This is a genomic window from Paenarthrobacter sp. NPDC089714 (assembly GCF_044748905.1).
GTDB lineage: Bacteria > Actinomycetota > Actinomycetes > Actinomycetales > Micrococcaceae > Arthrobacter.
On sequence record NZ_JBIVGX010000002.1, the window covers coordinates 314,083 to 369,835 of the forward strand.

General features: G+C 64.1%; 54 protein-coding genes and 1 tRNA gene (1 of these 55 cut by a window edge). 28 read left to right on the forward strand and 27 right to left on the reverse strand.

Annotated features, from left to right (window positions below):
• Positions 1-76: 76 nt before the first annotated feature.
• The 5 genes from ACIPY3_RS05845 to ACIPY3_RS05865 all read right to left on the reverse strand — a co-directional run bounded on the left by ACIPY3_RS05845 (position 77) and on the right by ACIPY3_RS05865 (position 5,907).
• Positions 77-484 (reverse strand): hypothetical protein, encoded by a 408-nt coding sequence (locus tag ACIPY3_RS05845; RefSeq protein ID WP_387433762.1) that lies wholly within the window; start codon positions 482-484, stop codon positions 77-79.
• Between the two features lie 49 nt (positions 485-533).
• Positions 534-1,817 (reverse strand): alpha/beta hydrolase, encoded by a 1,284-nt coding sequence (locus ACIPY3_RS05850; RefSeq protein WP_400331272.1) that lies wholly within the window; start codon positions 1,815-1,817, stop codon positions 534-536.
• Positions 1,818-1,839: 22 nt separating this feature from the next.
• Positions 1,840-4,338 (reverse strand): bifunctional lysylphosphatidylglycerol flippase/synthetase MprF, encoded by a 2,499-nt coding sequence (locus ACIPY3_RS05855; protein WP_400331274.1) that lies wholly within the window; start codon positions 4,336-4,338, stop codon positions 1,840-1,842.
• A gap of 84 nt (positions 4,339-4,422) precedes the next feature.
• Positions 4,423-4,602 (reverse strand): glycine zipper domain-containing protein, encoded by a 180-nt coding sequence (locus tag ACIPY3_RS05860; protein ID WP_400331277.1) that lies wholly within the window; start codon positions 4,600-4,602, stop codon positions 4,423-4,425.
• Positions 4,603-4,677: 75 nt separating this feature from the next.
• Positions 4,678-5,907, reverse strand: a complete 1,230-nt coding sequence (locus tag ACIPY3_RS05865) for a multidrug effflux MFS transporter (RefSeq protein ID WP_400331280.1) — start codon at positions 5,905-5,907, stop codon at positions 4,678-4,680.
• 173 nt (positions 5,908-6,080) lie between these two features.
• Here ACIPY3_RS05865 and ACIPY3_RS05870 point away from each other — a divergent pair, with 173 nt between their 5' ends.
• From ACIPY3_RS05870 to ACIPY3_RS05895, 6 genes are all read left to right on the forward strand, one after another.
• Positions 6,081-6,929, forward strand: coding sequence for a phage holin family protein (locus ACIPY3_RS05870; RefSeq protein ID WP_400331282.1), 849 nt, complete (start codon positions 6,081-6,083; stop codon positions 6,927-6,929).
• A 47-nt stretch (positions 6,930-6,976) separates the two neighbouring features.
• On the forward strand, positions 6,977-7,600 hold the full coding sequence (locus tag ACIPY3_RS05875) for a CDP-alcohol phosphatidyltransferase family protein (RefSeq protein WP_400331641.1): 624 nt from the start codon (positions 6,977-6,979) through the stop codon (positions 7,598-7,600).
• Positions 7,600-8,502, forward strand: coding sequence for a DMT family transporter (locus ACIPY3_RS05880; protein ID WP_400331284.1), 903 nt, complete (start codon positions 7,600-7,602; stop codon positions 8,500-8,502). Before ACIPY3_RS05875 ends, ACIPY3_RS05880 begins: the two co-directional genes overlap by 1 nt.
• Before the next feature lie 109 nt (positions 8,503-8,611).
• Complete coding sequence (locus ACIPY3_RS05885; RefSeq protein ID WP_400331287.1) at positions 8,612-9,808, forward strand: glycosyltransferase; 1,197 nt, start codon at positions 8,612-8,614, stop codon at positions 9,806-9,808.
• A gap of 84 nt (positions 9,809-9,892) precedes the next feature.
• Positions 9,893-9,966, forward strand: a tRNA-Ile gene (locus ACIPY3_RS05890).
• Between the two features lie 177 nt (positions 9,967-10,143).
• On the forward strand, positions 10,144-11,334 hold the full coding sequence (locus ACIPY3_RS05895) for an acyl-CoA dehydrogenase family protein (protein ID WP_400331290.1): 1,191 nt from the start codon (positions 10,144-10,146) through the stop codon (positions 11,332-11,334).
• 5 nt (positions 11,335-11,339) lie between these two features.
• Here ACIPY3_RS05895 and ACIPY3_RS05900 read toward each other — a convergent pair whose 3' ends face one another.
• The gene (locus tag ACIPY3_RS05900; RefSeq protein WP_400331292.1) at positions 11,340-11,861 is read right to left on the reverse strand and encodes a M23 family metallopeptidase; all 522 of its coding nucleotides are present in this window, start codon (positions 11,859-11,861) and stop codon (positions 11,340-11,342) included.
• Positions 11,862-12,262: 401 nt separating this feature from the next.
• Between ACIPY3_RS05900 and rpsB the strand changes: the two genes are divergently transcribed.
• From rpsB to ACIPY3_RS05930, 6 genes are all read left to right on the forward strand, one after another.
• The gene (rpsB, locus tag ACIPY3_RS05905) at positions 12,263-13,117 is read left to right on the forward strand and encodes a 30S ribosomal protein S2 (RefSeq protein ID WP_400331295.1); all 855 of its coding nucleotides are present in this window, start codon (positions 12,263-12,265) and stop codon (positions 13,115-13,117) included.
• A gap of 121 nt (positions 13,118-13,238) precedes the next feature.
• Positions 13,239-14,075: a translation elongation factor Ts gene (gene tsf, locus ACIPY3_RS05910; protein ID WP_400271383.1), complete on the forward strand. Its 837-nt coding sequence runs from the start codon at positions 13,239-13,241 to the stop codon at positions 14,073-14,075.
• Positions 14,076-14,197: 122 nt separating this feature from the next.
• Positions 14,198-14,935: a UMP kinase gene (pyrH, locus tag ACIPY3_RS05915; RefSeq protein WP_397323912.1), complete on the forward strand. Its 738-nt coding sequence runs from the start codon at positions 14,198-14,200 to the stop codon at positions 14,933-14,935.
• Positions 14,936-15,037: 102 nt separating this feature from the next.
• Positions 15,038-15,595, forward strand: coding sequence for a ribosome recycling factor (gene frr, locus ACIPY3_RS05920; protein WP_397323913.1), 558 nt, complete (start codon positions 15,038-15,040; stop codon positions 15,593-15,595).
• Entirely contained in the window at positions 15,595-16,530 is a 936-nt protein-coding gene (locus tag ACIPY3_RS05925) for a phosphatidate cytidylyltransferase (RefSeq protein WP_400331299.1), read from the forward strand. Before frr ends, ACIPY3_RS05925 begins: the two co-directional genes overlap by 1 nt.
• Positions 16,531-16,551: 21 nt before the next feature.
• Positions 16,552-17,136, forward strand: coding sequence for a DivIVA domain-containing protein (locus tag ACIPY3_RS05930; protein ID WP_400331302.1), 585 nt, complete (start codon positions 16,552-16,554; stop codon positions 17,134-17,136).
• Here ACIPY3_RS05930 and ACIPY3_RS05935 read toward each other — a convergent pair.
• Genes ACIPY3_RS05935 through ACIPY3_RS05955 form a run of 5 tightly spaced genes read right to left on the reverse strand, consistent with a single transcriptional unit; the run spans position 17,133 to position 21,603 of the window.
• Positions 17,133-17,828, reverse strand: coding sequence for a hypothetical protein (locus ACIPY3_RS05935; protein WP_400331305.1), 696 nt, complete (start codon positions 17,826-17,828; stop codon positions 17,133-17,135). The two genes, ACIPY3_RS05930 and ACIPY3_RS05935, sit on opposite strands and share 4 nt — an antisense overlap.
• A gap of 45 nt (positions 17,829-17,873) precedes the next feature.
• Positions 17,874-19,343, reverse strand: a complete 1,470-nt coding sequence (locus tag ACIPY3_RS05940; RefSeq protein WP_400331308.1) for a cation acetate symporter — start codon at positions 19,341-19,343, stop codon at positions 17,874-17,876.
• Positions 19,340-19,693 (reverse strand): hypothetical protein, encoded by a 354-nt coding sequence (locus ACIPY3_RS05945; RefSeq protein ID WP_400331311.1) that lies wholly within the window; start codon positions 19,691-19,693, stop codon positions 19,340-19,342. Before ACIPY3_RS05945 ends, ACIPY3_RS05940 begins: the two co-directional genes overlap by 4 nt.
• A complete protein-coding gene (locus ACIPY3_RS05950; protein WP_400331314.1) occupies positions 19,690-20,409 on the reverse strand; it encodes a LytR/AlgR family response regulator transcription factor in 720 nt (239 codons plus the stop codon). Before ACIPY3_RS05950 ends, ACIPY3_RS05945 begins: the two co-directional genes overlap by 4 nt.
• A 15-nt stretch (positions 20,410-20,424) precedes the next feature.
• The gene (locus tag ACIPY3_RS05955; RefSeq protein WP_400331317.1) at positions 20,425-21,603 is read right to left on the reverse strand and encodes a sensor histidine kinase; all 1,179 of its coding nucleotides are present in this window, start codon (positions 21,601-21,603) and stop codon (positions 20,425-20,427) included.
• Between the two features lie 212 nt (positions 21,604-21,815).
• On the opposite strand from ACIPY3_RS05955, the gene ACIPY3_RS05960 reads away from it, so the two are divergent.
• The gene (locus tag ACIPY3_RS05960; RefSeq protein ID WP_400331320.1) at positions 21,816-22,196 is read left to right on the forward strand and encodes a DUF485 domain-containing protein; all 381 of its coding nucleotides are present in this window, start codon (positions 21,816-21,818) and stop codon (positions 22,194-22,196) included.
• 5 nt (positions 22,197-22,201) lie between these two features.
• The gene (locus ACIPY3_RS05965; protein ID WP_400331644.1) at positions 22,202-23,809 is read left to right on the forward strand and encodes a cation acetate symporter; all 1,608 of its coding nucleotides are present in this window, start codon (positions 22,202-22,204) and stop codon (positions 23,807-23,809) included.
• Between the two features lie 59 nt (positions 23,810-23,868).
• On the opposite strand, the gene ACIPY3_RS05970 is transcribed toward ACIPY3_RS05965, so the two are convergent.
• From ACIPY3_RS05970 to ACIPY3_RS05990, 5 genes are all read right to left on the reverse strand, one after another.
• Positions 23,869-24,888 carry a PHP domain-containing protein gene (locus ACIPY3_RS05970; protein ID WP_400331323.1) on the reverse strand — a complete coding sequence of 340 codons (1,020 nt, stop codon included), beginning with the start codon at positions 24,886-24,888 and terminating at the stop codon, positions 23,869-23,871.
• 75 nt (positions 24,889-24,963) lie between these two features.
• Complete coding sequence (locus ACIPY3_RS05975; RefSeq protein WP_400331326.1) at positions 24,964-25,602, reverse strand: hypothetical protein; 639 nt, start codon at positions 25,600-25,602, stop codon at positions 24,964-24,966.
• 5 nt (positions 25,603-25,607) lie between these two features.
• Complete coding sequence (locus tag ACIPY3_RS05980) at positions 25,608-26,015, reverse strand: DUF4383 domain-containing protein (RefSeq protein ID WP_400331329.1); 408 nt, start codon at positions 26,013-26,015, stop codon at positions 25,608-25,610.
• A 132-nt stretch (positions 26,016-26,147) separates the two neighbouring features.
• Positions 26,148-26,912: a hypothetical protein gene (locus ACIPY3_RS05985; RefSeq protein ID WP_400331332.1), complete on the reverse strand. Its 765-nt coding sequence runs from the start codon at positions 26,910-26,912 to the stop codon at positions 26,148-26,150.
• Positions 26,913-27,037: 125 nt separating this feature from the next.
• Positions 27,038-27,508, reverse strand: a complete 471-nt coding sequence (locus tag ACIPY3_RS05990) for an Lrp/AsnC family transcriptional regulator (RefSeq protein ID WP_397323932.1) — start codon at positions 27,506-27,508, stop codon at positions 27,038-27,040.
• 196 nt (positions 27,509-27,704) lie between these two features.
• Between ACIPY3_RS05990 and pdhA the strand changes: the two genes are divergently transcribed.
• From pdhA to ACIPY3_RS06005, 3 genes are read left to right on the forward strand one after another with little or no spacing between them, the layout of a single operon-like run.
• Positions 27,705-28,874, forward strand: coding sequence for a pyruvate dehydrogenase (acetyl-transferring) E1 component subunit alpha (pdhA, locus tag ACIPY3_RS05995; RefSeq protein ID WP_400331335.1), 1,170 nt, complete (start codon positions 27,705-27,707; stop codon positions 28,872-28,874).
• Positions 28,874-29,884, forward strand: a complete 1,011-nt coding sequence (locus tag ACIPY3_RS06000; RefSeq protein WP_400331338.1) for an alpha-ketoacid dehydrogenase subunit beta — start codon at positions 28,874-28,876, stop codon at positions 29,882-29,884. Before pdhA ends, ACIPY3_RS06000 begins: the two co-directional genes overlap by 1 nt.
• On the forward strand, positions 29,881-31,305 hold the full coding sequence (locus ACIPY3_RS06005; RefSeq protein ID WP_400331341.1) for a dihydrolipoamide acetyltransferase family protein: 1,425 nt from the start codon (positions 29,881-29,883) through the stop codon (positions 31,303-31,305). The genes ACIPY3_RS06000 and ACIPY3_RS06005 overlap by 4 nt, the downstream gene beginning before the upstream one ends.
• Before the next feature lie 90 nt (positions 31,306-31,395).
• Here the strand turns inward: ACIPY3_RS06005 and ACIPY3_RS06010 are convergent, their stop codons facing one another.
• From ACIPY3_RS06010 to ACIPY3_RS06020, 3 genes are all read right to left on the reverse strand, one after another.
• Positions 31,396-32,268 carry an NAD-dependent epimerase/dehydratase family protein gene (locus tag ACIPY3_RS06010; RefSeq protein ID WP_400331344.1) on the reverse strand — a complete coding sequence of 291 codons (873 nt, stop codon included), beginning with the start codon at positions 32,266-32,268 and terminating at the stop codon, positions 31,396-31,398.
• Between the two features lie 148 nt (positions 32,269-32,416).
• Positions 32,417-33,697 (reverse strand): HNH endonuclease, encoded by a 1,281-nt coding sequence (locus ACIPY3_RS06015; RefSeq protein ID WP_400331647.1) that lies wholly within the window; start codon positions 33,695-33,697, stop codon positions 32,417-32,419.
• A gap of 195 nt (positions 33,698-33,892) precedes the next feature.
• Positions 33,893-34,543, reverse strand: a complete 651-nt coding sequence (locus ACIPY3_RS06020) for a TetR/AcrR family transcriptional regulator (protein WP_400331650.1) — start codon at positions 34,541-34,543, stop codon at positions 33,893-33,895.
• 150 nt (positions 34,544-34,693) lie between these two features.
• Here ACIPY3_RS06020 and ACIPY3_RS06025 point away from each other — a divergent pair, with 150 nt between their 5' ends.
• Genes ACIPY3_RS06025 through ACIPY3_RS06055 form a run of 7 tightly spaced genes read left to right on the forward strand, consistent with a single transcriptional unit; the run spans position 34,694 to position 42,531 of the window.
• Positions 34,694-36,304, forward strand: coding sequence for a carboxyl transferase domain-containing protein (locus ACIPY3_RS06025; protein ID WP_400331347.1), 1,611 nt, complete (start codon positions 34,694-34,696; stop codon positions 36,302-36,304).
• A gap of 2 nt (positions 36,305-36,306) precedes the next feature.
• On the forward strand, positions 36,307-38,436 hold the full coding sequence (locus tag ACIPY3_RS06030) for an acetyl/propionyl/methylcrotonyl-CoA carboxylase subunit alpha (RefSeq protein WP_400331349.1): 2,130 nt from the start codon (positions 36,307-36,309) through the stop codon (positions 38,434-38,436).
• Positions 38,433-39,596 (forward strand): acyl-CoA dehydrogenase family protein, encoded by a 1,164-nt coding sequence (locus ACIPY3_RS06035; RefSeq protein WP_400331352.1) that lies wholly within the window; start codon positions 38,433-38,435, stop codon positions 39,594-39,596. The genes ACIPY3_RS06030 and ACIPY3_RS06035 overlap by 4 nt, the downstream gene beginning before the upstream one ends.
• 20 nt (positions 39,597-39,616) lie before the next feature.
• The gene (locus tag ACIPY3_RS06040) at positions 39,617-40,399 is read left to right on the forward strand and encodes a CoA transferase subunit A (protein ID WP_400331354.1); all 783 of its coding nucleotides are present in this window, start codon (positions 39,617-39,619) and stop codon (positions 40,397-40,399) included.
• Between the two features lie 8 nt (positions 40,400-40,407).
• Positions 40,408-41,154: a CoA transferase subunit B gene (locus tag ACIPY3_RS06045; RefSeq protein WP_400331653.1), complete on the forward strand. Its 747-nt coding sequence runs from the start codon at positions 40,408-40,410 to the stop codon at positions 41,152-41,154.
• Positions 41,151-41,663: a MaoC family dehydratase gene (locus ACIPY3_RS06050; RefSeq protein WP_400331357.1), complete on the forward strand. Its 513-nt coding sequence runs from the start codon at positions 41,151-41,153 to the stop codon at positions 41,661-41,663. Before ACIPY3_RS06045 ends, ACIPY3_RS06050 begins: the two co-directional genes overlap by 4 nt.
• 28 nt (positions 41,664-41,691) lie before the next feature.
• Positions 41,692-42,531: an HpcH/HpaI aldolase/citrate lyase family protein gene (locus tag ACIPY3_RS06055; RefSeq protein WP_400331360.1), complete on the forward strand. Its 840-nt coding sequence runs from the start codon at positions 41,692-41,694 to the stop codon at positions 42,529-42,531.
• A gap of 79 nt (positions 42,532-42,610) precedes the next feature.
• On the opposite strand, the gene ACIPY3_RS06060 is transcribed toward ACIPY3_RS06055, so the two are convergent.
• From ACIPY3_RS06060 to ACIPY3_RS06090, 7 genes are read right to left on the reverse strand one after another with little or no spacing between them, the layout of a single operon-like run.
• Positions 42,611-43,732 carry a Gfo/Idh/MocA family protein gene (locus ACIPY3_RS06060; protein ID WP_400331366.1) on the reverse strand — a complete coding sequence of 374 codons (1,122 nt, stop codon included), beginning with the start codon at positions 43,730-43,732 and terminating at the stop codon, positions 42,611-42,613.
• A complete protein-coding gene (locus tag ACIPY3_RS06065) occupies positions 43,717-44,418 on the reverse strand; it encodes a ThuA domain-containing protein (protein WP_400331373.1) in 702 nt (233 codons plus the stop codon). Before ACIPY3_RS06065 ends, ACIPY3_RS06060 begins: the two co-directional genes overlap by 16 nt.
• A gap of 34 nt (positions 44,419-44,452) precedes the next feature.
• The gene (locus ACIPY3_RS06070; RefSeq protein WP_400331378.1) at positions 44,453-45,457 is read right to left on the reverse strand and encodes a sugar phosphate isomerase/epimerase family protein; all 1,005 of its coding nucleotides are present in this window, start codon (positions 45,455-45,457) and stop codon (positions 44,453-44,455) included.
• A complete protein-coding gene (locus ACIPY3_RS06075; protein ID WP_400331380.1) occupies positions 45,454-46,698 on the reverse strand; it encodes a Gfo/Idh/MocA family protein in 1,245 nt (414 codons plus the stop codon). The genes ACIPY3_RS06070 and ACIPY3_RS06075 overlap by 4 nt, the downstream gene beginning before the upstream one ends.
• A 12-nt stretch (positions 46,699-46,710) precedes the next feature.
• Complete coding sequence (locus tag ACIPY3_RS06080; protein WP_400331383.1) at positions 46,711-47,616, reverse strand: carbohydrate ABC transporter permease; 906 nt, start codon at positions 47,614-47,616, stop codon at positions 46,711-46,713.
• Position 47,617: 1 nt separating this feature from the next.
• Positions 47,618-48,547 (reverse strand): carbohydrate ABC transporter permease, encoded by a 930-nt coding sequence (locus tag ACIPY3_RS06085; protein WP_400331386.1) that lies wholly within the window; start codon positions 48,545-48,547, stop codon positions 47,618-47,620.
• Positions 48,544-49,872, reverse strand: coding sequence for an extracellular solute-binding protein (locus ACIPY3_RS06090; RefSeq protein WP_400331389.1), 1,329 nt, complete (start codon positions 49,870-49,872; stop codon positions 48,544-48,546). The genes ACIPY3_RS06085 and ACIPY3_RS06090 overlap by 4 nt, the downstream gene beginning before the upstream one ends.
• Positions 49,873-50,082: 210 nt before the next feature.
• On the opposite strand from ACIPY3_RS06090, the gene ACIPY3_RS06095 reads away from it, so the two are divergent.
• From ACIPY3_RS06095 to ACIPY3_RS06105, 3 genes are all read left to right on the forward strand, one after another.
• A complete protein-coding gene (locus ACIPY3_RS06095; RefSeq protein ID WP_400331391.1) occupies positions 50,083-51,141 on the forward strand; it encodes a LacI family DNA-binding transcriptional regulator in 1,059 nt (352 codons plus the stop codon).
• Positions 51,142-51,323: 182 nt separating this feature from the next.
• Positions 51,324-51,686 (forward strand): hypothetical protein, encoded by a 363-nt coding sequence (locus tag ACIPY3_RS06100; RefSeq protein WP_400331394.1) that lies wholly within the window; start codon positions 51,324-51,326, stop codon positions 51,684-51,686.
• A gap of 52 nt (positions 51,687-51,738) precedes the next feature.
• Entirely contained in the window at positions 51,739-53,115 is a 1,377-nt protein-coding gene (locus tag ACIPY3_RS06105) for a hypothetical protein (RefSeq protein ID WP_400331397.1), read from the forward strand.
• Between the two features lie 16 nt (positions 53,116-53,131).
• Here the strand turns inward: ACIPY3_RS06105 and ACIPY3_RS06110 are convergent, their stop codons facing one another.
• Complete coding sequence (locus ACIPY3_RS06110; RefSeq protein WP_400331399.1) at positions 53,132-54,592, reverse strand: lipase maturation factor family protein; 1,461 nt, start codon at positions 54,590-54,592, stop codon at positions 53,132-53,134.
• 100 nt (positions 54,593-54,692) lie between these two features.
• Here ACIPY3_RS06110 and dxr point away from each other — a divergent pair, with 100 nt between their 5' ends.
• Positions 54,693-55,753: the 5' portion of a 1-deoxy-D-xylulose-5-phosphate reductoisomerase gene (gene dxr / locus ACIPY3_RS06115; RefSeq protein ID WP_400331402.1), read on the forward strand. Its footprint extends 124 nt past the window's final position; the window shows 1,061 of its 1,185 coding nt (coding positions 1-1,061); it begins with the start codon at positions 54,693-54,695; its stop codon lies beyond the right edge, outside the window.

The following is a 55,753-nucleotide window of genomic DNA, read 5'->3' on the forward strand; positions in this document are numbered from 1 at the left end:
TTACTGGTTCAAGTCCAGTCGGAGGAGCGCACGGACCCCGTACCGGCTACACGCCGGTGCGGGGTTCATTTTTTGCCTAGACGAAGTCCATTTCCACCTGGAGGAAGCGCGAGGCCTCGGCCACCGCCGCAAGGAAAGCCTCCTGCTCTGTTGGCGGAGTCCTTGGCTCCCGTGGGTGCCACTCATGGGGCGCAGAGTAGACGCGCGTGAAGCCTCCGCCCGGTGGCGCATAGAAAATACCAAACCGCTGGACCGGCCATTCCGGTGATGTCTCGGGAGCCACCAGCAGCGCAGCATCGGCCTCGGGATTGAACCACTGGGCGATGGGGCGGCGGCGATCGTCGGTGAACAGGCCGGCGGCGTAGAGGGCCGCTGATTGGGGACTGGTCACGGAGCACAGCCGGTCCCACCACAGCGGCAGGATGCGCTCATCCCGACGCTGCCATGGTGCCGGTAGCGGCTGCAGCTCTTGCCAATGTGGCACACCTCAACTTTATCGTCCGGGCACCCGCCACAACAGGGGCGGACTTGGCTTAGCGGGACAATCCCAGGCGCGGGTAGAGGACCTCGAAGCCCTTGACCAGCCCGGCGTTCAAGGCGATGCCGACGTGTCCGCCGTTGGGCACCTCGTAGTACGTCACCGTCATCCCGGAGGCCTTCGCCGCGGCAGAGACGGCCTTGGCAGCGGCAACGTACACAACGTCGTCCGAGCCGGCCGTGAAAACCGCAGTGGTGTCCGGGAACTGCTTGCCCTTCATGATGTTGATGGGTTTTTGGGCGTCGTAGGCGGCCTGGTCGCCGTGGAAGATCTCCGCAAGGTTGCCGGCCGGGTCCTCGGCGCCGGGAAATTCTTCACCTGAGATGTCCACCACGTTGCCCCACATTTTTGGATACTTCACCGCGAAGGAAATGGCGCATTGCCCGCCGTTGGAGTAACCGGCAATGGTCCAGTGGTCCCGGTCCGGAAGGATGTTCAGGTTTTCCTTGGCCCAGTTGACCACGTCCACGTTGATGTATTTCTCCACGTTGCCGTAGGTGGCAGTGTCGAGGCAGAGGGTGTCGTCCTGGTCCGGGCCGATCTGGTCGGCCACGATCACGATCGGTGCGAGCCCGTTGTTCTTCGCAGCGAAATCATCCAACGCCGCCGCCACGTACTGCGGGTCCGGCAGCCCCGGTTGGCCCATCATGAGCACATAGAGCGGGAGCTTGGGCGGATTCTCCGTCAGGGCCGCAGGAGGCAGGTAGATTCCGGCAGGGCGGGCGTTGAACCCGGATGCCGTAGCCGGAATGACCTGGGTTCCCACCTTGCCCTGGGAAGGCATGTTGGCCGGCGGCTTCCAACTCTGCCAGAGCGGGCCCGTGGGGATGGGGTCGTCTGGGTTGGGTTTGGACAGCTGGATGGGATCCTCGGTAGGAATGCCCAGTGCCGAACCCAAGGTGTTGTTCAGCCCGAACTCGGTATTGACGCCCAGGGCTGTGACCAGCAGGAAGACGGGAATGGAGATGGCTGCCGCAACCTTCCGCCACCGGGGACTGTGGCGGAAAGTGACAATAGCCAGCCCCAGGGCCGCGAAACCCGTGATGACCCAGAACCACACCCTGGGAGTGAGGCCCACGTGGAACACGTCCATGACGTCCTCCACGAGCCACACCGTCAACCAGCCCACCAAGGCAGCCACGGAGATGCCCAGCACCGCCGTCATGGCCCAGCGCGAGGAGGGCCGGAGGAAGAGCAGCAGGAACGTGCCCACGCCAACCACCACGGCGATGGTCATGACCACGGGGCCGGTGATCTCGATTTTCAGGATGTCGTTCATCGCGGCCGCGTCCGTCCCTTGCTCATGCGGCCGCCTCCCGGGCTACCATCTGGCGGAGCAATCCGGCGCTTTGGGCAGGGGACAGGCCGGGGAGGTAGGCGGAGCCCACAGCCAATCCGATGGCCGGCAGGGACAGGGGATCCCGGTAGTACATGTACAGGGTGCGGTGCTCAGGCTGGAACCGCGATTTGAAGGCCGCGAGGGACTTGAAGCCGTACATCGGTTCCAGGGCATTGCCCAGCAGCGCCAGGACGCGGTCCAGTGCACTGTGGTCGCCCTCGTCCGGTGCGGAGCCCGTGTTGGAAAGGGGTGAGCCGGACAAGGAAATCTGCGGGACATCTTCCTTGAAGTGGGTCACGGCCGATGCGATCAGGAACTCCATGACGCCCTTGAATCCCGTGGTACGGCGCCGCATGAAGTCCAGGGTCCAGCCGGTCACCACGCCATCGCTGAAGACCGGCAACCAGCTGGTGACGCCGTGCACCAGGCCGTCGTCGTCCACGGCCACGCAGCAGAGCACCTCGGGATCCTTCAGCTCATCGAGGCCACCCAGGGTGAAGCCCATCTCCGGGAGGGCCTTGTCAGCGACCCACTCTTCGGAGATCTCCGCAAGCTGCGCGCGGATGCCGGGAGGCATGAGGTGGTAGTGGTGCCAGTGGTCTTTGATGGAGAGCTTCTCCGCCCGGTTCAATGCTGTCCGGACGTTCTGCCACTCTTTGCCCTTGAACGTCATGGTCTGTACGTTCAGCAGCGTCTCTTCGGCCACCTCCAGCTTGCGGAAGTCCCGGGGCATGAGCGCTGCGTCCAGCTCGTCGGTGGCCGAATAGAAGCAGGGCGTAAGGCCCTGGGCTGCACAATGGGCGAGGAACCCGGTGGCCGCGCCGGAGTGGTGTTCCTTGGCCCCGAAGGGACCCGCAACCGTGAGGGCCACGCCGTTGTGGACCTGGTAGGCAAGGCCTGCTTTGCGGTCGGGCGTGAACCAGTACTGGTTGTTGTCCCAGAGCGCCATCCACGAAAGCGAGTTGCCGCCGTCGTGAATGAGTTCGCGGGCATGCCCCAGGTCCGCGGCCGGATCCGTAGCGAGCGTCCTGAACCGCTGGAAGTTGTTCAGCACCAACAGCAAAATACACAGCCAGATGATGTCCCCTCCAAGGCCGTACAGGACAGTGCTGAAAAGCCCCTGGGGGAGCTCGGTAACAAACGGGACCGGGAAAGGGACCAGGATGTGCGTCAACTGGCCCAGCAGGTCCCAGGGGGTGGAACGGTCCGGGTTTCCTTCAAGGAACCATGCGGCCGCGTAGAGGATCACCGCTGCGCCGGTCATGGCCAAGGTGGTCCTGCCCAGGACCCGGTAGCCCGCGTCGCTTGATTCGACGCGGAACTTGTGGCGGTTGCCGAGCAGGAGGAAAGCGATGATGAGCGGTGCCAGGATGGCCGGCACAGCGTACAGGAGCAGGAATCCCACGTCATCGCTGCCCAGCGTCACTTCCGGGTCGGTGGCGTATTGGACGATGGTGAACGTCGTCACGGCGGCGAGGTACAGCTGGATGGCCAGCGTGAGCCTGTAGGCCAGCCGGCGTCCCCTTCGGAGCCCTTCCGCACACACCAGGAGCAGCAATACAGGGATCACGGTGAGGATGGTGGCCCCGAAGCTCTGGACGCCCACCACGCTTTGCAGGGTCACGCAGCTCTTGTCGTTGTCGCAGGCTTCCTGGACTTCGTCCATGGTGGGACTGGCCTGCAACATCACCTGGGACACGACGGAGAGCGGCCCCACGTCCAACGTTCCCGTCACCTGGGTCAGCAGCGGCCCCAACGCGAAGACGCCAACCACGGTACCTACCAGGAACCGGGTTTCGCGGAGGCTCGAGGAATGGAAGGAGCCTGCCTTGCGCCGCAGGACAAGGGACTGGATGCCCCAACCTGCCAGGATGCCGATCACGGCACCAGCCAAGGCCTGAAGCGCTTGGGCCACGCCAACAAACAAGGCGAACATCAGCGTGGCGGCAAGCAACCACGTCCTGAGGCGCCGCCGCCAAAGCGCCTCAAGTGCCGCCGTCGAGCATCCCAGGGCCGCCGCCGCTCCACCGTAGGCACCCACGACGTATTCGCCGCCCAGGAAGCTGAGCCACTGGTCGCTGTTGTCCGTACCGAACTCCACCAGGACAACCACCACCAAGGCGCTGAGCGCCGTTCCTGCCACGAAAGCGGCCAGCGCCAGCCATGGTCCCATGGTGCGTTCGGCGATTCCCACGCCAACCAGGATCATCGCCGTGCAAGCCAGGTAGTCCAGCAGCGATGACGCGAAGAATCCTGAGGTGAAAACGGACCACCACGGTCCAGGTTCCACGGCCAGGCCCAGGCCCACCTGCTCCAGGAGTGGCTCGCTTGGCCCGGCCAGCACGCTTCCCGTTGCTGCCCCGATGATCCACAGGACCGCGATGAGTCCCAGCGTCAGCGGCAACCTTCGCAAGGCAGCCGCGCCACGTACCGTACCCCTCAAGCCCACAGCCGCACTCATGTGATGTCCCCTTCACAGGTGTTGCACGGGTATCCCCGGCTGGCCACCATTCTGCCTTGCCGGCGCCCGGATGGGGAGGTGTGGCTACTGCCGGTTCCAGGGGCCGGGGTTGACCCGGTACAGCACGGCGGCTCCGATGACCGCGCCAAGGATCGCGCCGAAGAGCGCGCTACCGGCCAGCCGGCCCAAGAGCGCCCCGACGACGGCGCCAAGCACGGCTCCGAGGAACAGTCCCCGGCCGTTGCGGTGCGGTTTTTTCGTCATGGTCCCAGCCTACGGGGCGGTGGTGACAGTCATGGCCAGGTCGTCGGTCCTGTCAGCAGATGGAGGGCTGCAGTGTCAATGGATTGACGGCACGGTACGCGGCCGGACCACCAGCCACAGCGCGGCGATCGCTCCGGCAATGCACACTGCCTGGACCGCACCCATGGGGACGGCCGAGCTCACGCCAAGCCAGCCCACCACCGGCGGAACGATGCCTGCCATGGTGAATTGCGAGGCGCCAAGCAAGGATGCTGCGGTTCCGGCGCGGGCGCCGTGGTTTGCCAGCGACAACACCTGGACGCAAGGGAACATGAAGCCCGTGGCACAGATGTAGAACCACAACGGAATGAGGATGCCCCACAGGCCAACGTGCAGGAGGTCCAGGACGATGATGAGGACGGCCATCAGCAGGAGGAAGACCGTGGCGCCGGCGACGATCCACTGCGGCGCAACCCGCTTGATCAGCCGGGAGCTGATCTGTACACCGGCAACGATGCCCAGTGAGTTGACTCCGAAGAGGATGCCGTATTCCTGCGGGGAGAAATCGTAGATGTCCTGGAACAGGAACGTCGATGCCGAGAGGTAGGCAAACAAGCCGCCGAAGTTCAGGCTTCCCACCATGAGCATGCCCACGAAGACTCGATCAGTCAGGACAGTTTTGTACCGCTGTCCCACCGTGGCATCGGACTTCCCCCGCTGGTCCGCGGGGAGGGTTTCCTTGATGAAGAAGATGGAGGCAAGGATTACCAGCGTGCCGTAGCAGGCAAGGAAGTAGAAAATGCCGGGCCAGGGGAATACCAGCAGAAGCTGTGAGCCGATGATCGGTGCCAGGATCGGGGCAAGGCCGTTGACCAGTGACATCCGGGAGAACATCCGGACCATCGCATAGCCGTGGAACAAGTCGCGCACCATGGCCATCGCCACCACGCCGCCGCCCGCAGCCCCGATGCCCATGAGCACGCGGAACAGCGAAAGCAGCCCAATGTCGGTGGACAAGGCGGCACCAAGAGAGGATCCGATGTGCACAGCCGTTGCCAGGATCAACGGAAGGCGCCGCCCGAACTTGTCACTGAAGGGGCCCACCACCAACTGGCCCAGGCCGAAACCGACCGTCGTGCCCGTCAGTGTGAGCTGGATCGCCGCCGCCGACACGCCAAAACTATCCTCAAGTGCCGGGAATGCCGGGAGGTAGAGGTCCACCGTAAACGGGCCCAGCGCTGTGAGCGCGCCCAGAAGAAGTATGTAGACAAGTTTTTCGCGTCGGCTCAGGGAATCGCCCGGGGCTATGGGGTTCGTCACGATCATCTATCCTATGGCCGAAACATCAGATTTTTTAGCCCTGCAGGGGCGCGCCGCGCACTGGCACGCGGAAGGTGAGCAGGAACCTGAATGATAGTTTTGAGGTCAGGTGCCCGTGGCCTGCTTTTCAGCCGCGTTTGCCCATCACGAAGCCCAGAGGAAGCAGTTAGGCGGAACCCATGAGTGGACGTCACACCAGCCGGACAGGCAGAGGTCCGGCCATCCGTACTTTGCCGAAAACCCTCAAGCTTGTTGCGCGGTTGGCTCCACGGCAACTCAACGACGAGATTGCGCTGGCCAAAGTCGAGCTCAAGCGCAAGGCGACGCAGGTTGGTATCGCCGGTGCCTTCTTCGGCGTCGCACTGGTATTCCTGGCACTTTTGGTCATCGCCCTGGTGGTGGCCGCCATCCTCGGCCTGGCAACCATCATGCCCGGCTGGTTGGCCGCTTTGATCGTTTCCGCTGTTTTCCTGTTGATCGTGGCACTCGGTGCCTTGATCGGGGTCGCCAAGTTCAAGAAGGCCATGCCGTTGGTTCCCGAGGACACCATCCGCGGCATCAAGCATGATCTTGGCATCGCCAAGGAAGGTTCGGCCTTCGACGAATCCATCCTTGATCCCAACTCGCCTGCAGCCAATGCGGCAAAGGCCGCGAAACAGGCTGCGGCTGAAAAGGCCAAGGCAGAGAAAGCAGCCAAGGAAGCTGCCAAGGAAGCCGACGCGGTCAAGGCACCCACGGAGGCCGAACTGCGCCGCCGGCTGGACAAGCGCCGTGAGCACCTCACGGGTGTCCGCGATGAACTTGGTGAGCAGTTGGACGTCAAGAAGCAGGGCCAGGCCCTTGTGGACAGCGCCAACCAAAAGCTTCAGGAAGGACGGGAGTTCGCCGCCGCCAGGTTCGCCGGCGTCAGCGAATCCGTCCCCGAGGACCTCGCTGGGCGCCTCAAGGCCCGTTGGAAGGACCTGGCCGCCTTCGGGGCAGCCGCAGCCGTTTTTGTGTTCGCGTTGCGCAAGTTGCTGAAGAAATAGCACTCTGACGCACCGCACACACTGAAAACGAGGGGAAGGGGGACATGATGAGGCTGATCGGTGCTGGATCACGCCCTGACCGTCCCCAAGTGGATCATGACCTCATTTTCACGGTTCCCAATGTCCTGACCGTTTTGCGTTTCATGGGCGTCCCGCTCTTCGTCTGGTTGGTCCTTGCCCAGAAAGAGTACGGTTTTGCCGTCCTGGTCCTGGTGGTCATGGGCAGCACGGACTGGGTTGACGGCTACATCGCCCGGCGCTTCGACCAGACGTCCAAACTTGGCCGAATCCTGGATCCCATGGCGGACCGTGCGGCCCTCATCGCGGTGGCGGTCACCCTGGCGATTGCCGGCGTCGTGCAGTGGTGGTACCTGGCCGCGCTGGTAGTTCCGGACGCAGTCCTGGCCATAGCTTCACTGATCTACTTCCGGAACCACCCGGACCTGCCCGTCAGCGTGGTGGGCAAGATCCGCACGGCCCTGCTGCTGTTGGGGACCCCGTTGCTGGTGCTGTCCAAGCTGCCGTTGCCTTTCACGGACGTGTACTTCGTTGCCGCCTGGACGTTCCTCGGAATGGGGCTTGTGGGGCACTGGATCGCTGCCTACAACTACTTTTGGGCCATCCTGCGGAAAGGCAAGGAACTGCAGAACGACGACGGCGGACGCGGCTGATGGTGTGGCTTGCGGTTTTCCTTGCGGTGCTTGGCGCATTCTTCCTCGCCGTCGGCGCCCAGCGCCAAGGCAGCGCGGTCAAGGCCGATACCGGAGGCCTGGCGCTGAGCTCCAACGGCTTCCTCCGACTGCTTCGCAATCCGCGCTGGATGTTCGGGCTCCTGCTGTTGTGCCTGGGCATGGCCTCGAACGCGATCGCCCTGGTTTCTGCACCGTTGACGGTGGTCCAGCCGATCGGCGCCATCGCCTTGGTCATCACCACGGTGGTCAACGCCAAGGACCAAGGGCTCAGCATCAACCGAGCCACCGTGGTAGCTATCAGCGCGTGCGTCACGGGCTCGGCCTTGTTTGTGTTGCTGGCTGTGTTTGTGACGCAGGAAAACCATCACGTCAGCGGTGACGATGAACTGACGATCGTCTTGCTGTTGGCCCTGGCGGTTGGGGTCTTCGGTACACTCGCTGTCCTCTTCAAACACCGTATGAGTGCCTTCGTCTACATTCTCGGCGCGGGCGTTTTGTTCGGTTTCGTCGCCGTCCTGACCCGCATCATCGGCAAGCATTTGCTGGATCCCAACGGACTGTTCCTGCTCAACGTCCAGTGGTACACCCTGATTGCCATCGCCGCGGCCGGTGGCCTGGGCTCGTGGTTCGTGCAGAGCGCCTACTCCAGCGGTCCACCCGACCTGGTCATCGCCGGACTGACTGTGATCGACCCCATGGTGGGCATTGCGATCGGCATCGTCATCCTGGGTGAGCTTCGTCCCGATGTCCACGCCGTCATGGCAATCGCCATGGCTGCGGCGGCTGTCCTTGCTATCGTGGGGGTTATTGCCCTGAGCCGCCACCACCCGGAAGTCACCAAGCGCAAGAAGGACGCGAAGGGACCCCACCGGAAGGCCTAGGGGAGTGCAGTACCTTGCGCCACCGCCTCGGCGGACCGGCAAACCGGCGACACCGCAGCATTGCCACCACTCATGCTGTCCGCACCGTGACCATCAGGAGTTCTCCATCGTGACCATTCCCGACACCAACAAACCCCTTACCATCCTGATCGCGGCGGACACCTACCCGCCGCACGTCAACGGCGCCGCACAGTTCGGCTACCGCCTGGCCAAGGGAATGACGGCGCGCGGTCACAACGTGCACGTGCTGGCCTGCCGGCAGGACAAGGGCAAGAGCTTCACGGAATTCCGTGACGAGGCCACCGTCCACCGTCTCCGTTCGCACAGCGTCCCCACGCACGAGTACTTCCGGATCTGCTTTCCGTGGGAGATCAAGAAGGAAATCAGCCTCCTCTTCGACAAGGTCCAGCCGGACGTGGTGCACATCCAGAGCCACTACATGATCGGCGAGCACGTCCTGTACGAGGCCGTGAAGCGTGGCATCCGGATCGTAGCCACCAACCACTTCATGCCGGAGAACCTGAACCCGTTCCTTCCCTTCCCGCAGTGGTTCAAGAACATCGTCGGCCGGATCTCCTGGAAGGACATGGGCAAGGTCATGGGCCAGGCCCAGGTGGTCACCACGCCCACGCCCTTGGCGGCGAAGGCCATGCACCAGCACGCCTTCCTCCGCAAGGTCCTGCCGCTTTCCAATGGCATCGACTCCGCGGCCTACGAACTCCAACCCGGGGAAACCATTGAGCGGCACGCCGACCCCACCGTTCTCTTCGCCGGACGGCTCGCCGAAGAGAAACACGTGGACGTGTTGATCGACGCCATCGCAAAGACTCCGCGCGAACTCAACGTCCACCTGGAGATCGTTGGCGGCGGTGAAGTCCGTCCTGCCCTCGAAGCCCAGGTCGCAAGGCTTGGACTGGGTGAGCGGGTGAAGTTCCTGGGCCTCGCGAGCGACGAAGACCTGCGCGAGGCCTACATCAAGGCCGACATCTTCTGCATGCCCGGCACGGCTGAACTGCAATCCCTCGTAACGCTCGAGGCAATGTCCGCCTCCACGCCTGTGCTCCTGGCCGATGCCATGGCCCTGCCGCACCTGGTCCGTGACGGCGAGAACGGGTACTTGTTCACGCCGAACGACAGCACTGAGTTGGCCGCCAAGATCACCAAGCTCGTGGAACTGCCGGAGGACCAGTTGCAGGCCATGGGTAAAGTCAGCCGCGAAATGGTTGAGCCACACAGCATCAACGGCACCTTGGAGACGTTCGAGGACCTGTACCGCGGGGCCACGTACGAGGACAAGGTGGTGTGACCAAAGCACTCCTTCACAGCTATTAGAATTGCTGGAGTGCTTTGCCCGGAACAGTTGCTTTGCGGCGGTTTCCCGGGCATCCACGGGGCTATAGCTCAGCTGGTTAGAGCGCGGGACTCATAATCCTAAGGTCCTCGGTTCAAGTCCGAGTAGCCCTACCTCACGGGAGCCGTGGTTGACGTAAGACGTCGGCCGCGGCTCCTTTGCTGTCCGGGGTCTTCTGCGTTGCGGGGGAGTGGACCGATGAGGTATGTTACTGGTCAGTAACATATACTCATCGGTAACTTCTACTGCCCTGCTGTGGTCATCGCGGACCACTCCCTGAAGGAGAGAACATGCCCAACCCCGCCTTCGATCCCTCCACCCTTCCGTATGCCGACGGCGACTTCTATGCGTTCGAGCAACTGCTGACCGGCAAGGAGCAGGACCGTCTGGCAGAAGTCCGCGAATTCCTTGCACGGGAGGTCAAGCCCGTGGCGGTGGACTGCTGGAACCGCGCGGAATTCCCCATGGAACTGATCCCCAAACTTGCCGAGCTCGACCTCGTGAGCCCCGTCCGCAGGCAAGGCTATTCAAACCTCTTCGCCGGCATCCTCCATGCGGAAGTCACGAGGGCAGATGCGTCGATCGCTACCTTCATGGGCGTCCACGATGGCCTGTTCACGGGCTCCATAGAAGCCCTGGCTTCCGAGGAGCAGAAGGCTGCCTGGCTGCCGGACATTTATGCGCTGAAGAAGATTGGCGCATTCGGCCTGACCGAGCCGCTCGGCGGATCCGATGTGGCCGGTGGTACGCGGACCACCGCCCGGCGCGAGGGTGACACCTGGGTACTCAACGGCGCCAAGCGCTGGATCGGTAACGCCACCTTCTCTGATTGGGTGGTCATCTACGCCAAGGATGTGGAGGACAACCAGGTCAAAGCCTTCCTGGTGGACACATCCCTTCCGGGTTTCTCCGCCAGCAAGATCGAGAACAAGATTTCGCTGCGCACCGTCCAGAATGCCGACATCACGCTGGACAATGTAGTGGTCCCGGAGTTCTTCAAGCTTGCCCATGCCAACAGCTTCCGCGACACCAACAAGGTCCTCAAGGTCACGCGCCTGGCCGTTGCATGGCAAGCTGTGGGGCTGCAGCTTGCGGCGTTCGACATTGCCCGCAGCTACGCCGTGGAGCGCCAGCAGTTCGGCCGTCCCTTGGCAGCCTTCCAATTGATCCAGGACCAGCTGGTCCAGATCCTGGGCAACGCGGTGGCATCCATGGGCATGATGGTGCGGTTGGCCCAGCTGGAAGACGCCGGTGTGGCCCGGGATGAACAGTCCGCGCTGGCAAAGGCCTTTACCACTGCCCGCATGCGCGAAAGCGTCGCGTTGGGCAGGAGCATCCTTGGTGGCAACGGCATTGTCACGGACTACGGCATGGCCAAAGTCTTCGCTGACGCCGAGGCCATCTACTCGTATGAAGGCACGCACGAGATCAACACCCTGGTGACCGGCCGCGCCATCACGGGAGTCTCGGCTATCGTCTGAGGCACTCAGTCCAGCGGTAGGAGGATGGAGGGCCTGAGGTCCTGAACCAATCCCAGGGGGTTGATGTACTCCTCGCCGCGGCGGACACCCCAGTGCAGGCATGTGCCGGGGCAATGGCCTGATCCGGACATGGTGGCCACGGTGCCGATGACGTCCCCCTTGGCTACGTGGTCGCCGGGCTTTAGCTCGCTGGTCACCGGTTCAAAACTGCTGCGGAGCCCGCCGCCGTGGTCAATGGTGAGGACGGGCCGGTCCACCACCACCCCGGCAAACGTCACGGTGCCATCTGCCGGCGAGGTGACCTCCAAGGCGGTGGTGACCAAACCGGCGTCGTGCTTTGGTCCCAGGTCGACGCCCCGGTGGCCACTGAGCCATGGCTTGTCCGGCGGGTCAAAGGTCCGCCGGACGGATGGTTTGGGGGCGAGCGGCCACGCCCACTGTTGCTGTGCCGGAGCCGGGATGGGAGCATCGATGGGGCCGGCCAGCAGGGCGGCAAGGACCAGTGGAATGAGCTTGGTGATGGCCATTCCCCAAGGCTTCCGCACACCGGGGCGTGGAGCCATCTGGGCGGCGCCCTATGTGGACAAGCGGCCTCGATGGCCGGTCAAAAGAGTGGGTCCGCTGTAGTACACTAAGTGGAGCAGTTTGCTGTGCCCTCAAGCTTGTTCAGGAGCATGTCTCATTCAGATGTGCGGGGGACTCAGGCTGACTACGCGTATCCAGCCCTCCACCAGCGAAGCCTTGTGGCTTCAGGCTGCGGAGGATTGTGCCTCCTGCGGTCCGGCCATGAACCATGCCGGATGGGAAGTGCAATGGATACCAGGAGCCGTGCCCGTCCGGGCAGCGGCTGAACAACCGTCAACTATTGGCAGGGTAAGAGCAGCCCTATGGGCTCTCTCATGAATGACCTGCCGGAAGGAGCGTCGGCATGCCCGTCGTAACCATGCGCCAGCTGCTTGACAGCGGCGTCCACTTTGGACACCAGACCCGTCGTTGGAACCCGAAGATGAAGCGCTTCATCTTCACGGAGCGCAACGGCATCTACATCATTGACCTCCAGCAGTCGCTGTCCTACATCGACCGCGCCTACGAGTTCGTCAAGGCTACTGTCGCCCACGGCGGCACCGTCCTGTTCGTTGGCACCAAGAAGCAGGCTCAGGAAGCAATTGCCGAGCAGGCTACCCGCGTTGGCCAGCCGTACGTCAACCAGCGTTGGTTGGGCGGTATGCTCACCAACTTCCAGACCGTCGCCAAGCGTATCCAGCGCATGAAGGAACTCGAAGAGATCAACTTCGAGGACGTCGCCGGCTCCGGTTACACCAAGAAGGAGCTCCTGCTCCTCAAGCGCGAACTCACCAAGCTTGAGTCCAACCTCGGTGGTATCCGCAACCTGACCAAGGCTCCTTCCGTTCTGTGGGTTGTTGACACCAAGAAGGAACACCTGGCTGTCGACGAAGCCAAGAAGCTGAACATCCCGGTTGTTGCCATCCTGGACACCAACTGCGATCCGGACGAGGTCGACTTCCCGATCCCGGGCAACGACGACGCCATCCGCTCCGTCAACCTGCTCACCCGCGTTGTTGCCGACGCCGTTGCCGAGGGCCTCATCGCCCGCAACCAGCGCGCTACCGGCACCACCGAAGCTCCGGAAGAGCCGCTGGCGGAGTGGGAGCGCGAGCTCCTCGAAGGCAGCAAGGCAGAAGCAGCGGCCGCTGAAGCAGCCGAAGCTCCTGAAGCAGCTGAGGCTCCTGAGGCTGCAGCCGGCGAAGCCGAAGCCAAGTAAATCTGGACCTTCCCTGAGGCGGGCCACCGCATCGGGGGCAACTGACAGGATGGCGGCCCACGGGGTGGGTTGCCGTCCTGTCAGTACGTAAACACAAAAATTTCTACACAGAGGGGTTCACATGGCGAACTACACTGCTGCTGACATCAAGGCCCTGCGTGAGCGCACCGGCGCCGGCATGATGGACGTCAAGAAGGCTCTTGACGAGGCCAACGGTGACGCCGAGAAGGCCATCGAAATCATCCGCATCAAGGGCCTCAAGGGCGCTACCAAGCGTGAAGGCCGCTCCACCGCGGAGGGCCTGGTTGCTGCCAAGGTCACCGGCGGCGTGGGCGTAATGATCGAGGTCAACTGCGAGACCGACTTCGTCGCCAAGGCTGACAAGTTCATCCAGTTGGCTGACAAGGTCCTCAACGTAGCAGTCGAGTCCGGCGCTGCCGACCTCGAAACCCTGCTCGCCACCGAGGTCGACGGCAAGAAGCTTGCCGACGTCGTTATCGAAGAGGGCGCAGTCCTCGGCGAAAAGGTTGTTGTCCGCCGTATCTCCCGCATCGAGGGCACCACGGTTGACGCTTACCTGCACAAGACCTCCAAGGACCTCCCGGCACAGGTCGGCGTTCTGTTTGCTGTTGACGGTGAAGGCGAAGCCGCTGCCACCGCCGCACACGACGTCGCTGTCCACGTTGCAGCCATGGCTCCGAACTACCTCACCCGCGAGGACGTTCCGGCCGAGCTCGTCGAGTCCGAGCGCCGCATCGCCGAAGAGACCGCCAAGGCCGAAGGCAAGCCGGAAGCAGCCCTCACCAAGATCGTCGAAGGCCGCGTGACCGGCTTCTACAAGGGTGAAGTACTCCTGGACCAGGCATTCGCCAAGGACTCCAAGAAGACCGTCGCACAGGTCCTCGAAGAGGCCGGCGTCAAGGCAACCGCAGTAACCCGTTTCCGCGTCGGAAACTAGCAAGTCATGAAAAGGGGTGGTCACTTCGGTGGCCGCCCCTTTTTCATGCACCCGTCCGGGTAAGTACCTGTACGGACCCACAGCACTGTAATCTAGCCAAAGTCCACCAACGGGAAGGCACCATGGAAACCGACAACACTGCAATCCAGCCCGAGAAGACCCGCCGCCGTGTGCTTCTGAAGCTTTCCGGCGAGGTCATCGGCGGAGGCAAGCTCGGCGTCGATCCCGAAACCGTACGTGCCATTGCCAAGCAGATCGCCGCCGCTGTTTCCGACGTCGAAGTAGCAATCGTGGTGGGCGGAGGCAACTTCTTCCGTGGCGCTGAACTCTCGCAGAGCGGGATGGACCGTTCCCGTGCCGACTACATGGGCATGCTCGGTACGGTCATGAACTGCCTTGCCCTTCAGGACTTCCTGGAGCAGGCCGGCGTCGAGACCCGCGTCCAAAGCGCCATCACCATGGGCCAGGTGGCAGAGGCCTACATTCCCCGCCGTGCCATCCGCCACATGGAAAAGGGCCGTGTGGTCATCTTCGGTGCCGGCGCAGGCCTGCCGTACTTCTCCACGGACACCGTTGCCGCGCAGCGTGCCCTCGAGGTACACGCCGACGTGGTCCTGATGGCCAAGAGCGGTGTGGATGGCGTCTACACCGCAGACCCGAAGAAGGACCCGGCCGCCGAGAAGCTCGACGTCCTCAGCTATGACGACGCCCTGCGCCGCGACATCCGCGTGATGGACCAGACTGCCATGACCATGTGCAAGGACAACAAGCTCTCCATGGTGGTGTTCGGCATGGAAGGCGAGGGCAACGTTACCCGCGCCATCCGCGGAGAAACGCTGGGAACGCTGGTTACTCCGTAGCAGCGGCTAGGATATTTCCAGGACCATCCGCCCTTGGTGGCGGAACTTTACTGTGCATGGCCGCCCGAAGCCGGGCAGCGACTATTTGAGGAGAGAGACCCCGTGATCGAAGAAACCTTGCTCGAAGCCGGCGAAAAGATGGACAAGGCGGTTGAGGTAGCCAAGGAGGATTTCGCCTCGATCCGTACGGGCCGGGCCAACCCCGGGCTCTACAACAAGGTGATCGTGGAATACTACGGCACGCCCACTCCGCTGCAGCAGCTGGCTTCCTTCGCGGTGCCGGATGCCCGCACCATCCTGATCACCCCTTACGACAAGTCCGCCCTGCGCGATATTGAGAAAGCCCTGAGCGATTCCGAGGTTGGGGCCAACCCGTCCAACGACGGCAACGTCATCCGCGTGACCATCCCGGAGCTCACCCAGGAGCGCCGCAAGGAGTACGTGAAGATCGTCAAGGGCAAGGGTGAAGACGCCAAGGTCTCCGTCCGCAGCATCCGTCGCAAGGCCAAGGACTCCCTGGACAAGCTCGTCAAGGACGGCGAAGCCGGCGAGGACGAGGGCGCACGTGCCGAGAAGGAACTGGACGCCCTCACCAAGCAGCACGTCGACAGCATCGACGAGCTGCTCAAGCGCAAGGAAGCCGAGCTGCTCGAGGTCTGATGAACCAGGCAGAGCCGGCGCCCGCTGAGCGGGCCCCGACACGCGAAACCCGCAAGGACGCCAGGCGTCCGCGCGGAAACCCCACGCCGAAGGCGGGCCGCAACCTGCCGGCCGCCATCGGCGTCGGACTTGCCATGCTCATCGCCGTTCTGGGGGGACTGCTGTTCCTGCCCCTCGGCTTTGTCCTCCTGGTGACGGCATTCGCGGTGATGGGTGTGTGGGAGGTTTTCCGGGCACTTGAAGCCCAAGGTACCCGTATGCCCGTGGTTCCGGTGATGGCAGGTACCCTCGCGTTGCCTGTTTCGGCGTTCTTTGGTGGTCTCGAAGGCCTGCTTTTCACCATGGTGGCGAGCTGCGTGGCCGTGCTCCTGTGGCGGTCCATCGAAAGCGCCGCCGGTGCGCCGCGCAGTGTCTTCGCGGGAGTCTTCACTCTTGCGTGGGTGCCGTTCCTCATCAGCTTCGCGGCTTTGCCCCTGCATTCAAGCGGCGGCGCCACACCGGTGGGATTCTGGCCCGAGGGCATTCCCGGCGGGGCCTGGCAGATCGCCACCATGCTGTTGCTCGTCGTAGCCAATGACACCTTCGGGTACATCGTGGGAGCGTCGTTCGGGAAGCACCCCATGGCGCCAAAGATCAGCCCCAAGAAATCCTGGGAGGGCTTCGCCGGTTCTGTTGGTGGTGCCATGGTGATTGGCGTGCTGGCGTGCCTCTTCATCCTGGACAAGCCGTGGTGGGTTGGTTTGGTGCTGGCCATCGGTATGGTTGCCGCTGCCACGGCCGGCGACCTCGCGGAGTCCATGGTCAAGCGCGAACTCGGCGTCAAGGATATGAGCAGCATCCTCCCGGGACACGGCGGCGTGATGGACCGCCTGGATTCGATCGTGTTCGCCGCCCCCGTGGCCTATGTTCTGTTCGCGCTGCTCAGCGGCGTCTGACAACCCAACGAAGGATAATTGATGGCTTTGGATATTCGACGCCAGATTCCCGCAACGTTCGACCGCGTGGAGCGGAGCAAGTACGGCTACAACGCCAAGCAGGTGGACGCCTTCCTGAACCGCGCCCGCAATTCGTTCGAGAATCCTGTTGGAGCTGCGGAGCCCGTGGCCAGCAGCGATGTACGCGATGTAGCATTCGATCCCGTCAAGGGCGGCTATGACGCCCACAGTGTTGATGCCGCTTTGGACCGTCTTGAAGATGCCTTTGCGCGCAGGGAACGCGATGACCTGATCAACCAACAGGGCGAGGAAGCCTGGCTGCGCCAGATCGGCAAGCTCTCCGGGGTGCTCCGGGGCCGCCTGCACCGGCCGGACGGTGAACGCTTCCGGCGGCCCGCCCGCAAGAAGGTCCGCAGCTACAACGTCCAGGACGTCGACGCCCTGTGCGTGCAGCTCATCGGGTATTTGGAAAACGACCAAGCGCTCAGCGTGGATACCGTCCGCCGTGCCGTGTTCCGCGCAGCCAAGGGCGATGCCGGCTACGAGGAGGCCCAGGTGGATGCTTTCCTGGACCGCGTGGTCGAGCTGATGGCCGCCATCGACTAAACCCGGCGACCTGGCGCGATCGGCGGGTTGTTCCGCCAGACCTCGTCGTACCGACGCTTTCCACGCAACAGTGACGTGGCAAAGAACGCCAAGGCCGCAACAATGGCTGTTCCAACAGCCAAGGGCATGGCCACCCCGGCAATCAGCAGTGCAGACCCCACCAGCAGTCCGATGAGGGCGGCATTGACCGTGCCCATGAACACCATGCTGCTTCCGGCAACCTGCGTGAAGTCCCTGCGCGCCCCCAGGAAGTAATACGAGCGCCGGGCGCCTGCTTCGTCGTCGGTGTAGGCGGCCATCAGGTACGGGGCGATGCCGGGTTCCAGGTCCACATAGGCCGCCCGAAGCCTGTTCATGGCGATGACATACATCAGGTCTTCCATGCCGACGCTCATGACGCGGACATGGGTGAGCAGTCCCACCAGCACATCGATGCTGAGGATGGTCAGCGCGAAGGCCCGGAAGGCGTCCGAGAACTGGGTGGCGTTACCCACCAAGGCAACACTGAGCAGGCTCGCCGAGGTGAAGGTGAGGAACATGCTGATGCGGGTGAGGACTTCGCCCTGGGTGGTGCTTCGGGAAGCCAGCAGGCTCCAGTGTTCCGTGGCCAGCAGTTGGGCCCTGATACTGGGCGAGGACGGCGGCTGGGCGGCGGGCGGTTCGGTTTCGGCCGGTCCCGGCTGTTGGGACATGGCCACATTCTCCACCTTGTGCGGTCCGCGGACAACGGGTGCCGGTCAGGGGCGTTCCGTGGCCACGGGCCGTTCGGGGACGTGGAGCCGGGTCATCACGCGGTTCACTGATGACGGGATTCTGCCCTTGGTAGCCAAGGAGACGCCGATGGTTGCAGCGAAGGCGGCCGGGACGGTCCACGCGGCAGGTTGGGCCAGCCAGGCTGGAGCCGCTGCCGCACCCAGTGCAGTGCCGGCCACCATGGCTCCGCCACACAGCAGCCCACCGGTCACCATGCCGGCTATGGCTCCGGTATCGGTGAGTCCGCGCCACCAGATCCCCAGGAGCAGGACGGGGCAGATGGTTGAGGCCGTAAACGCGAACACCAGGCCTACGCTTCCGGCCAGTGCCAAGGTGTCTGTCATGAGGGCGAAACCCAAGGGAACGACGGCGGCCAGCAGCGCTGCGAGGCGGAAACCGCGGACGCTGCCTCCAAAAAGGTCCTGGCTGATGACCCCGGACAGCGACACAACCAGTCCGGAGGTGGTGGAAAGGAAGGCGGCGAAAGCCCCTGCCACCACCAGGGCGGACAAGAGGTCGCCCGCAGGACCGCCCACCAGCCGTCCTGGAAGCAGCAGCACCAGGGCGTCCGACTGCCCGGCCCGGGCAAGGTCCGGGGCAAACACGCGGCCCACGGCCCCGGCCAGCGTGGGGAAGAGATAGAAAACAGAGAGCAGTCCAAGCACGATCAGGGTGGTGCGCCGGGCGGACTGCCCATCCGGATTGGTGTAGAAGCGCACCAGGACATGGGGGAGACCCAAGGTGCCGAACAGCAGGGCCACCATCAACGAAATGTTCTGGTATCCGCTTGCGGCAGCCTGGCCGGTTGGATTGGCGGGCAACGACGCCTCCGGCGGGGTGCCGTTGCCCGCGAGCACCAGCAGGACGAAAACCACGGGAACCGCCAGGGCAGTCAGCTTCAACCAGTACTGGAACGCCTGGACGAACGTGATGGACCGCATGCCGCCTGCCACGACCGTGAGGCACACCACCAGCACCACCGCCGTCGAACCTACCCATGACGGCAGCCCGGTGGTGATGCGGATGGCGAGTGCGGCGCCGTGCAGTTGCGGAACGATGTACAGCCAGCCGACTGCTACCACCACCAGGCTGGTGACCCGCCGGACGGCTTTCGAATCGAGGCGGGACTCGGTGAAGTCGGGGATGGTGTAGGCGCCCGAGCGCCGCAGGGGAGCGGCCACAAAGAGCAGGAGCATCAGATAACCGGCGGTGTAGCCCACCGGAAACCAGAGGGCATCCGTCCCGGACAGCAGGATGAGTCCAGCCACTCCCAGGAAGCTCGCGGCGGACAAGTACTCACCACCGATGGCAGAAGCGTTCCACCACGGCCGCACCGTGCGGGAGGCCACATAGAAGTCGCCCGTGGTGCGGGAGACGCGCAGCCCATAGAAGCCGATGGCCGCCGTAGCGAGCGAAACGGCGACGAAGGCGGTCAAGCCAACCACCGGATTCACTTGTCCTCCACCAGGTCGCGGTACCGGGCCTCGTTCCGTGCGGCCGCCCGGGTAAACAGCCAGGCACTGAGGCCGATCACCGGGTAGATGCCTGCCCCCAGCAGGAGCCAGTCGAGGGGGATCCCGAACACGCGGGTCTCGGCCATTCCGGGTCCGTACACCAGCAAGGTGGCAAAGGCGGCCAGGATCAGCAGGAAGCCGCAGCCCACCACCAAGGCCAGGCGCAGCTGTGAACGGACCAACGATCGGATGAAGACCTGACCGGCATCGGAGTCCTCTCCGGCATCCAGGGGCTTTCCGGGGGCCGTCCTGGCCGCCTGCCGTGGCGCCGTGACCCGAACGCGCGTCATCCTTGCGGCCGGGGGCGAGTGGCCTGCAGCTTGTCACGGACGGCGGGCAGGTGCCGCCTGCTGATGGGCAGCTCGGCGCCCGCCAGTGTGACACTGGGACCGGTCGCCGAGAGCTTCAGGTGTCCCACGTGGTTGAGGGCGATCAGATAACTGCGGTGGATGCGGATGAAGCCGGCCTCGGCCCACTGCTGTTCGAGGTCGCTGAGTGGCACACGGATGAGGTAACTCGCCTCGGCCGTGTGGAGCCGGGCGTAATCACCCTGGGCCTGGACGTAGCTGACGTCGTCCCGGCGGATCATCCGGGTGGTGCTGCCGAGGTCCACCGTGATCATCTCAGGGGCCGGGGCGCCATCCTTGATGAGCTCGCTGATCCGGTCCACGGAACGGGCCAGGCGCTCCGCCCGAAGAGGCTTGAGCAGGTAGTCGATCGCAGCGAGGTCGAAAGCCTCCAGGGCACAGTCTTCGTCTGCGGTGACAAAAACGACGGCGGGCGGGTTGCTGCTGCGGGAAATGGCGCGGGCGATATCCAGGCCTGACAAAGCGGGCATGTGGATGTCGAGGAACACAGCGTCAACGGACTCGTTCTCAAGGGTGCGGAGGGCCTCGGCACCGGACGATGCCCGGTGGATGGCGCCAATCCGGCCGTCACGCCCCAGCAGGAAGGCCAACTCCTCCACGGCGGGCAGTTCGTCATCAGCGACGAGCACGTTGATCATGCTTAAAGACTAGCCTCACGCGTCATGGCCCGGCTGGGACTTGGGCACCCGCATGGTGATCAGCGTGCCCTCGCCGGGGGCGGTTTCGATCACCAAACCGTGCTGGTCGCCATAGACCTGCCGGAGCCGGGCATCGACGTTCCGGAGTCCCACATGGTCCCCGTCAATGTGCCCGGCGAGGACGGACCGCAAGTGCTCCGGATCCATCCCCACGCCGTCGTCCTCGATGGTGACCTCGGCGAAAGCCCCCGAATCGTTGGCGCAAATGATGATGTGGCCCGGTCCTTCCTTGGCCTCGAGGCCGTGCCGGACGGCGTTCTCCACGAGGGGCTGCAGGCTGAGGAACGGTATGACAGTGCTCAGGACTTCGGGGGCCACCCGCAAGCTGACCTGGACCCGTTCACCGAAGCGTGCCCGCTCCAGGAGCAGGTAGCGATCGATGCACCGCAGCTCCTCGGCCACCGTGGTGAAGTCTCCGTGGCGTCGGAACGAGTAGCGGGTGAAGTCGGCGAACTCCACCACGAGTTCCCGGGCGCGGGCGGGATCGGTGTTGATGAAGGACGCGATGGCGTTCAGCGAGTTGTAGATGAAGTGGGGACTAATCTGGGCACGCAAGGCACGGACCTCTGCCTCCATGAGCAGGGTCCGGGAGGATTCCAGTTCGGCCAACTCCAGTTGCGTGCCGATCCAGTCCGCCACCTCGCTGGTGGCCCGGACCAGCCCCGCGCCTGCCGATGGTGCCAGCGCCGCGACGGAGCCAACCACCCGGGAACCGGTACGAATCGGAGCTATGACGGCGCTGTAGCCTCCCGGGGTGTTCGCTGAGTGCGGGACAACCGCGGTTCGCCCGCTCGTGAGGACGCCGGAAGCAAGGCCCATCAGGAGGGGCTTCAGGTCCTCGGCCACCCCGTCCCACGCCAGCACCGACCCGGTGTCCGTGATGGCCAGCGCATCACAGGCCAGGAGGGTCCGCAACTGTTTGCTGGCCTTGGCGGCCCCCGTTTCCGTCAATCCGCCGCGGAGGTGCTGTCCTGCCCGCGATGCTGCATGGAGGGTGTTGTACGTGGCGCGCTCGGCATCGGTTCCCAGGTCCCGGAAGGAGCGCACCACCTTCAGGCCAACGCCCACCACCACGGCGACGGCCAGCACGATCATGGCAAGTGCGGCCGCGGTGAAGAGCGGGGAATCGGGCATGGAGCCTAGCGTAGCCAATCAGGCCAAAGGACGACGCCGGCGTCCTGTCTCCCGCCGTTCGGCGCAGCAGCGGGACCGTTGAGCGACGGCTTGGTCCTGGGTGCTGGAACCAGCCTCGGACGGCGTTCGATAGTGAGTGAAGTCACATTGGCGTGCGGGAGCTGGTAACGCAGACGATGCCGATGTGGACACACCACAACCAGGAGGAACCCATGGGTAACGAAGCCCAACCCCAGGACGCAGCGGCGTCCGTGGACTTCCAGGAAGTCCAGCAAACGGAACGGTTCAAGACACTGAGGAAACGGCACAGGAGCTTCGTCTTCCCCATGGCGGCAGCGTTCCTGCTGTGGTATTACGCCTACGTCCTGCTGGCCGACTATGCGGTGGGCTTCATGTCCATCAAGGTCTGGGGCAACATCAACGTCGGCCTGATCCTGGGCCTGCTCCAATTCGTCACCACGTTCGGCATCACCGCATGGTACGTGAGCTACTCCAACCGGAAGCTGGACCCCATCGCCGCCGAGATCCGCAATGAAATCGAAGGGCATGAGTTCGACAAGTCCGGCACCATGACCCGCGGAGGAGCCCAGTGAACACCATGGTCCCCGCAGTGGAGGTTTCTGCCCTGAAAGACTCGACGCTCCTGAACATGGGCATCTTTGCCCTCTTCGTCGCGGTCACCATGGTGATCGTCTTCCGGGCGAGCCGGAACAACAAGACCGCTGCCGACTATTACGCAGCAGGACGGTCCTTCACGGGATCGCAAAACGGAACGGCGATCGCCGGCGACTACCTGTCCGCGGCGTCCTTCCTGGGCATTACCGGCGCCATCGCCATCAATGGCTACGACGGCTTCCTCTACTCCATCGGCTTCCTCGTGGCGTGGCTCGTTGCGCTGCTGCTGGTGGCCGAACTGCTCCGGAACACCGGCAAGTTCACCATGGCGGACGTCCTTTCCTTCCGCCTGCGGCAACGCCCGGTCCGCATCGCCGCCGCCCTGTCCACCCTCGCCGTCTGCTTCTTCTACCTGCTGGCCCAGATGGCCGGCGCCGGAAGCCTCATTTCGCTCCTCCTGGGCATCAGCGACTGGGGTGGACAAGCCTTGGTGATCATCGTCGTCGGCGCCCTCATGATCATGTACGTCCTGATCGGCGGCATGAAAGGCACCACGTGGGTGCAGATCATCAAAGCCATCCTGCTCATCGCCGGCGCAGCCGTCATGACGGCCTGGGTCCTGGCGATCTACGGGTTCAACCTTTCCAGCCTCCTCGGCTCCGCAGCCGAAACCGCCAACAACCCCGCAGTCCTCAACCCGGGCCTGCAGTACGGCAAGACCGAGACGTCCAAACTGGACTTCATGTCCCTGGGCATGGCCCTGGTCCTCGGGACCGCCGCACTGCCGCACGTCCTGATGCGCTTCTACACCGTTCCCACGGCCAAGGAGGCACGCAAGTCCGTGGTGTGGTCCATCTGGCTGATCGGACTCTTCTACCTCTTCACCCTGGTGCTCGGCTACGGTGCTGCCGCACTGGTAGGGGCCGAAACCATCAAGTCGGCCCCCGGCGGCGTCAACTCGGCAGCTCCTTTGCTGGCCTTCCATCTGGGCGGACCGCTGCTCCTGGGCTTCATTTCCGCCGTCGCCTTCGCCACGATCCTGGCAGTGGTGGCCGGCCTGACAATCACCGCGGCGGCATCCTTCGCCCATGACATCTACGCGAATGTCATCTCCAAGGGCAAGGCGGACGCCACCACCGAGGTCAAGGTGGCCCGCCGGACCGTGGTGGTGATCGGCATCCTGGCCATTCTTGGAGGCATCTTCGCCAACGGCCAGAACGTTGCGTTCCTCGTTGCGCTCGCCTTCGCCGTCGCCGCTTCAGCCAACCTGCCAACCATCATCTACTCGCTGTTCTGGCGGAGGTTCACCACCCAGGGCGCGGTCTGGAGCATGTACGGAGGCCTTGCCGCAGCAATCCTGCTGATCACTTTCTCGCCCGTTGTTTCTGGTGCCAAAACCTCCATGATCCAAGGAGCCAACTTCGCGTTCTTCCCGCTGAGCAACCCGGGCATCGTGTCCATCCCGTTGGCCTTCTTCCTGGGCTGGCTGGGAACCGTGCTGGACAAACGCAAGGAGGATGCGGCCAAGCAGGCCGAAATGGAAGTGCGCTCGCTGACCGGCGTCGGCGCCGAGAAGGCGGTAAACCACTAAGCCGTCCACGAACGGGAGCCCCTGCCGCTGTGCCGGCGGCGGGGGCTCTTTCGCGTGGCCTACTTTTTCAGGGCCAGCCATTCCTGCAACTGCTGCAGCGGCCAGGTAGTGACGATGCGCTCCGGGGGGACGCCCGCGGCTTCCGCACGCTCAGCGCCGTACTGGAGGAAATCCAGTTGGCCCGGGGCGTGGGCGTCGCTGTCAATGCTGAAGAGGCAGCCGGCGTCGAGGGCCATCTTGATGAGCCGCTCGGGCGGGTCCTGCCGCTCCGGCCGTGAGTTGATCTCCACAGCCACGCCCCACTCCGCGCATTCCTTGAACACTTTCGCCGCGTCGAACTCGGACTCCGGCCGGGTGCCCCGCGAACCTTGGACCAGCCTGCCGGTGCAGTGTCCCAGGACGTTGGTGTGCGGATCCGAAATGCCGCCGAGCATTCTTCTGGTCATCGTCTGGTGATCGGAGCGCAGCTTGGAATGGACGCTGGCAACAACCACGTCCAGCCGGTCCAGCATTTCCGGCGTCTGGTCCAGGGTGCCGTCTTCCAGGATGTCCACTTCGATGCCCTTGAGGAGCCGGAAGCCGTCCTGGCCTGCGTTGATGCCGTCCACGATTCCCAATTGTTCATCGAGCCGCTCGGCACTGAGGCCGTTGGCGATGGTCAGGTTGGGGGAGTGGTCCGTGAGGGCCTGGTACTCCCGGCCAAGGGTACGGGCAGCCGCCACCATGGTTTCGATCGGTGATCCGCCGTCCGACCAATTGCTATGGCTGTGCAGGTCGCCGCGGAGGGAGGATGTTAGGTGGTGGCCGGTGGCCGCGAGCGGCTGGGCGCCGCGCTCCCGGAGGTCCTCCAGATAATCGGGAACACCACCCTCCAGGGCCTGGCCGATCACCTCGGCGCTGCGGTTGCCTACGCCTTTGAGGCTCGTCAGCCGGTTGGCCACCACCAACCGGGGCAACTCACCGGGCGGAAGGTGCCGCACGACGTCGGCGGCTTTTCGGAAGGCCTGGACTTTGAAAGTGGGAGCCAGGCTGCGTTCCAGCCAGAAGGAGATTTCATCGAGCGCCTCAACGGGATCCATGGCTCTATCCTCCACGAAGGAGGCTCACCATCAACAGGGCACGGTTGATGGTGAGCCTCCTCGGGCCTTCCCACCCTAGTGGTGGTGGCCTGGGTTGAGCGCCGGGTTCACGCCCTCCGTCGGAGCCTGGCCGTGTTCTCCGTGGGGGACGGCGTGCTGGCCGGCCATCGAGGCGGCCAGTCCCGGAGTCGCTACTGAGGCAACAACGACGGCGGCTCCGAACGCGGCTGCCAGAAGCCGCCCGGTCCTTGGCTGGCCGTGGGTGCCGCCGCCGTTGGTCTTGGGGTGCCGCCGCAGCCAGCCCGCGCCGGCCAGTGCCATGAGGGTTACCCCCAAGGCCGCCAGGTGGCTGATGTCCAGGGAGCGGGAGGGAGCCAAGAGGCCCGCTGCCAGCACGGCGACGTGGATGGCTGCCGCTGCAACCAGGGCTGGGAGGACCAGCTGTGGAACGACGAGCGAGTTGCGGTGCAACCCCCACAACGACCACGCCAGGAACGCCAGTCCGGCCATCAGGGCGGCAACGCCTCCGATCAGGGGACCGGCCCCGGAGGAGGCGAGATAGCCGGCAGACAGGGACAGGTCAACCATTCCGGCAGCCATGGCCGCGAAGTAGACGAACAGCAGCGTTGCGGCCTTGAGCGTCGGATGGTCCTGTCCTGCCATGCTGGTTTCCTCGCGTTCCTGGTCCTGGCGGGTGGTGTGGGGATGCAGCACGTGGATCAGGCGCGGGCCGAGGCGGCGGTGACCTTGTCCTGGGAGAGCGCTACGCCAAGGAGGACCACGGCGCTGGCCAGGTGCAGCACGTTGTCTGCGCCGTTCAGGGCGATGATGTTCAGGGAACTGCCCACGAGGAACAGGCCCAGGATGCCGACCAGGAGATAGACGCCGCCCACGGTGGTGTTAACGGTTTTGGACAACGTAACGCTGTTGAGTCCTGCGTAGAGCAGGGCGGCTCCGATGGCCAGGTGGATCACGTTGTGGAGGGGGTTCACGGCGAAGATGATCAGGGTTGCACCTTCGGTGGCAAAGAACCCGGTTCCTGATGTGACGAAGAAACCGAGCACGCCTACCAGGAGGTAAACGGCTCCGAAGATGGTGGCGATCAAGCGATTGGGCGAAGTACGCATGGTCCGAACCTTTCGGTGGTAGCCGGTTGTTCCCGGCTTTGTCGCGAAGCTCCGGGTGGAGCTTTCACGGGTTGTTCGGACCATGCGCCCAGGTGGATGGGTGGTTCTTCGTAAATTTTTTGTGACGGTGGGTTAGGGGCGGAGCCGGATGCTGCTCATCTTGAGGTCGTTGGTGCCCTCGAAGACGTACCGGAGGTCGATGCTCTTGCCATCGCATTGCAGCGTGCCCGAGATGTCCGCCGTGTTCTTGCCGTTGGTGTTGTTGACGTTGACGGAGCTGTAATTGGGCTTGCAGGAACTGTCCAGTTCCAGGCCCGCGATGCCATCAACAAACGACTCTTTGTCCAGCTGGTCCTTGAGCTCCTGCTGCAGGTAGTCGTCGTAGGCCCGCTCCGTATCTCCTGCGACCACCAGGTTGGTGAACTCATCCGCCAGCGAGCGTGCCTTCGACGTTGCGTTGCCCACCAGGTTCACCAGCACCAGCACGCCCACCACGGCCAGGACGATCACGCCCGCAACAATGCCGAGCACAATCCACAGGACCTTCCGCTTTTTTGCCGGTTGCGTGGGCTGCTGGCCGTAGGGGTATTGGTTGGGCGGGTACTGTCCCGGCGCGTACTGGCCTTGTGGATAGGGGTTCTGGGTACCGGGGTTGGTGTTTTGGGGTCCGCCGTAGGGCGGGTTGCCGGCTGGGGAACCGGCGTACGACGGCGGCTGTTGCCACTGCGGCGGCGCTGCGGGCTGTCCGGGGTACTGTGGCGGTCCAGCCTGGTTGGGGTCGCCCGCCTGCGGGCCGTTGCCGGGTGCCGGTGGCACGGGTGGCGGTGGATATTGCCCGGGTTGGTTGGGATTGCGCGGGATGTCCTCGCGCCCGTTCGGTTCTTGCGGGTTGCTCACTACGGTGCCCCTTTCAGCAGCCTGCGGCCGCGCCACCACCTGTTCGGGACCTTTGGGCGGCCCCACGCGTCCCTCTGAATCAAACAGCATGCTTGCGTTCCCGGGCAAGAGGACCCTGGTATGGCTCAGGCCTCGGAACGCCTGCCCAGAAGCGGCTGCACGCGGTACGGAATCATTTCGCGCATGGCCAAGGCGGTGTCCGTCCGCTCAACTCCGTCGCAGGCCAGGATCTTGCCGTTGATCCGGTAGAGGTCCTCGGCGTCCAGGGCAACGACGCGCAGGAGCAGGTCCGCGGATCCGGTCAAGCCGTGCCCCTCCAGGATTTCGGGGATGTCGGCCAGTTCCCGCGCCAGGCTGGCGAGCTTTTGCTGTTGGACGTGGACGCTGATGAACGCCGTCAGCGGATAACCCAGGGCCACGGGATTGATGCGTCGCTCGAAGGACAGGAAGGCGTGCTTCTTTTCCAACTGGGCCATGCGCGCCTGGACGGTATTCCGGGAAAGCCCGAGCCTCTGAGCCAATGCCACTACGGTCCCTCTGGGATCCTTGGCCATCGCTGAAAGCAGCCGGGTGTCAGTGCCATCCAAGGGTTGCATAATGCGCAAGATTAGCACGGGTGGCACGCTCCAAACAGTGCAGGATGCTCAGTGACGGCGTGGGTAGTTGTACCCGATGCCTGTTGTGAGTAGGGTCACAAATATCCCGGGGCGAAGGTGCCAGGGGGCCGGTCTGCGGCTGGATCACAAGTCCGGCAAGGGCCGACGAACACGAGCCGGAAGGTCGCGATCACCTGTGTTGACGGATAAGGCGGGAAAGGGAGTGGACCAAGCCACTCCGGACCCGGAACAAAGTGCACATCATCCACTGCGGACTGGCGGCAATCTGCTGCAGTTGATATCGCCCGACGGTGAGCGGATCAGCCATCCGGAGTTCGATCTGTGGATCAAGGACATCGGCGACGAGCAACTCTGTGCTCTTTACGAGGACATGACCGTCATCCGGCGCATCGACACTGAGGCAACCGCACTCCAGCGCCAGGGCGAACTGGCCCTGTGGCCGCCGCTCCTGGGACAGGAGGCCGCACAGATCGGCTCCAGCCGTTCCCTGCGCGACGACGATTTTGTCTTCCCCAGCTACCGGGAGAGCGGAGTGGCCTACATCCGCGGCGCCCATCTCTCCGAAATCGCCAAAGTCTGGCGTGGCAATGCCTTGTACAGCTGGGATCCGCAGCGCATCAACATGGCCACCCCGCAGATCATCATCGGTTCGCAAAGCCTGCACGCCACCGGTTACGCCATGGGCGTCCAGCTTGACGGTGCCAGCACTGCGGTCCTTGCCTACTTCGGAGATGGAGCAACCAGCGAGGGCGACGTGAACGAGGCCATGGTCTTTGCCGCCAGCTTCCAGGCGCCCGTGGTGTTCTTCTGCCAGAACAACCACTGGGCCATCTCGGAACCCGTCCGGCTCCAGTCCCACATCCAGCTTGCGGACCGGCCCACCGGATTCGGCATTCCCAGCATGCGCGTAGATGGCAATGACGTCCTGGCGGTCATGGCTGCAACCCGCATAGCGCTGGACCGGGCCCGCAAGGGCGGCGGACCGACGTTCATCGAGGCCGTGACCTACCGGATGGGCCCCCACACTACGGCCGATGATCCCACCCGTTACCGGGATGCCAATGAGCTTGAAGACTGGGCCGCGAAGGATCCCATCCTGCGCCTCCGGAAACTGCTGGAGGCCAAGGGACTGCTCACCGGGGAACTTGAAGCCCAGGTCAAGACCAAGGCCGATGCCGTGGGTGCCGAACTCCGCTCCAGCTGCACCACCATGCCGGACCCGGAACCCCTGGACGTCTTCAACCACGTCTACAGCACCCCGAACCCGTGGATTGAACGGCAGAAGGACCACTATTCGCGCTACTTGAACAGCTTCAACGAAACAGTCGAGGAAGGTGCCCTCTGATGTCCAAGCTCACTTTCGCCCGGGCCATCAACGCAGGCCTCCGCAAATCCCTCGAGAACGATCCCAAAGTGGTGCTCATTGGTGAGGACATCGGCACCCTCGGCGGCGTCTTCCGCGTCACCGATGGCCTGCAGAAAGACTTCGGCAAGCACCGCGTGATCGATTCCCCGCTGGCTGAGTCGGGCATTATCGGCACGGCCGTCGGTTTGGCCTACCGCGGCTACCGCCCGGTCTGCGAGATCCAGTTCGACGGCTTTATCTACCCGGCCTTCGACCAGATCGTCAGCCAGGTGGCCAAAATGCATTACCGGACGCAGGGCCGGGTGAAAATGCCCATTACCATCCGTGTTCCGTTCGGCGGCGGGATCGGTTCGCCGGAGCACCACTCGGAATCGCCGGAGGCCTACTTCACGCATACTTCCGGGCTGCGCGTGGTGGCAGTGTCCAACCCGCAGGACGCCTACACCATGATCCAGCAGGCCATTGCTTCCGATGATCCCGTGCTGTATTTCGAGCCCAAGCGCCGTTACCACGACAAGGGTGATGTGGACGAGGGCCTGGACCTGTCCACGGCGGTGCCCCTGGACAAGGCCGCGGTGGTCAACGCCGGTACGGACGTCACCCTGGTTGCCTACGGACCGCTGGTGAAGACTGCCAAGGACGCTGCGCAGGCTGCGGCCGATGAAGGAACTTCCGTGGAAGTCATCGACCTGCGGTCCTTGGCTCCCGTGGATTACCCGGTGGTGGAAGCCTCAGTCCGCAAGACAGGCCGCCTGGTCATTACGCATGAAGCCGGGCAGTCCGGCGGACTCGGCGCGGAGATTGCCGCGAGCATCACCGAACGCTGCTTCAACTACCTCGAGGCCGCGCCGGTCCGGATCACCGGCTTCGATGTTCCGTACCCGTACTCGAAGGTGGAGATGCACCACCTGCCGGACCTGGACCGGATCCTTGATGGCGTGGACCGCGCGCTGGGGCGCCCCAACTCGCTGAGTGGACTGGAAGGATGACCGCCACCATGATTAAGGAATTCAGGCTGCCGGACCTTGGCGAAGGACTGACTGAGTCGGAAATCCTCAGCTGGAAGGTCGCCGTGGGCGACACCGTGGCGCTGAACCAGGTCATCGCCGAGGTGGAAACGGCCAAGGCCGTGGTTGAACTGCCTTCGCCGTTCGCGGGCGTCGTGGCAGCGCTGCATGAGCAGCCAGGAACGGTGGTGGAGGTCGGCAAGCCGATTGTCTCCTTCGAAGTGGAAGATGCCCGTTCTTCCGAAAGCGCCGGTTCCTCCAACGGTGCCGCCCCCAACGGCGGTGCCGCCAGTCAAACTGATGAAGCTCCGGCAACCCCCGCCAAACGCGAGCCGAACCTGGTGGGGTACGGCGCCGTCGTCGAGCATTCCGGACGACCCGTGCGACGAGCCCGTGGGACGGTCCGCACGGACGCAGTGGCACCCGCTGCGGTGCCTCCCGCCGCCGCGCCTCCCGCTGCGGTGCCTCCCGCTGCGGTGCTTCCCGCCGTCGAGCATGAAACGGCCGCCGACAGCGGAACAGGGGAGCGGCCGCGCTCCACCCCGCCGGTCCGCAAGCTCGCGCGTGACCTCGGGATCGACTTGGCGAACGTCCGCGGCACTGGACCCGGCGGCTTGATCACGCGCGAAGACGTGCAGTCGTTCTCAGGTGCCAGGCACGACGACACGGCGACGGACGTCGTGCCTTCTGCGTCGGAGCGTGAACGTGAAACGCGTACCCCCATCAAAGGCGTTCGTAAATTCACCGCAGCGGCCATGGTCCAGAGCGCCTTCAGTGCACCGCATGTCACAGAGTTCCTCACCGTCGACGTCACGGCCACCATGGATCTGCTGGCACGGCTCAAAGGCAGCAAGGCCTTCGAGGGCGTAAAGCTGACGCCGCTCACCATCGCGGCCAAGGCTGTGTTGATCGCGCTGCGGAACAACCCCACGCTGAACTCCCGCTGGGATGAGGAGCGGCAGGAGATTGTCCAGTTCAACTACGTCAACCTGGGCATCGCCGCGGCGACGCCCAGGGGGCTGACCGTGCCCAACATCAAGGATGCGCACGGGCTTTCACTTCACGGGCTCGCCACGGAACTCTCCGAGCTGACGGCTACCGCCCGTGCCGGAAAGACGGCGCCCGCCGAGCTCTCCGGTGGCACCATCTCCATCACCAACATCGGTGTTTTCGGGATCGACGCGGGCACGCCCATCCTGAATCCCGGAGAAGCGGCAATAGTGGCCTTGGGTGCGGTCAGGAAAGCTCCGTGGGTGGTCAACGACGAACTGGCCGTCCGTCAGGTCATGTCCCTCAGCCTGTCCTTCGACCACCGCCTGGTGGACGGTGAGCAGGGGTCCCGGTTCCTGTCAGATCTTGGCGCCATCCTCACGGACCCGGCCATGGTCATGACCATGGTCTAGCCGAAGGCTGCGCCGCCCCGCCCCTTGACGAGTACCCGCAGGAAACCGCGGCGAAGGGGTGGGCCGGCGCGTTCTGCTGTCCCGGCGAATTCAGTCTTCCGTGGGAGTGGTTCGGTTGGAATGCACGTCCCGCCAACTGTGCTCGGGCTCGAACCCCAGGTGCCGCCGCGCCTTGTCGATGGACAGCATGGTTTCGTGCCGTCCCAGGTCCTTGACCACGTCGACCCCGGGGAACACTTCGGCGGCAAGTTCGGCGCTGCTTCGGCTCATCACCGTGTCCGCGGCCGCGATGATGAACGCTTCGAAGCCCGGAGCGGCGGTCTCCAAGGCCCGGGCAACGGCCTGCGCGCCGTCGCGGGCGTCAATGTAGCCCCAGAGGTTCCACTTCCGGCGGTTGGCGTCCTGGTCGAAGGAGGGGAAGGCCTCGTAGTCCTCTGGATCCATGACGTTGGAAAAGCGCAGTGCCGTGATGCTGACATCGGGGTCCCAGCGGGTCAGCTGGATGGCCATTTGTTCCTCGAGGTGCTTCACGAGGGAATACGTGCTCTCAGGTCGCGCCGGGTACTCCTCGTCCACCGGGATGTACGGCGGCGGTGTATCGAACGGCAGACCGAGCACGGTCTCGCTTGAGGCGTAGACGAGCTTCTTGATCCCCGCCCGGCGTGCGGCTTGGAAGACGTTGTAGGTGGACAGCATATTGTTCTCGAACGTGGCTGCATCGGGCGCCAGGCCAGGCGCCGGGATGGCCGCCAGGTGCACCACGGCGTCGAGTCCGTTGTGCCGGTCGTCCAATCCGTGGATGACGTCGGCTACTTGTCCGTAGTTCCGGAGGTCCACGGTGACGAAGCCTTGGCTGCGCTGACCCACCTGGTCCAGGTTGAAGACAGTTTGGCCATCCTGCCTCAGCCGGCGGACCACGCTCCTGCCCAGCTTTCCACTTCCACCCGTAACGGCAATCTTCATGATGAGCTCTCTTCCTGGACCGACGTGTGACGTTTCAAACCGCTGCACTTCAGCCTAGGTGGACACGGACCCTGTGACAGCCCCTGAGAGTGGCCCTGTGAGTCCTAGGAAAGATAGCACGTGCTGAGCACAGGCGCGGGTGGACTGCTCAGGCGTTGGCAAGGCTTGGGTGGTGCCTTTGGCTCCTGGCTGCACTCCCGGGCAGTGGGGGAGCGGTTGAGGAGTAGTGGTGGCCGGTGGGTGTGGTGACTGTCAGTTGGTGTCTGTTGCCTGGTTCGGGCTTGGTGCTCCAGCCGGGGTTTTCTTTGGTGTGGTTGCAGTGTTCGCAGAGTCCGGCTGCGTTGGTGAGGGTGGTTTTGCCGCCTTGTGACCAGGGGATGATGTGGTCGTGGTGGCGGATGGGGGCGTCGCAGTAGGGGGTGCGGCAGAGGTTGTCGCGGGTTTGGATGAAGCGGCGCAGGCCTGCTGGGAAGAAGCGGGCTCGTGAGTCCATGGCGAGGAGTTCGCCGGTGGTTGGTGCGGTGTAGAGGCGGCGGAGCCAGATGTTGAGCTCGGCGTTGCTGGTGCTGGTGTCTTTGCTGGGGCTGTGGTCGGTGTCTGGTTGGTCTGGGGTGAGGAGGTTTCTGGCCCATTCGGCGGGGACGGTGCCGTATCCGTCCAGGCGTGCTGGTTCGGAGTCGCTTTGGAGGAGGGTGCGGTCGGTGATGACCAGTTGCAGGTCGATGCCGGAGAATCCTTGGCGCCTGCCGGTGATGCATTCGGTGAGGGTGTCGGCCATGATTTGGCCGCGTGTGCGGGTGTCGCCGTCGGAGCGTGCGGTGCTGGCTGCGTTGGTGAGTGCTTTGTAGACGGCGACTCCTTGGGCTACGGGCAGGAGCGCGGTGAGGTAGGTCATGGTGTCGGGGGCGGGGCGGAGGCTGACGTGCCGTTCGGTGGTGGCGTGGGCTGCGCGTTGGGTGATTGAGCGTGGGTCGCGGCGGTAGGCGGCGGCTTTGGCGGCGGCGATGATGGTTTTGTCCCCGGCGCCGTCGAAGGTGCCGGTGTCCGGGGCGAGTTCGTCGTCGACGGCGCAGCGGTCTTCGGCGGAGAGGCAGGCGGTTTCCTTCACGAGGAGGGTGGCGCGCCATTCGTTGAGTTGTCCTGTTTCGAGGGCTGTGAGGGTGTGGGGCATTTCGGTGACGAGTGCTTTGGCCAGGCCCAGGAGGCGGGAGCCTTTGTTGGGTGATTCGCGGCGGGCCAGGGCCACTTGGGTGGCCACGCCGCGGCCCTGCTCGCTGGCGGGGACCCCGGCGTCGGCTTGTTCTTGCCGCTGGGCCAGGTCGAACGCCACGGCGATCTTGGCTTGCAAGGCTGAGATCGCCGACTTCATGTCCTCAAGAACCCGCAACTGATCGACCATGATTTTGCTGTCCGCGGCAATCTGCAGCATGCCAATATCGGTCAGGAGCTGCGCGGTGGTGGGGGCTGCTTCTGGGCCGTGAAGTGACTCAACCCCTGCTGTCAGGACGCGAGCGTACTCAGGGGCAGGCGACGACCGTTCTGTGTCTGTCGCCTGTAGCAGTTGAGCTCCGTCCATGCCTTAAGTCTTTCAGTCGGCTGAGGCCAGCAGCAGGCCGACTCTGGCCTATGTGGACAACCTTGGATCATAGCGCTCCCCAGCCATCAGCGCAGCGAACGCCATCTGCTCAAGGATTGGCCGGGCGGTCCTGGCTGCGATCTTCCGGCCGTGCTGGCGGACAGAGTGCGGGGTGGAGTTGATCAAGCCGAAGGCGGCGTGTGCACGGACGCGGAGGTCTGCGGTGTCTACGCCGGCATGGAGCTGCCCCAGGACTTTGACCCACATTTCCACGTAGGAGCGCTGGAGGGACCTGACCTCCGCCTGGTCGGATTCGCCCAGGCTTCCGAAGTCCCGGTCCTGGACGCGGATCACCTCGGGATTCTTCAGCGCGAAGTCGACGTGGAACGCGATCAGCCCCCGCAATGCCGAGGAACGGTCATCGGCCTCGGCAATGACTTTCTGCCCACCGCTCACCAAGTTGCGGCTGACACTGAGCAACAATTCCGCCAGCACCGCCTGCTTGCCCGGAAAGTGCCGGTACACCGCTGGGCCGCTGACCCCGGCGGCAGCCCCGAGGTCTTCGAGCGAGACCCTGCTGAATCCGTTCTCGGCGAAGAGGCTGGCCGCTGCTGAGAGCAACGCCAGGCGCCGTTCTTCCTTGGCCTGGCTTCGCTGCGTGGTGGCGGCACGGGTGCCGTCCACCTCGGCAGGGGGCATTCCAACCACGTTTTCCTCCTCGGCGCCGGCTGCCCCGGCGGGCTGTGCTGGACATCACAGTTAATACAGACTAACCTAAATTTCAGTTACGTGGCACTAACCGAAATGGTCCGCACCTCAGAAAGCGGGCCGGGAATGGATCAGTGGTCGATGCAGACAATTGCCAGCACGGCAGGTGCCCCAACAGGCTCCTTTGACGCCAACCAGGAAGCGCAAACGGCGCTCGTGAAGGACTTGAAGGAGCGGCTCGCAAAGACAGCCCTTGGCGGACCGGAAAAGTCGAGGGAACGGCACGTCGCCCGCGGCAAGCTCCTTCCGCGCGAGCGCATCGACTACCTGCTGGACGAGGGCAGCCCGTTCCTGGAAATCGCACCCCTGGCCGCGAACGGCATGTACAACGACGATTCCCCCGGCGCCGGAGTCATCGCCGGGATCGGGCTGGTCCACGGACGCCACGTCCTGGTGATTTCCAACGACGCCACGGTCAAAGGCGGGACTTACTATCCGATGACCGTCAAGAAGCACCTCAGGGCGCAGGAAATCGCCCTGGAAAACAAGCTCCCGTGCATTTACCTCGTGGATTCCGGGGGAGCGTTCCTGCCGAAACAGGACGAGGTCTTCCCGGACAAGGAACACTTCGGGCGGATCTTCTACAACCAAGCCAGAATGTCCGCCGCCAAGATTCCGCAGATAGCCTCGGTGATGGGCTCGTGCACCGCAGGCGGAGCCTACGTGCCGGCGATGAGCGATGAGACGGTCATCGTGCGCAACCAAGGCACCATCTTCCTGGGTGGCCCGCCCTTGGTGAAGGCGGCCATCGGTGAAATCGTCACCGCAGAAGAACTCGGCGGCGGCGAGGTCCACGCCAGAATTTCCGGTGTGGCGGACCACCTGGCCGAGAACGACCAGCACGCACTGGAAATCGTCCGCGACATTGTGGCCACGTTGCCCAAGCCGGCCTCTCCGGTCTGGGACGTGCTCGACGTCGTCCTGCCGCCCGTCGTCGAACCGTCCGGAATCTACGGCGTGGTTCCCACGGACGTCAACGCCCAGTACGACGTCCGCGAGGTGATTGCCAGGCTCGTTGACGGTTCGGAATTCCACGAGTTCAAGAAGGACTACGGCACCACCCTGGTCACCGGCTTCGCCCATCTGCATGGTCATCCCGTGGGGATCGTGGCCAACAACGGGGTGCTGTTCAGCGAATCGTCCCTGAAAGGGGCCCACTTCATCGAGCTGTGCGACCAGCGCGGCATTCCCTTGATCTTCCTGCAGAACCTCTCCGGATTCATGGTGGGCAAGGACTACGAACAGGGTGGCATCGCCAAGAACGGGGCCAAGATGGTCACCGCGGTTGCCACCGCCCGGGTGCCCAAATTGACCGTGGTGATCGGCGGAAGCTTCGGGGCAGGGAACTATTCGATGTGCGGGCGCGCCTACTCCCCAAGGTTCCTGTGGATGTGGCCGGCCGCGCGGATTTCGGTGATGGGCGGCAACCAGGCTTCCAGCGTCCTTGCCACCGTTAAGCGCGAACAGTACGAGGCCCGCGGCGAGGAATGGTCCGCCGAGGAGGAAGAGGCCTTCAAAGCGCCCATCAAACAGCAATACGAGGACCAGGGAAGTCCCTACTACTCCACGGCCCGGCTCTGGGATGACGGCATCATCGATCCCGCGGACACCCGCCGGGTCCTGGGCATGGCCTTGGACGTGGTGTCCCGCCAGCAATTGCCCGAGACCTCTTTCGGCCTCTTCAGGATGTGACCATGACACTGCCAGCACCCGCCGCAAAACCCCTGACCAGGGCCGGCACCGCACCCTTCACCACCGTCCTCGTCGCAAACCGCGGCGAGATCGCCTGCCGGGTAATCCGAACCCTGAAGGAGATGGGAATTCGTTCGGTGGCCGTGTACTCCGATGCGGACAGGCACGCCAAGCACGTTGCGCTCGCGGACACCGCCGTGGCCATCGGCGGCACGTCCCCGTCCGAGAGCTACCTGAAGATCGACGCCATCATCGACGCCTGCCGCCGGACCGGCGCGGAAGCCGTGCATCCCGGCTATGGCTTCCTGTCCGAGAACGTGGACTTCGCCAAGGCCCTGGGCGCCGCGGGCCTTACTTTCATTGGCCCCGGTGTCGAGGCGCTCGAGGTCATGGGGGACAAGATCCGGTCCAAGAACCACGTGATGGGCTTCGGTGTCCCGTGCACGCCGGGCATCGCGCGGCCGGGCCTCACAGACCAGGACCTCATCGACGCCGCTCCCGGCGTCGGCTTTCCCCTCCTGATCAAGCCCTCCGCGGGTGGCGGCGGCAAAGGCATGCATGTGGTTGAGCGGCCGGAGGACCTTCCCTCGGTCCTTGGAACGGCCCGCCGCGTGGCAGCCTCCGCCTTCGGGGACGACACGTTGTTCCTGGAACGCCTGGTCAGCGCACCCCGCCACATCGAAGTCCAGGTCCTGGCCGATAACCATGGCAACGTCATCCACCTCGGCGAGCGGGAATGCTCGCTCCAGCGCCGGCACCAGAAGGTGATCGAGGAAGCTCCCTCGGCACTGTTCGATTCGCTTCCGGATGGGGCAGCGCTGCGGGACAAGATCGGGGAAGCAGCCTGCAATGCGGCCCGGTCAGTCAATTACAGCGGCGCCGGCACCGTGGAGTTCCTGGTCTCCGACGAGCACCCGGATGAGTTCTTCTTCATGGAGATGAACACGCGGCTCCAGGTGGAACACCCGGTCACGGAGATGGTGACGGGTATCGACCTCGTTGAATGGCAAGTGCGGATCGCCGCCGGCGAGCCCCTCACGGTGACGCAGCCCGACGTCGTGCTTGACGGCCACGCAGTGGAGGCGCGCGTCTACGCGGAGGTGCCCGAGCGGAACTTCATGCCCTCCATGGGGCGGGTGGAGTTGCTGGACGAGGGCGGCAAGGACCCGGGGGTCCGGATCGACTCGGCCATGCGGACCGGACTCGAAATCACCGGTGACTACGATCCCATGCTCGCCAAGGTGATCGCCTGGGGTCCGGACCGCGCGGAAGCCTTGGACGCGCTCGACGCCGCCCTGGCCGGATACACACTCCTCGGCGTTGACACCAATGTGGAATATCTGCGCTTGTTGATCAACGATCCGCAGGTCCGTGGAGGGCACCTGGACACGGGGCTGATCGAGCGCAAGCTGCCGGGCATGGTTTTTCGGCACGTTGGTGCCGACGAGCTGACGGCCGCCGGGGTGGCCCGCTGGCTGGAGCGGTCCGGTTCCTTGCAGGCCGGACGCGCCTGGGCCAGCCCGGACTCGTGGCGCCTGGGTGCCCCCGCCGCATGGAGCACCACGTTCGGCCTGCCAGGCGGGGCAACCGCCACCGCTTGGGTCACCGAGGAGCAGGGGCAGCTGAGTGTCAGGGTCGACGGCGGTGCTGGCGTCGGGCGCGCCGCCACGCCGGTGACCGTGCGTGACCACAGTGCAGACCGGCTGGAGCTGGAGATCGACGGCGTCGAGGTTACCTTCGCCCTCGGCTCCGCGTATGGTGCCCTCTACCTCGGCAACGACGGCTGGTCCTGCCGCCTTGAGGTACTGGGACGGGCCGAGAGGCTGCGGCGGATGCTGGCCGGAATCCAGCGTGAAGAAGGCACCGCCGATCCGGAGGTGCGCTCGCCGATGCCCGGAACCGTGGTTTCCGTCTCCGTTGCAGACGGCGACCCGGTGCAGGAAGGACAAGTGCTGCTCGCCGTCGAAGCCATGAAAATGGAACACCAACTGGTGGCATCCGTGTCCGGAACGGTCCACCTGACCACCACAACCGGCGACCAGGTCAAAGCAGACCAGGTCCTCGCAACCATCCACAGTGCAGCACCCGCCGAAGATCCGGCGGCCGCCACAGACAAGGAAGTCCAGCCATGAGCACTTTTGACCTCTCCGAGGAGTACCAGGACCTCAGCGATTCCGTCCGGGAGTTCGCCGACGAAGTGGTGGCCCCCGTCTCCGCCAAGCACGACGAAGAACACAGCTTCCCCTACGCGATCGTGAAGCAGATGGGGGAGATGGGCCTGTTTGGCCTGCCCTTCCCCGAGGAGTACGGCGGCATGGGCGGGGACTACTTCGCCCTGGCCCTGGCCCTGGAACAATTGGGCCGGGTGGACCAGTCCGTGGCCATCACCCTGGAAGCCGGCGTTTCGCTGGGTGCCATGCCGGTTCACCGCTTTGGGACCGAGGAGCAGAAGCGGGAATGGCTGCCCCAGCTTGCTTCCGGCAGCGCGCTCGCAGGCTTCGGACTGACGGAGCGGGAAGCGGGTTCAGATGCCGGCGGCACAAAGACCCACGCCCACGTGGAGAACGGCGAGTGGGTGATCAACGGCAACAAGGAGTTCATCACCAACTCCGGGACTGACATCACCACGCTGGTCACCGTCACGGCTGTGACCGGCAAGGAAGAACGTCCGGACGGCAGCGTCAAAAAGGAAATCTCCACCCTTCTCGTCCCCACTGAAACGCCCGGCTTCAAGGCCGAAAAGCCCTACAACAAGGTGGGCTGGAACGCCTCGGATACCCATCCGCTGACCCTGGACAATGTGCGAGTGCCCGAAGCCAATCTCCTGGGCCAGCGCGGCCGCGGCTACGCCAACTTCCTGTCCATCCTGGACGAGGGCCGCATCGCCATTGCCGCCCTGGCCACGGGCGCGGCCCAGGGCTGCGTGGACCTTTCCGTCAAGTACGCCAAGGAACGCAGTGCTTTCGGGCAGAACATCGCCAAGTACCAGGCCATCCAGTTCAAGATCGCACGCATGCAGGCCAGGGCCCACACGGCACGCCTGGCCTACTACGACGCCGCGGCCAGGATGCTGGCGGGCAGGCCGTTCAAGACCGAAGCGGCCATCGCTAAGATGGTCGCAGGCGAGGCAGCCATGGACAACGCGCGGGACGCCACCCAGGTGTTCGGCGGCTATGGCTTCATCAACGAGTTCACCGTGGCGCGCCACTACCGCGACTCCAAGATCCTTGAAGTCGGTGAGGGCACTACGGAAGTCCAGTTGATGCTCATCGCCCGCGAGCTGGGTCTGTAACCGCAGGGGAAGGATCAACGATGATTGACAAGGTTGTTGCCAGCGCCGCGGAAGCGGTGAAGGACATCCCGGACGGTGCCTCGCTCGCCGTCGGTGGTTTCGGCTTGTGCGGGATTCCCGTCGCGCTGATAGACGCGCTCCACCAGCAAGGAACCACGGAACTGGAAACCGTGAGCAACAACTGCGGCGTGGACGATTGGGGCCTTGGCATCCTCCTCAAAGATGGCCGCATCCGCCGGACCATCAGCTCCTATGTGGGCGAGAACAAGGAATTCGCCCGCCAGTACCTCGCCGGTGAACTGGAAGTGGTGCTCACCCCACAGGGCACGCTCGCCGAGAAGCTTCGGGCCGGCGGCGCGGGCATCCCGGCATTCTACACCAAGGCCGGTGTGGGAACCCAGGTTTCCGAGGGTGGCCTTCCGCAAAAGTACGACGCCGAGGGCAACGTCGCGGTGGCCTCGGCACCGAAGGAGGTGCGCGCCTTCAACGACGCCGACTACGTGCTGGAGGAATCGCTGACTCCCGATTTCGGGCTGGTCCACGCCTGGAAAGGAGACCGCCATGGAAACCTGGTGTTCCACGCGGCGGCCATGAACTTCAATCCGCTCTGTGCCATGGCCGCGCGGACCACCATCGCTGAGGTGGAAGAGCTCGTGGAACCGGGGGAACTTGACCCGGAGCACATCCACACCCCCGGTATCTTCGTCCAACGCGTGGTCCTCGCGCCGGCGGCGGAGAAACGGATCGAGAAACGGACGGTGGCCCTGTCCGCCCCGGCCGACACCAACCAGGCGGGAGCGTAGCCGTGGAGATGAACAGCCTGCAGGATGTCCCGCCCCGTCCCGAAGCCGTGCGGCACGAATACCGGCGTGCCGACGTCGAACATCACGAGGCAAAAGGGTGGACCCGGAACGAACTGGCCGCCCGCGTTGCCAAGGAACTGGAAAACGGCCAGTACGTGAACCTGGGCATCGGCATGCCAACCCTCATACCGAACTACATTCCGGACGGCGTGGAAGTCATCCTGCACTCGGAAAACGGGATCCTCGGCGTCGGTCCGTATCCTGCCGAGGACCGGGTTGACCCGGACCTGATCAATGCGGGCAAGGAAACCGTGACCACCAACGCCGGTGCCGCGTTCTTCGACTCGGCGTCCTCCTTCGGCATGATCCGGGGAGGCCACGTGGACGTGGCGGTCCTTGGGGCCATGGAGGTGGCGGCCAACGGCGACCTCGCCAACTGGATGATTCCGGGCAAGATGGTCAAGGGCATGGGCGGGGCCATGGACTTGGTGTTCGGTGCCAAAAAGGTCATCGTGATGATGGAACACGTGGACCGCAACGGCCGGCCGAAAATCGTGCAGGACTGTGCCCTGCCGTTGACCGGCAAGGGCTGCGTAGACCGCATCATCACGGACCTTGCGGTGATCGACGTCGTCAAGGACGAAGGCGAGCCGCGGCTGGTGCTCCGCGAACTGGCGCCGAATGTCACGCTCGACGACGTCCTGGCCGCCACAGGGGCTGAGCTGTTCGAAGAAGACCAGGAACTGACCGTATGACCGACTCCACGCCACGGGTGGTCGAGCAGCGGGGGCTCTACTTTGACGAGTTGGAGGAGGGCGTCGTGTACGCCCACAAACCCGGCCGGACAGTAACGGAGGCGGACAACGTCCTGTTCACGACCCTCACCATGAATACCCAGGCCCTCCACCTGGATGCGGCATGGAGTTCAACGCAACCGTTCGGGCAGAGGCTCATGAACTCAATGTTCACGTTGTCCACCATGGTGGGTCAGTCCGTGGCGCAATTGACGCAAGGAACCATCGTTGCGCAGTTGGGCCTCACGGATGTCACGTTCCCACACCCGCTCTTCCACGGGGATACGCTGTACACGGAAACGGTGGTCAGCGGCAAACGGCTCTCCTCCTCACGGCCCGGACAAGGGCTGGTCACCATGCAACACACTGGCCGCAACCAGGACGGCGATGTGGTGGCCTTGGCAACCAGGACCTGCCTGATGTGGACCAAGGACGCCCACGCGGCCCAATCGTCCGTTTCCGAGCCGTAGAACGTCCGCCCAGCAGCAAGGAATCCTAATGCCTTCTTCCGATGCCATTCCCTTCACCATGGGTCCGGCCCTATTGTTCTGCCCGGCCGATCGTCCGGAGCGGTTCGGCAAGGCAGCGGATCGCGCCGACGCCGTCATCCTGGACTGGGAAGACGCCGTGGCGCCCGCGGACAAGCAGCGTGCACGGGAAGCGGTTCTCGTGCAGCAGGGCGCGGGCGGCCTGGAGCCGTCCCGGACCATTGTCCGCGTGAATCCGGTGGGGTCGCCCGACTTTGAGCTCGACCTCGCGGCTTTGGCGAAGACGCCCTACCGGACCGTCATGCTCGCCAAGGCGGAGAACGCGTCCCAGCTGAAGGCGCTGGAGGGCTACCGCGTCATTGCCCTGTGTGAGACAGCCGCCGGTGTGGTCAACGCTGCGTCCATTGCCGCGGAACCGAACGTGGTGGCGCTGATGTGGGGCGCCGAAGACCTGCTCGCGTCGCTGGGTGGCCTGTCCAGCAGGAACGACGACGGCGGGTACCGGGCGGTTGCGCTGCACTCCCGTTCCGCTGTGCTGCTTGCAGCCAAGGCCGCAGGCAAGGAAGCCATTGATGCCGTGTACGTGAACATCCCTGACCTGGACGGCCTCTCTGCCGAGGCGGAGGACGCCGTGGCCAGCGGCTTTGGAGCGAAGGCCTGCATTCACCCAAACCAGGTGGCGGCGGTGCGGGAGGCCTATGCCCCTGCCCCGGAAGCGGTCGCCCACGCTTCGGAGTTGCTTGAAGCCGCAACTGCTGCAGGCACAGGAGTGTTCCAGTTCAAGGGAAAGATGATCGACGGACCCATCCTGAAGCACGCAGAGTCGGTGCTTCGCAGGGCAGGTCTCTAAGCCGGCGCGAGGTGGCACTTCATGCCAATGTTTCGTGAAACACTGCCATCACATGCCACCTTGGCGCGGGCACGAAGCGCTACGCCCGGACTGCAGCCGCCAGCTCCGTCAAAGGGACGGCAGCAGGTCGCTGCACCGTGCTGGTGATGGGCACTGCCACCCCTGACGTGGCGGATTCCAACACGGATTCCATGACTTCCAGGGCATGGAATGCCAGCTCGCCACCAGCGCGGGGTTCCTGCCCGGACGGCGTTGCGGCGAGGTCGGCGATCCCGAAGCCCCTGCCCGAATCCAGGTAGCCGGCCGAGACCGGCAGCGTCTCCCAATCCTCGGCGCCAAGGGCGAACAGTTGCACTTCGCCGTCGAAATGGTTGGGGTCCGGCACCACGAGCGAGCCTTTTTCGCCGTGGATTTCGATGTTGGGGCTTTTGGTCTTGACCGCGTCGAAGCTCATGAAGAGCGTGGACAGGGCACCGGAAGCGTGGACCAGGACTCCGGTCACATGCGAGTCGATGTCCACGGGAACCTGCTGGCCTTCGCGGGGACCGGAACCGATGGTCCGCTCGGTCCGCGTGTGGCTTGCCGCGCCCAGCACCGAGACCACAGGACCCAGCAGCGTCACGAGCGCCGAGACGTAGTAAGGGCCCATATCCAGGAGGGGTCCGCCGCCGGGCTGGTAGTAGAAGTCCGGGTTCGGGTGCCACCGCTCGTGGCCCGGTGTGGCCATGGTGGCGGTGGCCGAAACCGGGGCGCCGATCAGGCCGTCGTCGATCGCCTTGCGGGCCGTCTGGATGCCTGTACCCAGGACGGTGTCCGGCGCGCAGCCCACCACCACGCCCGCGGCGCGGGCGGCTTCGAGGACCTGGCGCGCCTCGGAGGTGGTGGCAGCCAAGGGCTTTTCGCCGTAGACGGATTTCCCGGCGGCGATGGCCTTCAGCGCGATCTCGGCGTGGGCTGCCGGGATGGTCAGGTTCAGGACCAGGTCGATGTCATCTGCTGCCAGGAGGTCTTCCACGGACACGGCCCGGACACCATCGTAGGAGTCGGCTACGGCCTGGGCGCGGGAGGAATCGAGGTCGGCTACGGCCACCAGGTTGATCGATTCGAGGCGGCGGAAGTTGGTGAGGTACTGCTCCACGATCTTGCCGCAGCCGATGATGCCGACGTTGAGGTCAGTGCCGCTGTTCAACGGGTTGCCCACAGCATGCCCCTTTCAATGATGGTGCGGACGTTGGTGTCCTCAAGGACTTCGACGCGGTGCCCGGGGGTGCAGACAAAGATCTTGCCTTTGCCCCATTGGCGGGTCCAGATGGCGGGTGAGGTGACTTCGCGGTTCCACGGGTCCCATTCGCGGACCTTCTGCGTAGTGGTTGCCAGGACGTCGATGTAGTCGTCGGCGAGGACCCAATATTGCTCAGTGACCAGGTCAAAGTCGGACAGTCCGGCGGTGATGGGGTGTCCTGCGGCGGCCGGCAGCAGGTTCACGGTGTACGGGACGTAGTTGTCTGATTGTTCTCCGACACGTTCCTCCGGGTGTTTGCCGGGATGGCAAGCGAACTGGCCACCGATCAGGTGGAGGTAGTCAGAGTTGTTCCGGTAGGAATCGGCAATGCCACCGTGCCATCCGGCCAGTCCGGTGCCGTTCTCTACCGCTGTCCGCAAGCCTTCGAACTCGTCCTTCTCGATGGTGGACATGGTCATGCACTGCACGATCAGGTCCACTGAGGCCATGTATTCGGGGTCGGCATAGATCTTGGGCGACTCCTCGACGCGGACCTCGAATCCTTGGGCTTTGAGGTAGGGGATGAAGAGTTCGGTGGCCTCGACGGGCTGGTGTCCGTCCCAGCCGCCGCGGACCACCAGGGCGCTCTTGGTGTTGTTTGTCATGGTTTCCTTCGTTTCGGGGCGTATCCGTTGGTGTCTATCGCGTGGCGAAGGCGGCATCGAAAGCCGCGGCCGGAGGTTGGATCGTGGCGAGGTCACGGACCATGGCCAAGGCCTGAGGGGCACCGACCAACCGGTCCATTCCGGCGTCTTCCCATTCGATGCTGGTGGGTCCGTCGTAGCCGATCGCGTTGAGGGTCCGGAAGATGGGTTCCCAGGCCACATCGCCGTGGCCGGCAGTGACGAAGTCCCAGCCGCGTCGGGGGTCGGCCCACGGCAGGTGCGAGCCCAGGCGACCGTTCCGGCCATTGAGTTGGCGGACGGATTCCTTCACGTGGACGTGGAAGATCTTGTCCGCGAAGTCCTGGAGGAACATCACCGGGTCCAGGTCCTGCCAGATGAAATGGGAGGGATCAAAGTTCAGCCCAAAGTTCTCCCGGTGTCCGATCGCCTCCAACGTCCGCTTCGCAGTCCAGTAGTCGTAGGCGATCTCGGAGGGGTGGACTTCCAAGGCGAAGCGCACACCGACCTCGTCAAAGACGTCCAGGATGGGATTCCACCGGTCGGCGAAGTCCTGGTAGCCGCGCTCGATCATTGCCTCCGACGCCGGTGGGAACATCGCCACGCATTTCCAGATGGAGGAACCCGTGAAGCCGGTGACCGTCTTGACGCCCAGTTTGGCAGCCGCGCGGGCCGTGGTCTTCATGGCTTCCGCGGCGCGCTGCCGGACACCCTCAGGGTCGCCGTCACCCCAGACCGCGGGGGAGAGGATATCCCTGTGCCTTTCATCGATGGGATCGTCACACACTGCCTGTCCCGTGAGGTGGTTGGCGATCGCATGGACTGAGAGGTTGTTCTTGTCCAGGATGTCCATCTTGCTTTGCAGGTAGGCATCGTCTTCCACGATCCGCTGCGGATCCAGGTGGTCTCCCCAGCAGGCGATCTCCAGGCCGTCGAAGCCCCATTCACCGGCCAGGCGCGCGACTTCCTCGAACGGCAGGTCTGCCCATTGGCCCGTGAACAGCGTGACGGGCCGGTTCATGATGCCTCCTTGTGGACGTTTTCCCAGCGGCTGGCGTTGTTGGCGCTTTCCTCGACGGCGGCGAGCACCTTTTGGACCTGCAGCGCGTCAGCGAACGACGGCGAGGGCTGCTCTCCGGCGTGGATGGCATTCACGAGGTCCACCACCTGATGCGTGAATCCGTGCTCATAGCCGAGTCCATGGCCCGTGGGCCACCAGTTGGCCGTGTAGGGGTGCGTCGGCTCGGTGACCATGATCTTCCTGAAGCCTGCGTCCGGCTCCAGTGAGGCGTCGTAGAACTGGAGGGAGTTCATGTCCTCGAAGTCGAAGGCCAGGGATCCTTTGGTTCCGTTGAGTTCCAGGCGCATGGCGTTCTTGCGCCCCAGCGCAAACCGGGTGGCCTCGAAGATGCCGATGGGACCTTGGCGTGATCCGCCGTCGGTGCCTTGCGCGCCGGAGGGCCTGCCGCCGTCGTGCTTTGGCGCGAAACGGGCCGTGAACAGCGCCGCGTCATCCACCGTGACCGGACCCTTGGGCCCGTCCGGGCCGCCTTGTCCGCCGAGGCCTACCAAGTCGCCCGCGAGGGGGCGTTCCTTAACGAACGTTTCCAGGAGCGCGGAAACACCTGTGATGTCCATGCCGGTGATCCACTGGGCAGCATCGATGCTGTGCGCCCCGATGTCACCGAGGGAACCGGAGCCGGACTTGGCTTTGTCCAGGCGCCACGTGAGCGGGGCGTTGGCGTCGGTCAACCAATCCTGCAGGTACTGGGCCCGGACATGGCGGATGTCACCCAGGCGTCCTTCCTCCACCATCCTTTTGGCCAACGCGAGGGCCGGCGTCCGGCGGTAACTGAAGCCGCACATGGAGAGCACGCCGCGTTCAGCAGCGGCCTGGGCCACCACAGTCATCTTCTCCGCTTCAGCCACTGAATTGGCCAGCGGTTTCTCGCAGAGCACGTGCTTGCCGGCTTCAAGGGCAGCGATGGCGATCTCGGCGTGGGTATTGCCCGGCGTGCAGATATCGATCAGGTCGATGTCATCCCGGTCGATGAGCCGGCGCCAGTCCGTTTCCACCGAGTCCCATCCGTACTTGGCAGCCGCAGCCCGGACGCTTTCTTCGTTGCGGCCAGCCACCGCTGTCATTTGCGGGGCGAGCGGAAGGTCGAAGAAGCGCGGAGCGGTACGCCAGGCGTGGGAGTGGGCGGCCCCCATGAAGGCGTAGCCCACCATGCCTACCCGCAAGGGTTTGCTGTCTGCCATGGGAATTCCTTTCTATTTGCTGAATCCGGCGGTCAGGCCACTGAGCAGCTGGCGGCGCCCTACGACGTAGAGCACCAGGATGGGGAGGGTGCTCAGCACCACCGAAGCCAGGACGGCCGGAATGTTGACGCTGTATTCGCCCTGGAACGTCCACAAAGCCAAGGGGAGGACACGCAGGTTGGGGCTCTGGGTGAGCACCAGGGGCAGCAGGAAGCCGTTCCACACATGGAGCCCGTTGTAGATGGACACGGTGACGATTGCGGGCCGGGTAAGAGGCAGCGCCAGTCGCCACATCGTTTGCCATTCGCTGCAGCCATCAAGCCGCATGGATTCGAAGAGCTCGTTGGGAACGTCCCTGATGAAGTTGGACAGAATAAGGACCGTCAGGGGGATGGCAAAGGCGATCGAGGGCAGCATGATGGCCAGGAGGCTGTCATAGAGGTTCAAGCGGATGATCATCAGGTAGATCGGGATAATCGTCGCCTGCAGCGGGATGGCCAGCCCCATGAGGAACATGCCATTCACCAGTTTGAGGAACCGGCCGCGGCCACGGACAATCGCGAAGGCGGCCATGAAGGAGATCAGGACCGTGGGGACCACGGCACCCAAGGTGACCATCACGCTGTTCATGAAGTATCTGGCGAAATCGGATTCGAGGACCAGCTGGTAGTTCTCGAACGTGGGCGAGGCAGGTGGCGCCAAGGGGTTCTGGCCGAAGTAGCCCTCTGACGTCTTCAGGCTGGTAATGACGATGTAGTACACCGGAATGATGATGACCGCGAGCCAGAGCCAGCCGCCAAGGCCGCCCGGAAGGTTGAGCCGCCGGATACGGGTCAGCAGGCCTTGCCGGTTGGCTGGGGGTTTGGTGGGCGAGCCTGTTACGGGCGATTGCTGCTGGGGTGTCAGAACTGTGCTCACGCTACATACCTTCCAATTGGCTGCCCTGCTTGTCCTTGCCACCCAGGCGTTGAAGGAACAGGGCCAATACGAGGCCGATGACGACGAGAATGACGGCGATGACGCTGGCCGGACCCATGAGGTTGGCCCGGAAGCCGCGCAGGTACATGTCCAGGGCCAGGATCCGCGTGGAGTTGCCCGGGCCGCCGCCCGTCAGGACGAAGATCAAGTCAAAGTAGGTCAGCGAACCCACCACCATCAGCGTGGATGATGTGATGATCGTGTACTTGAGCTGCGGGAGCGTGATGTGGAAGAACTGCTTGATGGTGCCCGCTCCATCGATCTGGGCGGCCTCGTACAAGGACTTTGGGATTTGGCGCACTCCACCTTGGTAAATGAGTGTGTGGAACGGCACGAACTGCCAGGCGATGACGAAGATGACCAAGCCAAGAGCAAGTTGGGGTACACCCAGCCAGTCCTGTGCCAGGAAGGGCAGTCCGAGGCCCATTGCCAGGCCGAAGTTCGGGTCCAGGAGGGCCTTGAAAGCGATTGCTACTGCTGCGGAGGAGAGCAGCAGCGGGAGGAAATAGAGGACGGCCAGTGCGGCCCGGTATTTTTGGCTGCCTGCGGTGAAGACTCCCAACAGGAGACTGATGGGGGTTTGGACAAGCCACGAAACGATCATGATCAGGAACGTGAGTCCCAGTGCGTTGTACAGGCCCGGGTCGGCAAGAACACTGAACCAGTTGTCCAACCCGGCGGCCCCGATCGCGCCGATGCCATCCCAGTTGGCGAAGCTCAGCAAGAGCACACCCACCAGCGGGACCAGGGCGAAGACAACAAAGAAGGCCAGTGCCGGCACGGTCAGCCACGCGAGTGCAGAGTTCTTCTGGCCCCCGGCCGTGCCGACTGTTCGGCGGGCAGCGGTCCTGTTAGCTGTTGAAGTACTCATTTGCCCAGGGTTGCGTTCATGTTTTCGGCGAACTGCTGCGGCGTGATCGACTTCAGGAAGAGTTGGTCGATGTTGTTAAGGAGGGCCTCGGCCGCGGTGGGGCTTAGTGCCTGGTCCCAGGACTGTTGGAACGTGGGCGCATTCTTGGCCAGGTCGTAGACGAAGTTGAGGAAGTCCTTGTCCGGAGAGGACGAAAGCTTGCCTTCAATACCGTTCACGATCGGTACGGAACCCGAGTTGATGTAGGCGTCAATGACCGTGTCAGTCATGATGCCGTCCTTGAAGAACTTCTTGGCGGTCTCTTTTTCCTTGTCGGAGGCCTTCGACGAAATGGACATGTACTGCGCCGGGTTGCCTACTCCGCTCTTGGGATCGCCCTTGCCGCCAGCCACCCTGGGGAACTGAACGAAGCCGAGTTTGCCGTCCTGGACAAAGTTTTGCCCGTCCTTCTTCATGGATCCATAGGTCCAGGAGCCATGAAGCATCATGGCGGCCTTGCCCGTGAAAAGGAGGGCTTGGTCGGCCTTGGAATCGGCGGTTATGGAAGAGAAGCCCTTGATGAAGCCATCGGCCGAGACGAGTTCCTGGATCTTGGTACCCGTTTCGATGACGGCCGGGTGCTTCCAGGCATCAGCCTTGCCTTCGAAGATCGCATTGAAGACCTCTGCACCTCCGATGCGGTCCAACAGGTACTCCAGCCACATCATCGACGTCCAGCGGGACTGGCCGCCCAGGGAGAAGGGCGCCACACCCATGTCATTGAACGTCTTCACCAAGGACATGATGTCGTCCCAGGTCTTGGGCGGCTGGACTCCGGCCTTCGCGAACAGGTCCTTGTTGTAGTAGAGCACGATCGGTGCGACGGCCTGGTTGGGCAGGGCGTAGATCTTGCCGTTGACGGTGGCCGCTCCGAAGGACGAGGGAAAGAACTTCTTCTTCAGGTCGGGGTTGGCCTCGAACCATGCAGTCAGGTCTTCCACTTGGTTGGCCTCGGCGTACGTCTTCAAACCGCCTCCGCCCCAGCCGTAGACGATGGTCGGTGCTTGGCCGGCGCCGATGGCGGTCTTGATTTTTGTCTTGTACGCATCGTTTTGGAAGTACGTGATGCTGATCTTGTTGTCGGCATTGGCTGCGCCGAAGGCATCCGCCGCCTTCTGCATGATGGTCTGGTTCGGCTCTCCCGTCAGGAACCACATGCTGGCGCCGCCACCTGCGCCCGTTCCGCCGGGACCTGAGGTTCCACAGGCGGTGGTTGCCATGGCCGCGAAGGGCGTGAGGGCAGCGAGGGCCAGGAAGGAACGGCGGGAGGACTGGAATTGCTTCATTGCTTCTCCATGTGTTTTCGCATGATTGAACAAGGGAGTATTCGAAATGATTCGAAAATTTTCGCTCACCCGATTTAGGTTGCGGTCTAAACTAAAGCGCAAACGTGTGCTCGTCAAGAGCTCCTCTTCTCATTTTCTGGAGGATGTTGCTTCACTGGCGTTGGTGCACGATGATCGAAGCACATCGAAATTTTTTCGAAAGCAGGATTCATGGGAAACAGCAGGGAGTCGGCCAAGTTGACGCTGGCCGCCGTTGCCAAGGAAGCCGGAGTTTCTACTCCAACGGTCTCCAAAGTGGTCAACGGCCGCGAAGACGTGGCCGAAGGGACCAGGGCGAGGGTCCTCGCAGCCCTGCAACGCACAGGCTACAAATCGCCGCTGCAGCGCCGGGCAGTTCCGGAACGCCGGGCCGTGGAGGTGGTCTTCGATTCACTGAATTCGGCCTACTCCGTGGAAGTACTCAACGGGATCATGGAACACGCCGCGGCATCGGACATGGAGGTGATCCTCTCGGTCACCAGCCGGGAAGGTTCCTCACCGCTGGGTCCGGAAGAGCGTGCCCAGCGGATGATCGACGAGGGCCGCAGCGGAATGATTGTGGTGACCTCGGCCTACAACTCCGCACAGTTGGAGGCCTTCCAACGGCGGCAGATTCCCATCGCCGTCGTCGATCCCCTCAATCCGCCACCGGCGGATGTCTGCAGTGTGGGTGCCAGCAACTGGGCCGGCGGAAAGGCCGCCACCACGCACCTGCTGGAGTTGGGACATCGGCACATCGCCTTCATCGGTGGTCCCAGTGAGGCCGAGTGCAGCCAGGCCCGCCTGCACGGCTACATGGCCGCGCTGATGGCTGAAGGCATCTCCGTGGACCACGAGTACGTCTCTGCCGGTGCGTTCCGGCCGTCCAACGGCGTCCGCGCCATGAAAACCCTGCTTGCCCTCGACAACCCACCCACGGCCATCTTTGCCGGGAGCGACAGCATTGCCCTGGGCGTCCTGGCGGAGGCGCGGAGGCAGCACGTCAGGATTCCGGACGACATGAGCCTGGTGGGATTCGACGGGACGCACCAGGCTGAACAGTCCGTACCGCCGTTGACCTCCGTCTCCCAACCACTGCAGGAAATGGGGCGCTCGGCCCTGCGGTTCATCCTCCGTCAAATGCATGGCGAGGACATCGACTCCCGCCGGGTGGAACTCGCCACCCACTTGGTGGTCCGCGAGTCCACGGCCCCGCCGCGTACGTCTCAGGTGGGCTCGGCAGTCCGCTGACCTCAACCTCCGGTGATCCTTCAGGCTCAGTTGCGATCCTTCGCCGCGTGTTGCGTCACGATCGGGTCATCCCGGCCACTTCTGGGTTGTGACCGGTGCGATCTTGGCCAGTCCTGACCACAGGCAGGTCAATCCCGGGACGGGTTTGATCGCACAGGTGAAAGCCAGCGAAGGAGAACCACGTGACCGATCTTCGAACCCCGGGGGCCGCGAAGCAGCCGCCGCACCGTTATCGATTGACGGTGCCCCACGCGGATGAAGCCGTCATCGCGTGGCTGGAACTGCAGGACAACCAGTCGCTGTCCATCCGCATGCTGATCCGGGAGAGCATTGCCCGTCAAGGCTATGTGGACATCGTCAACAGGCCCGTCGTGCAACTCCCCGCCGGCAGAGACCGTCCCGTCGACAGCATCGCCAGTGAAGCTTCCGACGCCGCGCCGGGGGAGCCCACGCCAACCCCCGCCGATCCCGGAGCCGAACCGGAGAATCCGCCTGCGGCGGCGCCAGTTGACGTCAACCACCTCTTCGCCCAACTGCGGCGATAGCGGCGCCCGCTGCAACCCGAACCACACCCACGCACACTGAAGGGACTTTCCCATGACCATTTCGACCAATCTCACCGGCGGCATCGACGTAGGCAATGGCTACGTCAAAGGAATCATCCGCGGACCGCTGGGTTCCGGTGGCTCCGATGGCGATGAGATCGACCTTCCCAGCGGGGTGGCACTTATCACCCGTTCCAATGCACTGCCAACACCGGACCGGGAGGCGCCGGCCCGGATGGAGGGCGACTTCTACAACGAATTGGATGTGAGCTTCGAATCGACACTGATCGGCGACACGTACCGGCGCCTCTTCGGCTTGAGGGCCCTGAGCGCCCAAGGAGCATTTGAGGAATTCGATGTCATTGGCCATCGGAGCAAAGCCCAGCAGGAACTGAGCAAGATCCTGGTCATGGGCGTGTTCGCAGCCAAGGCGGTCCGTGACCACGTGCGCGCCAACGGCTCATTGCCCCCGGGCGAGGAAGTCCTGAGTGTGCGTGCACGGGTGGCGCTGGCGCTGCCCATCGATGAATACCTTTCGCACCGGACCAGCTACGCCGCGGAGTTCATGAACGGCGTCCACACGGTGACGGTGCACAATTTCGAGACGCCCGTGACCGTCAAGCTGCGCTTCATGGACGTGCAGGTCATACCGGAAGGCGCCTCCGCCCAATATGCGATCACCGCCAAGGGCGAGCCCTTGATGGAAGCGATGCTTGCCGATGTCCGCCGTCGGGGCCTTCCCCTGGACGGCATCACTCCGGGAGATGTCCTGGCCGCGCAGCACACCATCGGCATCGACATTGGCGAAGGAACCGTGAATTTTCCGGTTTTCACGGCGGGCCAGTTCAACGCCGATGCGTCCACGACGTTCAAGAAGGGCTACGGATCGGTGCTGACCGATGCCATGAAGGCCATGCGGGACCGCGGATTCCAGACGGGGTTCACCTCCCGCAAGCAACTCTCGGAGTACCTGCATGCCGGGCCGTCGCGGTTGAAGCTGAATTTTTACGACCGCGTCAAGGCATTCGTCGACGAAGAGACCATGTTCTTCGCGAAGGAAGTTGCCGAGCAGTTCGGCCGGGTCTTGGCCGTGGTAGGCGCCACCACGGAGGTCGCCTACGTCTATGGCGGGGGAGCCGGGGCCGGAGCTGTCAAGGAGTACCTGTACAGCGCTCTCCTGGCCAAGGCTGCGGAGATGAACAGCGAGGATTCATTCCCCACCCTGTACCTGGATTCGAGCTACTCACGGCACCTCAACCGCGAAGGCCTCTATATCGCGGCCGAAGCGGTGGAGCAGAAAGCCGTGACCGTACCAACCAGCAAGCGGAGCAGCAAGCGTGCTGCGGTGGATGAAACCGTCGCGGGGGAGGCTGCACCGGATGAGGCCACAGTCCACGGAGCCGCGGGGCTGGCCGACGCTGTGGTGTAGGCCTTGGTGCGGGCAACTAAGGAAGCCACCGGCGTCGCGTGTCCAGTGACAAAGGCGGGATGGCCTCGTAGAGGGGCACGCGCACCCAGCGTTGGCCGGTTTCCCTGAACTCGGCACGGCTGGCGAAACGGTACAGGCAGCTGCGCGCCCGCACCCAACGCGGCCGTTCGCCGTCGAAGGGGTCATGGCGAAGCAGTCCGAGCGTTGGCGCGTCGGCCGCCAGGAGCTTGTCCAGGAAAGCGTAGAACCAGTCCTCGTGGACGGTTCGCAGGGGCAGGAACCACATGAGCCAGTCCAGACGGAGGTGATAGGGCGCCCACTGCCGCGGCAACCGGCTGACATCACCGGGCTTGCCCTTGAATCCGTACTCCAGCCATCGATCGTCCGGCGCGTCCGGTTGCTCGTCCAGCGTCCCCTCCACCACCACCTCGACGCGTTGCTTGATGACCGTCCCGAACGCTCCGTAGGCGTTGACCAGGCGCCACCGGTTAAAACTTGCATTCATGAGCTGCCTGCGCGAGAACAGGTTGCGGAGGGGGCGGTAGCTGAGCACCAGCAACAGTGCCGTCACGGCCAGTACGACGCCGGTCCACCAGATCGGGGATTGGGCGCCCGGGTGCCACTCAAGCGGAATGAAGGGGAACACCGCGTGCGCCACGGGGTCGCTCACGGCAGCGAACGCCAAGACGATGGCCGCCCAGTTGAGCCAGGCGAAATTGCCGCTGGCCACCAGCCATAGCTGGGTGACGATGATGATCCCTGCGGCGATGCCTGCCAGCGGCTGGGGTGCGAACAGGAAGAAAGGGACCACCAGTTGGGCGATGTGGTTGCCGGCCACTTCCACCTTGTGCAAGGGCCGCGGGAGCAGGTGGGCTTGGCGGCTCAGCGGCCCGGGCATGGGCTGGGTCTCGTGGTGGTAGAACATGGCGGTCATGTCCCGCCACTCCCTTCCGCCGCGGATCTTGATCATGCCGGCGCCGAACTCCAGCCTGAAAACGAGCCACACGATCAGGAGCAGGACGGTGGTGGGTGGGGGAGTCTGGTCCGAGCCAAGGAACGCCACGGTGAAACCTGCCTCCAACAGGAGGATCTCCCAACCGAAACCGTAGAAGGTTTGGCCCACATTCACGATCGACATGTACAGGAACCACACGGCAAGGAACGCCAGCATGGGCACCCACGGCGGCCCTGCCTGTGGGACACCGAGCACAAGCGTCGCCGAGACCGCCAGGCCCACCCAGCAGACCAGGCGCAACAACCTGTCCGAATACCGCCAGCGGAAGAGGGTGGGCCTGCCCATCCGCCGCGCCAAGTCCGCGAAGTCCGGAACCGGAAGCAGGCCGCGCTCGCCCAGGAGTACCGGGAATTGGTTCAGCGTGGACAGGAAGGCGAGGAAGTACAGCGCGGCGGTTCCACGTTGCAGGACCTGCCTCGCGAGCTCGTAATCCCGTGCGTCGACCCAGGAAAGCCACTCCACGATCCCCACGCTACGCCCGCGGGGCCGGCGGTCAACAGGGTGTCCACCTGCGGGTGCTGTGGCGTTCACCGGGCACCGCGGCTACTGGGATACTGGAAGCATGCAGCCGCGAAAGATCGTCATCCTCGGGTCCACCGGTTCCATCGGCACACAGGCCATCGAGGTGATCGACGCCGCGCCGCACCTCTTCGAAGTAGTGGCCCTGAGCGCCGGTGGCGGGAACCCCGAACTGATCGCGCAGCAGGCCGTCCATGTCCGCGCCCAAGCCGTTGGAATCGCCAGCGGCGACAGCGGCCAGCTGCGGCAGCTGATCGCCGCATTCGCGGCCTCCGCGGGACTGGGTGCCTATGAACCGGACATCTACGTGGGGCCGGACGCGTCTACCCACATTGCCGCCATCGCCTGCGATGTGGTCCTTAACGGCATTACCGGATCCATTGGGCTTGCCCCCACGCTGGCGGCCCTGGGGTCGGGCGCCACGCTGGCGCTCGCCAACAAGGAGTCCTTGATTGTTGGCGGCGCCTTGGTCAAGGCGGCCGCCCGGCCGGACCAGATTGTTCCCGTGGATTCGGAGCATTCCGCCATCGCGCAGTGCCTGCGTTCCGGCACGGCCGGCGAAGTGGACAAACTGATCCTCACTGCTTCCGGTGGTCCGTTCCGCGGACGAACGCGGGAGCAACTCCAAGAGGTCACACCGCGGGAAGCGCTGGCCCACCCCACCTGGGACATGGGCCTGATGGTTACCACCAACTCCGCCAGCCTGGTCAACAAGGGGCTGGAAGTGATCGAGGCACACCTGCTGTTCGATGTTCCCCTGGACAGGATCGATGTGGTGGTACATCCCCAGTCGGTGGTCCACTCCATGGTCCAGTTCATTGACGGCTCCATCATCGCGCAGGCCTCACCTCCGGACATGCGCCTGCCCATAGCGTTGGGCCTTGGCTGGCCGGACCGGGTGCCACGCGCTGCCCAGGCCTGTGACTGGACGCAAGCCACCAGTTGGACCTTCGAGCCCCTGGACTCCGTGGCGTTTCCGGCCGTTGACCTTGCCAAGGACGCCGCGAAGCAGGGGAGTACGTTCCCGGCGGTTTTCAACGCAGCCAACGAGGAAGCCGTAGAGGCGTTCCATGCCGGCCGAATCCGCTTCACGGACATCGTGGA

Coding starts and splice junctions, on each gene's coding strand:
- ACIPY3_RS05945 (WP_400331311.1), bottom strand. CDS start 19,693: ATGACGCGCGTTCGGGTCACGGCGCCACGGCAGGCGGCCAGGACGGCC.
- ACIPY3_RS06040 (WP_400331354.1), top strand. CDS start 39,617: ATGATTGACAAGGTTGTTGCCAGCGCCGCGGAAGCGGTGAAGGACATC.
- ACIPY3_RS05965 (WP_400331644.1), top strand. CDS start 22,202: ATGGTCCCCGCAGTGGAGGTTTCTGCCCTGAAAGACTCGACGCTCCTG.
- ACIPY3_RS06010 (WP_400331344.1), bottom strand. CDS start 32,268: ATGAAGATTGCCGTTACGGGTGGAAGTGGAAAGCTGGGCAGGAGCGTG.
- ACIPY3_RS05990 (WP_397323932.1), bottom strand. CDS start 27,508: ATGCAACCCTTGGATGGCACTGACACCCGGCTGCTTTCAGCGATGGCC.
- ACIPY3_RS06090 (WP_400331389.1), bottom strand. CDS start 49,872: ATGAAGCAATTCCAGTCCTCCCGCCGTTCCTTCCTGGCCCTCGCTGCC.
- ACIPY3_RS05955 (WP_400331317.1), bottom strand. CDS start 21,603: ATGCCCGATTCCCCGCTCTTCACCGCGGCCGCACTTGCCATGATCGTG.
- ACIPY3_RS05935 (WP_400331305.1), bottom strand. CDS start 17,828: ATGTCCCAACAGCCGGGACCGGCCGAAACCGAACCGCCCGCCGCCCAG.
- ACIPY3_RS06075 (WP_400331380.1), bottom strand. CDS start 46,698: ATGGCAGACAGCAAACCCTTGCGGGTAGGCATGGTGGGCTACGCCTTC.
- ACIPY3_RS06035 (WP_400331352.1), top strand. CDS start 38,433: ATGAGCACTTTTGACCTCTCCGAGGAGTACCAGGACCTCAGCGATTCC.
- ACIPY3_RS05870 (WP_400331282.1), top strand. CDS start 6,081: ATGAGTGGACGTCACACCAGCCGGACAGGCAGAGGTCCGGCCATCCGT.
- ACIPY3_RS05875 (WP_400331641.1), top strand. CDS start 6,977: ATGAGGCTGATCGGTGCTGGATCACGCCCTGACCGTCCCCAAGTGGAT.
- ACIPY3_RS05960 (WP_400331320.1), top strand. CDS start 21,816: ATGGGTAACGAAGCCCAACCCCAGGACGCAGCGGCGTCCGTGGACTTC.
- ACIPY3_RS05970 (WP_400331323.1), bottom strand. CDS start 24,888: ATGGATCCCGTTGAGGCGCTCGATGAAATCTCCTTCTGGCTGGAACGC.
- tsf (WP_400271383.1), top strand. CDS start 13,239: ATGGCGAACTACACTGCTGCTGACATCAAGGCCCTGCGTGAGCGCACC.
- ACIPY3_RS05895 (WP_400331290.1), top strand. CDS start 10,144: ATGCCCAACCCCGCCTTCGATCCCTCCACCCTTCCGTATGCCGACGGC.
- rpsB (WP_400331295.1), top strand. CDS start 12,263: ATGCCCGTCGTAACCATGCGCCAGCTGCTTGACAGCGGCGTCCACTTT.
- ACIPY3_RS06025 (WP_400331347.1), top strand. CDS start 34,694: ATGCAGACAATTGCCAGCACGGCAGGTGCCCCAACAGGCTCCTTTGAC.
- ACIPY3_RS05980 (WP_400331329.1), bottom strand. CDS start 26,015: ATGCGTACTTCGCCCAATCGCTTGATCGCCACCATCTTCGGAGCCGTT.
- ACIPY3_RS05860 (WP_400331277.1), bottom strand. CDS start 4,602: ATGACGAAAAAACCGCACCGCAACGGCCGGGGACTGTTCCTCGGAGCC.
- ACIPY3_RS06095 (WP_400331391.1), top strand. CDS start 50,083: ATGGGAAACAGCAGGGAGTCGGCCAAGTTGACGCTGGCCGCCGTTGCC.
- ACIPY3_RS06045 (WP_400331653.1), top strand. CDS start 40,408: ATGAACAGCCTGCAGGATGTCCCGCCCCGTCCCGAAGCCGTGCGGCAC.
- ACIPY3_RS06050 (WP_400331357.1), top strand. CDS start 41,151: ATGACCGACTCCACGCCACGGGTGGTCGAGCAGCGGGGGCTCTACTTT.
- ACIPY3_RS05865 (WP_400331280.1), bottom strand. CDS start 5,907: ATGATCGTGACGAACCCCATAGCCCCGGGCGATTCCCTGAGCCGACGC.
- ACIPY3_RS05855 (WP_400331274.1), bottom strand. CDS start 4,338: ATGAGTGCGGCTGTGGGCTTGAGGGGTACGGTACGTGGCGCGGCTGCC.
- ACIPY3_RS06055 (WP_400331360.1), top strand. CDS start 41,692: ATGCCTTCTTCCGATGCCATTCCCTTCACCATGGGTCCGGCCCTATTG.
- ACIPY3_RS05900 (WP_400331292.1), bottom strand. CDS start 11,861: ATGGCCATCACCAAGCTCATTCCACTGGTCCTTGCCGCCCTGCTGGCC.
- ACIPY3_RS06020 (WP_400331650.1), bottom strand. CDS start 34,543: ATGCCCCCTGCCGAGGTGGACGGCACCCGTGCCGCCACCACGCAGCGA.
- ACIPY3_RS06000 (WP_400331338.1), top strand. CDS start 28,874: ATGTCCAAGCTCACTTTCGCCCGGGCCATCAACGCAGGCCTCCGCAAA.
- ACIPY3_RS06105 (WP_400331397.1), top strand. CDS start 51,739: ATGACCATTTCGACCAATCTCACCGGCGGCATCGACGTAGGCAATGGC.
- ACIPY3_RS06005 (WP_400331341.1), top strand. CDS start 29,881: ATGACCGCCACCATGATTAAGGAATTCAGGCTGCCGGACCTTGGCGAA.
- ACIPY3_RS05925 (WP_400331299.1), top strand. CDS start 15,595: ATGAACCAGGCAGAGCCGGCGCCCGCTGAGCGGGCCCCGACACGCGAA.
- ACIPY3_RS06085 (WP_400331386.1), bottom strand. CDS start 48,547: ATGAGTACTTCAACAGCTAACAGGACCGCTGCCCGCCGAACAGTCGGC.
- pyrH (WP_397323912.1), top strand. CDS start 14,198: ATGGAAACCGACAACACTGCAATCCAGCCCGAGAAGACCCGCCGCCGT.
- ACIPY3_RS05850 (WP_400331272.1), bottom strand. CDS start 1,817: ATGAACGACATCCTGAAAATCGAGATCACCGGCCCCGTGGTCATGACC.
- ACIPY3_RS06070 (WP_400331378.1), bottom strand. CDS start 45,457: ATGAACCGGCCCGTCACGCTGTTCACGGGCCAATGGGCAGACCTGCCG.
- ACIPY3_RS06030 (WP_400331349.1), top strand. CDS start 36,307: ATGACACTGCCAGCACCCGCCGCAAAACCCCTGACCAGGGCCGGCACC.
- ACIPY3_RS06065 (WP_400331373.1), bottom strand. CDS start 44,418: ATGACAAACAACACCAAGAGCGCCCTGGTGGTCCGCGGCGGCTGGGAC.
- ACIPY3_RS05930 (WP_400331302.1), top strand. CDS start 16,552: ATGGCTTTGGATATTCGACGCCAGATTCCCGCAACGTTCGACCGCGTG.
- ACIPY3_RS05950 (WP_400331314.1), bottom strand. CDS start 20,409: ATGATCAACGTGCTCGTCGCTGATGACGAACTGCCCGCCGTGGAGGAG.
- ACIPY3_RS06015 (WP_400331647.1), bottom strand. CDS start 33,697: ATGCTGCAGATTGCCGCGGACAGCAAAATCATGGTCGATCAGTTGCGG.
- ACIPY3_RS05880 (WP_400331284.1), top strand. CDS start 7,600: ATGGTGTGGCTTGCGGTTTTCCTTGCGGTGCTTGGCGCATTCTTCCTC.